At 46.4% G+C, this 57,214-nt stretch carries 56 protein-coding genes and 1 riboswitch (2 of these 57 only partly in view); of the genes, 30 read left to right on the top strand and 26 right to left on the bottom strand.

Features of this window, described 5'->3' with window-relative positions; genetic code table 11:
* Positions 1 to 270, top strand: partial view of a 2-phosphosulfolactate phosphatase gene (locus AAHN97_RS24740; RefSeq protein WP_343304770.1) — the final stretch only. Its footprint begins 456 nt before the window's first position; only the last 270 of its 726 coding nucleotides appear in the window; the start codon falls outside the window, past its left edge; the stop codon is at positions 268 to 270.
* Between the two features lie 47 nt (positions 271 to 317).
* On the opposite strand, the gene AAHN97_RS24735 is transcribed toward AAHN97_RS24740, so the two are convergent.
* Positions 318 to 755 carry a DoxX family protein gene (locus AAHN97_RS24735; protein ID WP_343304769.1) on the bottom strand — a complete coding sequence of 146 codons (438 nt, stop codon included), beginning with the start codon at positions 753 to 755 and terminating at the stop codon, positions 318 to 320.
* Between the two features lie 102 nt (positions 756 to 857).
* On the opposite strand from AAHN97_RS24735, the gene AAHN97_RS24730 reads away from it, so the two are divergent.
* On the top strand, positions 858 to 1,649 hold the full coding sequence (locus AAHN97_RS24730; protein WP_343304768.1) for an MBL fold metallo-hydrolase: 792 nt from the start codon (positions 858 to 860) through the stop codon (positions 1,647 to 1,649).
* Positions 1,650 to 1,836: 187 nt separating this feature from the next.
* Entirely contained in the window at positions 1,837 to 5,571 is a 3,735-nt protein-coding gene (locus tag AAHN97_RS24725; RefSeq protein WP_343304767.1) for a DEAD/DEAH box helicase, read from the top strand.
* Here the strand turns inward: AAHN97_RS24725 and AAHN97_RS24720 are convergent.
* Together AAHN97_RS24720 and AAHN97_RS24715 are read right to left on the bottom strand one after the other, a co-directional pair.
* A complete protein-coding gene (locus tag AAHN97_RS24720) occupies positions 5,568 to 6,257 on the bottom strand; it encodes a response regulator transcription factor (protein WP_343304766.1) in 690 nt (229 codons plus the stop codon). The two genes, AAHN97_RS24725 and AAHN97_RS24720, sit on opposite strands and share 4 nt — an antisense overlap.
* Positions 6,258 to 6,304: 47 nt before the next feature.
* Positions 6,305 to 7,870, bottom strand: a complete 1,566-nt coding sequence (locus AAHN97_RS24715; RefSeq protein WP_343304765.1) for a sensor histidine kinase — start codon at positions 7,868 to 7,870, stop codon at positions 6,305 to 6,307.
* 129 nt (positions 7,871 to 7,999) lie between these two features.
* Between AAHN97_RS24715 and AAHN97_RS24710 the strand changes: the two genes are divergently transcribed.
* Together AAHN97_RS24710 and AAHN97_RS24705 are read left to right on the top strand one after the other, a co-directional pair.
* The gene (locus AAHN97_RS24710) at positions 8,000 to 8,887 is read left to right on the top strand and encodes a GLPGLI family protein (protein WP_343304764.1); all 888 of its coding nucleotides are present in this window, start codon (positions 8,000 to 8,002) and stop codon (positions 8,885 to 8,887) included.
* 27 nt (positions 8,888 to 8,914) lie between these two features.
* Positions 8,915 to 11,689 carry a TonB-dependent receptor gene (locus AAHN97_RS24705; protein WP_343304763.1) on the top strand — a complete coding sequence of 925 codons (2,775 nt, stop codon included), beginning with the start codon at positions 8,915 to 8,917 and terminating at the stop codon, positions 11,687 to 11,689.
* A gap of 67 nt (positions 11,690 to 11,756) precedes the next feature.
* Here AAHN97_RS24705 and AAHN97_RS24700 read toward each other — a convergent pair whose 3' ends face one another.
* Positions 11,757 to 12,077, bottom strand: coding sequence for a hypothetical protein (locus AAHN97_RS24700; RefSeq protein WP_074241648.1), 321 nt, complete (start codon positions 12,075 to 12,077; stop codon positions 11,757 to 11,759).
* Positions 12,078 to 12,299: 222 nt separating this feature from the next.
* Between AAHN97_RS24700 and AAHN97_RS24695 the strand changes: the two genes are divergently transcribed.
* Positions 12,300 to 13,193 (top strand): hydroxypyruvate isomerase family protein, encoded by an 894-nt coding sequence (locus tag AAHN97_RS24695; RefSeq protein ID WP_343304762.1) that lies wholly within the window; start codon positions 12,300 to 12,302, stop codon positions 13,191 to 13,193.
* Here the strand turns inward: AAHN97_RS24695 and AAHN97_RS24690 are convergent.
* From AAHN97_RS24690 to mqnC, 3 genes are all read right to left on the bottom strand, one after another.
* Positions 13,190 to 13,732, bottom strand: a complete 543-nt coding sequence (locus AAHN97_RS24690) for a GNAT family N-acetyltransferase (RefSeq protein WP_343304761.1) — start codon at positions 13,730 to 13,732, stop codon at positions 13,190 to 13,192. The genes AAHN97_RS24695 and AAHN97_RS24690 overlap by 4 nt on opposite strands.
* Positions 13,733 to 13,832: 100 nt before the next feature.
* A complete protein-coding gene (locus AAHN97_RS24685; RefSeq protein WP_343304760.1) occupies positions 13,833 to 14,474 on the bottom strand; it encodes a hypothetical protein in 642 nt (213 codons plus the stop codon).
* 221 nt (positions 14,475 to 14,695) lie between these two features.
* Positions 14,696 to 15,820 (bottom strand): cyclic dehypoxanthinyl futalosine synthase, encoded by a 1,125-nt coding sequence (mqnC, locus tag AAHN97_RS24680; RefSeq protein ID WP_343304759.1) that lies wholly within the window; start codon positions 15,818 to 15,820, stop codon positions 14,696 to 14,698.
* A 130-nt stretch (positions 15,821 to 15,950) separates the two neighbouring features.
* Here mqnC and AAHN97_RS24675 point away from each other — a divergent pair, with 130 nt between their 5' ends.
* The 4 genes from AAHN97_RS24675 to AAHN97_RS24660 all read left to right on the top strand — a co-directional run bounded on the left by AAHN97_RS24675 (position 15,951) and on the right by AAHN97_RS24660 (position 20,191).
* Positions 15,951 to 17,168, top strand: a complete 1,218-nt coding sequence (locus tag AAHN97_RS24675; protein ID WP_343304758.1) for an aspartyl protease family protein — start codon at positions 15,951 to 15,953, stop codon at positions 17,166 to 17,168.
* A 78-nt stretch (positions 17,169 to 17,246) separates the two neighbouring features.
* Positions 17,247 to 18,485: a M16 family metallopeptidase gene (locus AAHN97_RS24670; protein ID WP_343304757.1), complete on the top strand. Its 1,239-nt coding sequence runs from the start codon at positions 17,247 to 17,249 to the stop codon at positions 18,483 to 18,485.
* 9 nt (positions 18,486 to 18,494) lie between these two features.
* Positions 18,495 to 19,778: a M16 family metallopeptidase gene (locus AAHN97_RS24665; RefSeq protein ID WP_343304756.1), complete on the top strand. Its 1,284-nt coding sequence runs from the start codon at positions 18,495 to 18,497 to the stop codon at positions 19,776 to 19,778.
* A gap of 65 nt (positions 19,779 to 19,843) precedes the next feature.
* Positions 19,844 to 20,191, top strand: a complete 348-nt coding sequence (locus tag AAHN97_RS24660; protein ID WP_074241656.1) for a phage holin family protein — start codon at positions 19,844 to 19,846, stop codon at positions 20,189 to 20,191.
* On the opposite strand, the gene AAHN97_RS24655 is transcribed toward AAHN97_RS24660, so the two are convergent.
* Positions 20,192 to 21,769: an N-acyl-D-amino-acid deacylase family protein gene (locus AAHN97_RS24655; RefSeq protein WP_343304755.1), complete on the bottom strand. Its 1,578-nt coding sequence runs from the start codon at positions 21,767 to 21,769 to the stop codon at positions 20,192 to 20,194. It lies immediately after the preceding gene.
* A 10-nt stretch (positions 21,770 to 21,779) separates the two neighbouring features.
* Entirely contained in the window at positions 21,780 to 22,211 is a 432-nt protein-coding gene (locus tag AAHN97_RS24650; protein WP_343304754.1) for a YybH family protein, read from the bottom strand.
* A 91-nt stretch (positions 22,212 to 22,302) separates the two neighbouring features.
* Here AAHN97_RS24650 and AAHN97_RS24645 point away from each other — a divergent pair, with 91 nt between their 5' ends.
* Genes AAHN97_RS24645 through AAHN97_RS24625 form a run of 5 tightly spaced genes read left to right on the top strand, consistent with a single transcriptional unit; the run spans position 22,303 to position 26,274 of the window.
* Positions 22,303 to 23,496: a DegT/DnrJ/EryC1/StrS family aminotransferase gene (locus tag AAHN97_RS24645; protein ID WP_343304753.1), complete on the top strand. Its 1,194-nt coding sequence runs from the start codon at positions 22,303 to 22,305 to the stop codon at positions 23,494 to 23,496.
* Positions 23,496 to 24,233: a 3-deoxy-manno-octulosonate cytidylyltransferase gene (kdsB, locus tag AAHN97_RS24640; RefSeq protein WP_343304752.1), complete on the top strand. Its 738-nt coding sequence runs from the start codon at positions 23,496 to 23,498 to the stop codon at positions 24,231 to 24,233. Before AAHN97_RS24645 ends, kdsB begins: the two co-directional genes overlap by 1 nt.
* A 6-nt stretch (positions 24,234 to 24,239) precedes the next feature.
* Positions 24,240 to 25,316, top strand: coding sequence for an iron-containing alcohol dehydrogenase family protein (locus tag AAHN97_RS24635; RefSeq protein WP_343304751.1), 1,077 nt, complete (start codon positions 24,240 to 24,242; stop codon positions 25,314 to 25,316).
* A 52-nt stretch (positions 25,317 to 25,368) separates the two neighbouring features.
* Complete coding sequence (locus AAHN97_RS24630; protein ID WP_343304750.1) at positions 25,369 to 25,863, top strand: hypothetical protein; 495 nt, start codon at positions 25,369 to 25,371, stop codon at positions 25,861 to 25,863.
* Between the two features lie 6 nt (positions 25,864 to 25,869).
* Positions 25,870 to 26,274, top strand: a complete 405-nt coding sequence (locus AAHN97_RS24625; RefSeq protein WP_343304749.1) for a group III truncated hemoglobin — start codon at positions 25,870 to 25,872, stop codon at positions 26,272 to 26,274.
* On the opposite strand, the gene AAHN97_RS24620 is transcribed toward AAHN97_RS24625, so the two are convergent.
* A complete protein-coding gene (locus tag AAHN97_RS24620; protein WP_343304748.1) occupies positions 26,248 to 27,459 on the bottom strand; it encodes an MFS transporter in 1,212 nt (403 codons plus the stop codon). The two genes, AAHN97_RS24625 and AAHN97_RS24620, sit on opposite strands and share 27 nt — an antisense overlap.
* A gap of 169 nt (positions 27,460 to 27,628) precedes the next feature.
* On the opposite strand from AAHN97_RS24620, the gene AAHN97_RS24615 reads away from it, so the two are divergent.
* On the top strand, positions 27,629 to 29,005 hold the full coding sequence (locus AAHN97_RS24615; RefSeq protein WP_343304747.1) for a TlpA family protein disulfide reductase: 1,377 nt from the start codon (positions 27,629 to 27,631) through the stop codon (positions 29,003 to 29,005).
* A 125-nt stretch (positions 29,006 to 29,130) separates the two neighbouring features.
* Here AAHN97_RS24615 and thiH read toward each other — a convergent pair whose 3' ends face one another.
* The 7 genes from thiH to thiS all read right to left on the bottom strand — a co-directional run bounded on the left by thiH (position 29,131) and on the right by thiS (position 35,406).
* Positions 29,131 to 30,249 (bottom strand): 2-iminoacetate synthase ThiH, encoded by a 1,119-nt coding sequence (gene thiH / locus AAHN97_RS24610; protein ID WP_343304746.1) that lies wholly within the window; start codon positions 30,247 to 30,249, stop codon positions 29,131 to 29,133.
* Between the two features lie 113 nt (positions 30,250 to 30,362).
* Positions 30,363 to 31,139: a thiazole synthase gene (locus AAHN97_RS24605; RefSeq protein WP_343304745.1), complete on the bottom strand. Its 777-nt coding sequence runs from the start codon at positions 31,137 to 31,139 to the stop codon at positions 30,363 to 30,365.
* Positions 31,127 to 31,783: a thiamine phosphate synthase gene (locus AAHN97_RS24600; RefSeq protein WP_343304744.1), complete on the bottom strand. Its 657-nt coding sequence runs from the start codon at positions 31,781 to 31,783 to the stop codon at positions 31,127 to 31,129. Before AAHN97_RS24600 ends, AAHN97_RS24605 begins: the two co-directional genes overlap by 13 nt.
* Before the next feature lie 77 nt (positions 31,784 to 31,860).
* Positions 31,861 to 32,628, bottom strand: a complete 768-nt coding sequence (locus tag AAHN97_RS24595; RefSeq protein ID WP_343304743.1) for a hydroxymethylpyrimidine/phosphomethylpyrimidine kinase — start codon at positions 32,626 to 32,628, stop codon at positions 31,861 to 31,863.
* The gene (locus tag AAHN97_RS24590; protein ID WP_343304742.1) at positions 32,613 to 33,239 is read right to left on the bottom strand and encodes a thiamine phosphate synthase; all 627 of its coding nucleotides are present in this window, start codon (positions 33,237 to 33,239) and stop codon (positions 32,613 to 32,615) included. The genes AAHN97_RS24595 and AAHN97_RS24590 overlap by 16 nt, the downstream gene beginning before the upstream one ends.
* Before the next feature lie 5 nt (positions 33,240 to 33,244).
* A complete protein-coding gene (gene thiC / locus AAHN97_RS24585; RefSeq protein ID WP_343304741.1) occupies positions 33,245 to 35,089 on the bottom strand; it encodes a phosphomethylpyrimidine synthase ThiC in 1,845 nt (614 codons plus the stop codon).
* A gap of 113 nt (positions 35,090 to 35,202) precedes the next feature.
* Positions 35,203 to 35,406 (bottom strand): sulfur carrier protein ThiS, encoded by a 204-nt coding sequence (gene thiS, locus AAHN97_RS24580; protein ID WP_074241671.1) that lies wholly within the window; start codon positions 35,404 to 35,406, stop codon positions 35,203 to 35,205.
* A gap of 50 nt (positions 35,407 to 35,456) precedes the next feature.
* A riboswitch (TPP riboswitch) is annotated at positions 35,457 to 35,557 on the bottom strand.
* Positions 35,558 to 35,595: 38 nt separating this feature from the next.
* Here thiS and AAHN97_RS24575 point away from each other — a divergent pair.
* Positions 35,596 to 36,054 (top strand): SRPBCC domain-containing protein, encoded by a 459-nt coding sequence (locus tag AAHN97_RS24575; protein WP_343304740.1) that lies wholly within the window; start codon positions 35,596 to 35,598, stop codon positions 36,052 to 36,054.
* Positions 36,055 to 36,092: 38 nt separating this feature from the next.
* The gene (locus tag AAHN97_RS24570) at positions 36,093 to 36,572 is read left to right on the top strand and encodes a lipocalin family protein (protein WP_343304739.1); all 480 of its coding nucleotides are present in this window, start codon (positions 36,093 to 36,095) and stop codon (positions 36,570 to 36,572) included.
* Positions 36,573 to 36,687: 115 nt separating this feature from the next.
* Here AAHN97_RS24570 and AAHN97_RS24565 read toward each other — a convergent pair whose 3' ends face one another.
* The 3 genes from AAHN97_RS24565 to dnaN form a co-directional block, all read right to left on the bottom strand.
* Positions 36,688 to 36,948, bottom strand: a complete 261-nt coding sequence (locus AAHN97_RS24565; protein ID WP_074241673.1) for a hypothetical protein — start codon at positions 36,946 to 36,948, stop codon at positions 36,688 to 36,690.
* A 36-nt stretch (positions 36,949 to 36,984) separates the two neighbouring features.
* A complete protein-coding gene (locus AAHN97_RS24560) occupies positions 36,985 to 37,815 on the bottom strand; it encodes a sterol desaturase family protein (protein WP_343304738.1) in 831 nt (276 codons plus the stop codon).
* Positions 37,816 to 38,121: 306 nt separating this feature from the next.
* Complete coding sequence (gene dnaN / locus AAHN97_RS24555; protein ID WP_074241675.1) at positions 38,122 to 39,240, bottom strand: DNA polymerase III subunit beta; 1,119 nt, start codon at positions 39,238 to 39,240, stop codon at positions 38,122 to 38,124.
* 277 nt (positions 39,241 to 39,517) lie between these two features.
* Here dnaN and AAHN97_RS24550 point away from each other — a divergent pair, with 277 nt between their 5' ends.
* Entirely contained in the window at positions 39,518 to 40,777 is a 1,260-nt protein-coding gene (locus AAHN97_RS24550; RefSeq protein ID WP_343304737.1) for a pyridoxal phosphate-dependent aminotransferase, read from the top strand.
* A gap of 53 nt (positions 40,778 to 40,830) precedes the next feature.
* Here the strand turns inward: AAHN97_RS24550 and AAHN97_RS24545 are convergent, their stop codons facing one another.
* Together AAHN97_RS24545 and AAHN97_RS24540 are read right to left on the bottom strand one after the other, a co-directional pair.
* Complete coding sequence (locus AAHN97_RS24545) at positions 40,831 to 41,556, bottom strand: SDR family oxidoreductase (protein ID WP_343304736.1); 726 nt, start codon at positions 41,554 to 41,556, stop codon at positions 40,831 to 40,833.
* A gap of 69 nt (positions 41,557 to 41,625) precedes the next feature.
* Entirely contained in the window at positions 41,626 to 42,516 is an 891-nt protein-coding gene (locus tag AAHN97_RS24540) for a helix-turn-helix domain-containing protein (RefSeq protein ID WP_343304735.1), read from the bottom strand.
* Positions 42,517 to 42,845: 329 nt separating this feature from the next.
* Here AAHN97_RS24540 and AAHN97_RS24535 point away from each other — a divergent pair, with 329 nt between their 5' ends.
* Genes AAHN97_RS24535 through AAHN97_RS24515 form a run of 5 tightly spaced genes read left to right on the top strand, consistent with a single transcriptional unit; the run spans position 42,846 to position 49,737 of the window.
* Positions 42,846 to 43,451, top strand: a complete 606-nt coding sequence (locus AAHN97_RS24535; protein WP_343304734.1) for a TetR/AcrR family transcriptional regulator — start codon at positions 42,846 to 42,848, stop codon at positions 43,449 to 43,451.
* Position 43,452: 1 nt separating this feature from the next.
* Positions 43,453 to 44,067 carry a TetR/AcrR family transcriptional regulator gene (locus AAHN97_RS24530; protein ID WP_343304733.1) on the top strand — a complete coding sequence of 205 codons (615 nt, stop codon included), beginning with the start codon at positions 43,453 to 43,455 and terminating at the stop codon, positions 44,065 to 44,067.
* Positions 44,068 to 44,077: 10 nt separating this feature from the next.
* Positions 44,078 to 45,445 carry a TolC family protein gene (locus tag AAHN97_RS24525; protein WP_343304732.1) on the top strand — a complete coding sequence of 456 codons (1,368 nt, stop codon included), beginning with the start codon at positions 44,078 to 44,080 and terminating at the stop codon, positions 45,443 to 45,445.
* Between the two features lie 8 nt (positions 45,446 to 45,453).
* The gene (locus AAHN97_RS24520; RefSeq protein ID WP_343304731.1) at positions 45,454 to 46,518 is read left to right on the top strand and encodes an efflux RND transporter periplasmic adaptor subunit; all 1,065 of its coding nucleotides are present in this window, start codon (positions 45,454 to 45,456) and stop codon (positions 46,516 to 46,518) included.
* Between the two features lie 24 nt (positions 46,519 to 46,542).
* On the top strand, positions 46,543 to 49,737 hold the full coding sequence (locus AAHN97_RS24515) for an efflux RND transporter permease subunit (RefSeq protein WP_343304730.1): 3,195 nt from the start codon (positions 46,543 to 46,545) through the stop codon (positions 49,735 to 49,737).
* 87 nt (positions 49,738 to 49,824) lie between these two features.
* Here AAHN97_RS24515 and proC read toward each other — a convergent pair whose 3' ends face one another.
* The 3 genes from proC to dusB form a co-directional block, all read right to left on the bottom strand.
* Positions 49,825 to 50,625, bottom strand: a complete 801-nt coding sequence (gene proC, locus AAHN97_RS24510; RefSeq protein ID WP_343304729.1) for a pyrroline-5-carboxylate reductase — start codon at positions 50,623 to 50,625, stop codon at positions 49,825 to 49,827.
* A 182-nt stretch (positions 50,626 to 50,807) separates the two neighbouring features.
* A complete protein-coding gene (locus AAHN97_RS24505; protein ID WP_074241682.1) occupies positions 50,808 to 51,377 on the bottom strand; it encodes an HNH endonuclease signature motif containing protein in 570 nt (189 codons plus the stop codon).
* A 37-nt stretch (positions 51,378 to 51,414) separates the two neighbouring features.
* Positions 51,415 to 52,485 (bottom strand): tRNA dihydrouridine synthase DusB, encoded by a 1,071-nt coding sequence (gene dusB / locus AAHN97_RS24500; protein ID WP_343308284.1) that lies wholly within the window; start codon positions 52,483 to 52,485, stop codon positions 51,415 to 51,417.
* A gap of 122 nt (positions 52,486 to 52,607) precedes the next feature.
* Between dusB and AAHN97_RS24495 the strand changes: the two genes are divergently transcribed.
* From AAHN97_RS24495 to AAHN97_RS24475, 5 genes are all read left to right on the top strand, one after another.
* Positions 52,608 to 53,534, top strand: coding sequence for a CPBP family intramembrane glutamic endopeptidase (locus tag AAHN97_RS24495; protein ID WP_343304728.1), 927 nt, complete (start codon positions 52,608 to 52,610; stop codon positions 53,532 to 53,534).
* Positions 53,535 to 53,537: 3 nt separating this feature from the next.
* Positions 53,538 to 53,771 (top strand): putative signal transducing protein, encoded by a 234-nt coding sequence (locus AAHN97_RS24490; protein WP_074241684.1) that lies wholly within the window; start codon positions 53,538 to 53,540, stop codon positions 53,769 to 53,771.
* 30 nt (positions 53,772 to 53,801) lie between these two features.
* Positions 53,802 to 54,686, top strand: a complete 885-nt coding sequence (locus AAHN97_RS24485; protein WP_343304727.1) for a phosphatidate cytidylyltransferase — start codon at positions 53,802 to 53,804, stop codon at positions 54,684 to 54,686.
* 67 nt (positions 54,687 to 54,753) lie between these two features.
* Positions 54,754 to 55,410, top strand: coding sequence for a phosphatidylserine decarboxylase family protein (locus AAHN97_RS24480; protein WP_343304726.1), 657 nt, complete (start codon positions 54,754 to 54,756; stop codon positions 55,408 to 55,410).
* 38 nt (positions 55,411 to 55,448) lie between these two features.
* On the top strand, positions 55,449 to 55,676 hold the full coding sequence (locus AAHN97_RS24475; protein WP_343304725.1) for a hypothetical protein: 228 nt from the start codon (positions 55,449 to 55,451) through the stop codon (positions 55,674 to 55,676).
* Positions 55,677 to 56,090: 414 nt separating this feature from the next.
* Here the strand turns inward: AAHN97_RS24475 and AAHN97_RS24470 are convergent, their stop codons facing one another.
* Positions 56,091 to 56,786: a YjjG family noncanonical pyrimidine nucleotidase gene (locus AAHN97_RS24470; protein WP_343304724.1), complete on the bottom strand. Its 696-nt coding sequence runs from the start codon at positions 56,784 to 56,786 to the stop codon at positions 56,091 to 56,093.
* A gap of 96 nt (positions 56,787 to 56,882) precedes the next feature.
* Here AAHN97_RS24470 and AAHN97_RS24465 point away from each other — a divergent pair, with 96 nt between their 5' ends.
* Positions 56,883 to 57,214, top strand: partial view of an SDR family oxidoreductase gene (locus tag AAHN97_RS24465; RefSeq protein ID WP_343304723.1) — the start only. The gene runs 376 nt beyond the window's last position; 332 of the gene's 708 nt are visible here — the first part of the coding sequence; it begins with the start codon at positions 56,883 to 56,885; its stop codon lies beyond the right edge, outside the window.

Raw genomic sequence — 57,214 nt, 5'->3', positions numbered from 1 at the left:
GACCGCGTAAATATGGAAGATACTTTGTTTGCCGGAGCAGTTGTGAGCCGCATCAAAGAACATTTTGACGTTAACTGCGATTCTGCAGTTGCCGCTGAAACACTCTACTACAGTGCAAAAGGTGACCTGTTCTCTTTCATGAAAAAAGCATCACACTTCCAACGCCTGGCCCGTTACGGACTGGAAGAAGATATAAAATACTGCCTTACGGAAGATGGTGCCAACATCCTGCCCATCTTAAGGAATGGTGAACTGGTCAAAGAAAAATAAAAAAGGCGCGGAGAATTTCACCGCGCCTTTTTTCTGTTCAAATGTTTTTAAGCGACCTGTCTTTTGAGTCGTAGGAAATTATCTGCTGAATAAACGCCGCCGCCGTTGAGCAAAAAGAATACGTTGATCAGCAGCATGGCAATCGCTCCTGTGGCATCTCCTAATGTAGAGCCGAGCGCAAACTTAAATACAGTAGCCACAATCATGGTGATCACCAGTGAAAGGGCCGCAAAACGGGTGAATAAGCCAAACACGAGCAACAATCCACCCAGGAATTCAGCAATAGTAGCCAGCAATCCCCAGAATGTGGGCCATGCACTGATACCGAAAAACTTCATGGAACCACCTACTCCCGTCCAAACAGGCTCACCGCCAGCTATCTTTTGCCATCCGAAAATAAAAAAGAGCACCCCAACGCCAATACGCAATATTAATAATCCGAGTTGTTGGGTCTTTGTGTTTTCAATAGAGGTTATATTCGCCATAGATTTAATTTATACAAAGGTAACAGCAGATGCCCCCGCCACTCAATGGATATTTTTTCGTTTGAGTTGCACTATTTTAGTAATACCAAAACCCTCAGCAGTATGACAAATTATATCTGCACCACTTGCGGCGTACAATATGAGTCCGGCACAACGCCACCACTCCACTGCCCCATTTGTGAAGACGACAGGCAATATGTAAACCCCGGCGGCCAAAGCTGGACCTCCCTGAAAGAGGTTGCCAAACAGCACCGTAATATCATAGAAAAGATCTCCCCGGACCTGTATGCCATCTATACTGCGCCAAAATTCGGCATAGGGCAGAGAGCTTATCTTGTAATAAGCCCCGGTGGCAATGTGTTATGGGACTGCATCACGTTATTAGACCCCAGCACCATAGACATCATTGAAAAACTCGGCGGCATCAAAGCCATTGTGCTTTCGCACCCCCATTATTTCAGCACTATTGTGGAATGGAGCGAAACATTCCAGGCGGATATTTATGTACATGCGGAAGATGCACACTGGCTGGGCCGGAGAAATAATAAACTGCGTTTATGGGAGGGGGATATAGAGCCTTTATGGGACCAGATCAAGATCGTACGTTGTGGCGGACATTTTCCCGGAGCCTGCATTTTACACTGGCCGGTTGGTAAGGGTACATTGCTGGTAGGAGATACCATCCAGGTATCCCCTAACTTAACAACCGTTTCTTTTATGTACAGTTATCCTAATAATATACCCCTGCCTAAAAAGGACATCCTGGCCATCGCATTTGCAGTTAAATTATTGCAATACAATGTGATGCACGGTGCTTTTGGCCTCAGTATCCGGGAAAATGCTACCGCTGTAATGGAACAGTCCGTAAAACGATACCTGCAGATCTATGAATAACGGATACCCGTAAACACCTCTTCAGCGCGCGCTATGTGAATTTTTATGCTTACTTTTGTGGATTGCCTTTTTATGAGCCATTTAGAGAAAAATTTAGTTCACAGATAGCAGGAATGGAGATGACGGAGCGTGGTCTTTTTGTTTTACAACCCGGGTTTATGTAAAGAAGGCAATAGCAAAGAAAAGCATGTCGCTACCCCATTTATTGAAATATGTTTATAATAACGGAACCGATGAGGTGATCCGCCGGGGGAAACGCATCTTTTCCACAGGCGGTGTGGAGTTGCTGGAAGGGGACCCTGTGCTCAAATCTGCTACTTTCCGCGTAAAAAGTGATACCCACGCTAACTACTATAAAGTTTCCATCAGCAAATATCACGAGCCCGCCACCATGAGTGTCCGGTGCCAGTGCCCTTATAACTTAGGAGATATCTGCCGGCACGAGGCGGCCGCACTTTTCCAGTTACAGGAAATGCTGGACAGGAATCATTTTGAATCATACGAAACACAATACGATCAGCAGCATACGCTGATCAAAATGAAATCCATCGATCTAAAAACCCTCAAACTCCTTACCTCCAGCCCTATGATGCAGGATGCAGAAACCATCCTCCGCAAAACACAGGCTGTGATCAAAGCTGCCAAAGATGAAAAGGTGGAGGCAGAACTGAAGTTTGAAGGCAAAAAATATCCGCTCATCCTGCAACGCAACGAAGAGCGGAACTTCGATACCCATTGCACCTGCGATGAACATGAACATCCCATCTGCATACATAAACTGGCCCTGTTCCTGCAATTGCTGCATGCACACGGACCATTTTATTTTGATACCCTCCGCAACTGGGATAAAGAAAAAAACAAACTCCTTTCCTCTTACGGATACACGCTGAACGATGACCTCAACGGGAAATTTGCGTTCTCTTACCTCAACGGCAAACCCTTCCTCCGCGTACTGGATCCCAGTATCAAAAAAGTGGAAGCACCCGTAACGGCAAACAAAGCAGAACCACCTCCCGAGGAAGAAACCATTACGGTAACACGCAGGCTGGGCGTTATGCTCAACGCCAACGATAAACTGTTCCCTTACTTCCAGGCAGAACTGATCAACGGCGATGCCAATGAAGATGAAACAGAATTCGTATCCCTCGTTACCCGGCTGGACCTTAGTAAATACGTAGACTTCTATCAATATAAAGAACGGGACAGGGAACTGATCACACCTGTACGCAAAATACAGCATGCGGAAGTCAGCAAATTCCTGAACAAAAATTCTCCTTTCGCGGGCATCTGGGAAAACATCATGCATGAAAATGAAGATGGTTTGCCCATGGAAACCATGGAGCTGATCGTGGAATACCTGCATCCCAAGATCACAAAACTCTTCCCGATACTGATGGAACACCGCCTGGTGTTCCTGTTAAGAGAAGGGCAGCCTTTTAAGACCAAGAACCTGCAACCCTTGCTGGTAGCAGATGAACCCTTGCAACCTTACTTCAAGGCAGACCCTGTAAATGACCATGTGGAAGTGACCGCCTGGGTAGATATTGAAGGAGAACCCGTGAACGTGTCTGCCAATCAATGGGCCAGCCCTATGCTGTTCCTGTATAATGGCAGCATCTTCCATTTCAAACGGCCGCAGGATAGCATCAACATTATGCGTTACCAGCAGATGAACGCATTAAAAGTACCGTCCGCAGAATGGCAGGACTTCCTGAAAGATGTGATGCTGCCCCTTGGCAAAGATTATGCAGTACAGTTTGATTCCACCCTGCTCGCAGAAGTGGATGATATTATACCGGAAACACGTGTGTACCTCAAAGAAATGGGCGAAACATTCGTGATCCAGCCAGGCTTCTCCTATGCAGGGCATGAAGTGGAATGGAATGAGGAAAGCCGCATCACTGTACAGGAAGCCAACAAAGTACTCGTTATTCACCGGAACAAGGAAGTGGAGAATGCTTTTGTGGCCAAGCTCCGCACCCTGCACACCAACTTTAACCATCTCAGTAACTATAACTACTTTTTCCTGCGTTCCAAAGAAGCGCTGAAGAACAACTGGTTCTTCCTTTTCTTTGATGCACTCAAGGAAATGGATGTTCGGGTATTCGGTTTCGAACAACTCCGCAACTTCCGTTTTAATCCGCAGAAACCCGTTACCAACCTGCAGATCAGTTCTGGTATAGATTGGTTTGATGCACAGGTGGAAGTATTGTATGGCGATCAGAAAGTCGGTATCCGCGATATCAAACGGGCATTGGCCAACAAGCAGAACTATGTGCAGCTGGCAGATGGCACCCTTGGTTTATTGCCGGAAGAATGGTTGAAAAAATATTCCCTGCTCTTTAAGATCGGGGAAGAAAAAGATAAAGGCGCCGGCCTGAAGTTGAGTAAATACAACTTCTCCGTGATCGATGAATTGTATGAATTCATTGATGATGATGCCATCCTTGCAGAGCTGGATGAAAAACGCCGCAAGCTCCTGCAGTTTGATGAGATCCGTAATGTGCCCTTACCAAAGAACGTGAATGCCAATCTCCGCCCCTACCAGGAGAGTGGTTTCCAATGGCTCAACTACCTGGATGAAGTGAAGTGGGGAGGCATCCTGGCAGATGATATGGGTCTTGGTAAAACCGTACAGGCACTTACGTTCATTCAGCACTACAAAAATGAGAACGGCAAAGCCATGATGCTGGTGGTTTGCCCTACTACGCTGATCTATAACTGGGAGAATGAGATCAAGAAATTCACACCCGGTATCACTTACCATATTCATCATGGCCCTGCACGTATCCGTGCTGCAGAAGAGTTACAGGGCTTTGATGTGATCATTACCACTTATGGTACCCTGCGCAGCGATATTCAATTGCTGATGAAGATCCAGTTCGACTATGTGGTACTGGATGAATCGCAGGCCATTAAGAATCCGCAATCCAAAGTCACCAAAGCAGCACAGTTGCTGAATACCCGCAACCGTATTGCATTGAGTGGTACCCCCATGCAGAACAATACCTTTGATATATACGCACAGATGAATTTCCTCAACCCGGGAATGCTGGGCAGTGTGGACTTCTTCAGAAATGAATTTGCCACCCCCATCGATAAGTTCCAGGATGAAGAAAGGAAAGAGCACCTGAAAAAACTCATCTATCCCTTCATTCTCCGCCGCACGAAAGAGCAGGTGGCCAAAGATCTGCCGGATAAGATCGAGACCGTGATCTTCTGTGAAATGGATCCTGAGCAAAGGCATATTTACGATGCTTACCGTAACACCTATCGTTCCAAGATCCTGGGTGTGATTGAAGATCAGGGTATGGAACGCAGCCAGCTCACCATCCTGCAGGGGCTTATGAAACTGCGCCAGATCTGTGATTCACCGGCTATCCTCAACGAAACAGAAAAATATCCCAACCATTCCGTAAAGCTGCACGAGCTCACCCGTGAGATTGCGGAAAACAGCGGGCACCATAAAGTTTTAGTGTTCAGCCAGTTCCTGGGCATGCTGGGCCTCATCCGGGAAAGGATGACACACATGAAGATCCCGTATGAATATTTTGATGGTAGTACCTCTACAATGGACAGGGAAAAAGCCATTCAAAATTTCCAGAATAACGATGATTGCAGGGTATTCCTCATTTCCCTGAAAGCGGGCGGTGTGGGGCTTAACCTTACCGCTGCGGATTACGTGTACATTGTTGACCCATGGTGGAACCCCGCTGTGGAACAACAGGCCATTGACCGTACACACCGTATCGGCCAGACCAAAAACATCTTTGCTTACCGCATGATCTGTAAAGACACTGTAGAAGAAAAAATACTGGAACTGCAGGAACGCAAAAAATCCCTCGTAAAAGATATCATTGCCGATGATAACGGCTTTATCAAAAAGCTGTCTAAGGAAGATGTACTGTATCTCTTCAGTTAAGAGATCAGTTTATACCCGATCCCGCGGATGTTCACAATCTGTATCCTGGGATCTTCTTTCAGGTAACGGCGTAGTTTGGTGATGAACACATCCATGCTGCGGGCATTGAAGAAATTATCATCCCCCCATATATCCAGCAAAATAGATTTCCGCTCCATCACCTGGTTGCGGTGTTTGCATAAACGCCAGAGTACTTCTGCCTCCCGGTGAGAAAGGAACTCTGTATGATTATTCCGGGAGAGCGTTTGTTTGGTATAATTGAAGGCGTATTGCCCGATGATCACATGATCTTCCCCCTGTTCCTGCTGCACAGGTGTTGGCTGGAAGCGGTTGAGCAAAGACCGGATCCTTACGATCAGTTCATCCATGCTGAATGGCTTTTTCAGGTAATCATTACCACCCAGCTCAAACCCTTTTACCACATCAATCGTCTGCGATTTCGCAGAAAGGAAAATGATCGGCGTTTGTTTGTCTGATTTCCTGATCTCTGCAGTCAGCGAAAAGCCGTCCATATTCGGCATCATAATGTCCAGCACAATAACATCCGGTTTGTGCTGCCGGTACAAGCGCAGGCCCTCGTTACCATCATTGGCAATGAACATACGGAAGCCCCGCATCTCCAGGCTGTCTTTCACGATCTGTGCCAGTTGCGATTCATCTTCTATCAACAATACGCTTGCGTTCATGTTGTATAAATTTCCGCAGGAACTCAATTCGCTGCGTTCATGATACATTAAATTTCAGGGATTTCCAGCAGGAACTCGCTTCCTCTGTCCGGTTCACTTTTCACGCGGATAAAACCGCCGTGTTTCTCTACGATCTTTTTTACATAGCTCAGCCCAAGCCCGAATCCTTTTACATTATGCAGGTTGCCCGTAGGCACCCGGAAGAACTTTTCAAAGATACTGTCCTGGTAATTATGCGGGATGCCAATGCCATTATCCTTCACCACAATCTTCAGCCTGTCCTGCAGGCGGCTCACATGGATAGTGATCTCCGCCGGCTCACCGGAATACTTGATCGCATTGTCCACCAGGTTATTCAGGGCATTGGACAAATGCGTTTTATCTACTTTTACCATGGCATCCGAAAGGATGGTATAAGTGAAATCCACCTTCTTATTGGCTTTCAGGCGATGATTGGTAATGATGTGGCTGATCAGGTCGTTCAGGTCTGTTTCCTCCCGGTACAGTTCAAAATCATCTTTTTCTTCCGCCGCAATGTGTAATACTTTTTCCACGAGATCACTCAGGCGTGTTAACTCCTGCCGCGAGATGCTTAAGTACTTTTGTGTTTTCTGCTGATCATTCAGGGCATTGAAGTTCTGCATGGCTTCTACCGCTGCGGATACTGTAGCGATGGGTGTTTTCAGCTCATGCGTCATATTGTTGATGAAGTCGTTTTTTACTTCAGAGAGTTTTTTCTGTTTGAGGATGGTACGGAGCATGTAGATGAAGCAAAGCACCGTGAGCAGTAACAGGATAGCTGTGCTGAGAAGCGGGCCTATCATCTGGCCCAGGATCCTTTGCACAGGATTACTGAAGGAAGCCTGTACAAGAATATCGCTGAAAGGATTGAAAGGGATCTTAGCGGTCTGCAGTAAATTAACAGGTTCTGACAGGAAGATGATCGTATCCTTTTGGAACGAATCTTCTTCTACACGGAAGGTATCCAGTTTATAAGATACAGTGATACCACGGCTGCGCAATTCCTCTTTGTAAACAGAGTCTACTTTCTTTGCAGAGAACCTTTCTTTGTAGATCTTATTCAGGATCAGCATATCCGAGATCTGCCGGGAGAGCGAATCTGCATAGAAACGATATGCCGTGTCCCGGTCCCTGATCTGAATGTTTAGTGTGGTGGCATTGGTGGAATGTATCACCCTTTGAAAATGCCGCGGCGCAATACTGTCATTATAAGGTTCGGCCTCCATAAAAACGGCCTCGCCGCCAACAGGCATTGTTTTTCCTACAACAGTCCCCCGCATGGAATCAGTCATAATCCTTAAGCCGCTCATTGGCCTCGCCTTTCTCAGGAACACAGAATCTTTCATAAAAACCGCGGGTTTTCCTCTTAAGGCAAAACTGGCATTCATGGCAGGATACCGCCGTCCGATAAAGCGCCCGGCATCTATAAATTGTTTATTGTACACCGCAGTGCGCAGTGCATCATTAATATCCTTATTGAACTCCTCCAGCCGAAGCTTATAAGAGTTGTATAACCAGTAAGCCTGGAAAGCGAAAATACCCAGTATACAGGTACTCATCAGGATCAATATGTTGCGGATTCTGTTGCGCATGGAATGTAAATCTATCCAATCCTTATCATCTACCGCCGGGGCTTAACACTAATTAACATTAAATAAGACTGCTTAACCCTCCCCCTGCTGTGTATCCTGCAATTTTACACAACAAAAAACAGCGTACATATGAAAACGATCATCGCCGCTTTATTAATCCTGGCCTTTTCCAGCACACAGGCCCAGCAAAAAACCTCAGGTATAATCGAATATGAAGTAACCTCACGCATGGACCTCTCACAGGCCCGTATTGTAATGATGGGCCCGGGTGGCCAGGTTACACAGGGAAGTGCAGCAGATATGGCTGTGGACGTGCCGGATCTGATCACCACCAAACAAACCCTCACTTTTTCCAGCACCAAAGGAAAACTGGAAGCAGAAGGTGGTGGCGGGCCCCAGATGCTGAGTTTTCAGAGAGCGATGCCGGCTGGCGGAGCTGTGGCAGGAAGAACACAGACAATTGATGTGGCTGGTAACAGTAGCGGCAATGCAAGCTTTTCTGCAGGCCCCGGCGGCCCTGGTGGCCCCGGAATGTCACTGCGCCCCCCTCTCAGTAACAGTACGTATATTGATCTGGCAAACAAAAAGTATTTAACCGTTACCACAGAGAAAAAGGACAGTGTTACCAGTAACAGTTGGTATGCCGAAGAGGATTACAAGAACTCCGCAGAGATTAAAACCAGCAATAAAACAAAAACCATTGCAGGATTTAAATGCCAGCGCGGTACTGTAAAACTCGGTGAAGAGAACTTCGTTTTCTGGTATACAACAGAGATCCCGCTTTTATTCTCCCCGGTAAATGGTGTATTACCCGCAGAAGGAGTTGTGTTATCCATTGAAAGCAGCAAACGCTCCTACGTTGCAAAAAAGGTAGAGTTTAAACCCATAGAAGATACGGAGGTGAGCCTTCCTGCCAATGCGCAGAAAGTAACGGAAGAAGAACTGAAAGCTAAAAGACGCCAGATCATGGAGAAGTTCCATAACGACAGACTGGAAAAACTCCAACTCAATAACTAAGCCACCACCCCAGCTATAAACCCAATTATGAAACAACGCGTTTTACTGACCGTGGTGTTGGTTATTGCTATCTTAACCATTGCCCGGGCACAGACACAGAACAAACTCCAGATCACCGGCCGCCTGATTGATTACACCAATAAAGAACCATTGCCCAATGCGGCAGTAGCTTTACTGGAAGTAAAAGATTCCGTAATAGCTGCTACGGTAGTGGCAGATGCAAAAGGACTCTTTAGTATTACCGGCACAAAACCCGGCAACTATGTGCTTGTTGTTTCATACATGGGATACCAGCAACTGACGCGCAATTTACAGGTACAGGATACCTCCCGCCTCATTGCGTTGGGAACATTAACCCTAAAAAGGAAAGGACTTAACCTGAACGAAGTGGAGATCGTAGATGTAAAACCTCCGATCACCATTAAAGAAGATACAGTGGAATACAATGCGGGCTCTTTTAAGACAAGAGAAAACGCCCTGCTGGAAGAACTGCTCAAAAAACTCCCCGGCATACAGGTGGAAAAAGACGGTACCATCAAAGCCAATGGAGAAACCGTAAAAAAGGTATTGGTAGATGGTAAACCTTTCTTTGGGGATGATCCCAAAATGGCCACCCGCAACCTGCCTGCAGACATTGTAGATAAGATCCAGCTCATAGACCGGAAAAGCGAACAGGCGCAGTTTACCGGTATCGCCGATGGAGAAATAGAGAAAACACTCAACTTCACCATTAAGCCAGACCGTAAAAAAGGCGTGTTTGGAAGAGCAACTGCAGGATATGGAAGTGATGAACGTTTTTCCCTTAACGCCAGCATGAACCGCTTCCGGCAAACACAGCAGCTTTCCATTATGGGAGGAGGGAACAATACCAACAATACCGGCTTCTCTTTTTCAGATGGTTTTAATTTTGGCGGCGGAGCAAAAGGTGGTGGCGGAGCTGCCAATACAGGGCTTAACAGGAACTGGAATGGCGGCATCAATTACAGCGATAACCTCGCTAAAGGATTACGCATCAGCGGCAGTTATTTTATGAGTGATATGCAGCGGGATAATGAAAGAAGAAGTGAACGGGAGAATCGCCATAAACCGGATTCTTTTTCCTACGTGAACTCCAACAGCACCTCTCTTAGTAATAACAGCAACCACCGGGTGAATGCACGCATTGAATATGATATCGATTCTTTTCATTCCCTGATTGTTACCCCCAACATCAGTTACAGTTCAGGAGATAACTTTTCTGAAAGCAGGAACACTACCCTCAATAACAACAAGGATACTGTCAATAATGGGCGTACGATAAATAAAACCACGGCCAGTTCTCCCAACGTAAACGGTACCGCCCTATTCCGGAAAAAGTTCGATAAGAAAGGCCGCACATTCAGCACCAACCTGACCTTTGGCGCTAACAGCAACGAACGGGAATCCATCAACCAGTCGCAGACATCTTACCTGCAACGTAATGGCTCCTTCCGGAACGACACCATAGATCAGAAAGTGATGCAGGATAACAGCAGCAAAACATTAGGTGTGAGAATGAGTTATACGGAGCCGGTGTTCATAGACCGCTTCCTGGAATTGAATTACGGCTATAGCTATAATGCCAATTCATCCAACCGTACTACCTACGATAAAGGGAAAGATGACTATGACCTGCTGAACGACAGTCTTACCAATGCTTTCAACAATGTGTACAGTAATCACCAGGCCGGTATCAGCATCATGACACAGAAACTGCGGTACAATTATACATTGGGTATGAACGTTCAGTTCAACAACCTCAGCAGCGAGAACATCTCAAAGGATAGCACCTTGCGGCAGCACACCGTGAACATCTCTCCACTTGCGCAAATGAACTATAACTTTTCAAAAAACCGCCGGATGCGTATTGCCTACCGCGGGCAAACACAACAGCCTACCCTGGAACAATTGCAACCGGTGCCCGATAATTCCAATCCCCTGTTTGTGAAGTTGGGGAACCCTGATCTGAAGCCTTCCTTCAATAACAACCTCAGTGTAAACTATAATAACTTTGATCCTGTAAGTATGCGCAGTTTTTTTGCCTCCCTTACCGGAACATTTACCTTGAACAGGATTGTGAACAACACGGCTATCAATGACCAGGGCATACAGACCAGCCGCCCCGTGAACGTAAATGGCAACTACAATGTAAATGCCTATATGGTGAATGGTTTCTCCCTCAACAAGCAGCAGAAAACAACCATCAATACCAATACTTATGCGGGCCTCACACGCGATGTGAGTTTCCTCAATAACCAGAAGAATTTTACACAAACCCTGAATATTACCCAAGCGGTTAGCTTCAACTATATGTATAAGGAAGTGTTCGATCTGGCAGCTGGCGGCAATGTGAATTATAACAGGGCGCGCTTCAGTAACAATAAGGCCAACAACACCAATTATTTCAATTATGGCCTTTCCCTGGACTTTAACGTGAACCTGCCGGGAGGGATTATCATTGGAGGGGATGTGGATTATACCGCCAATACAGGAAGAACGGAAGGATATAACCTGCAATACACCCTTGCGAACGGCTTTATTTCCAAAACACTGTTTAAAGCCAAACAGGGCCTGATCAAATTCCAGGTGTTTGACCTGTTCAATCAGAACGTAAGCGTGAACCGTACCGTGATGGATAACTACACAGAGGATTCCGAAACAAAGGTTTTGCAGCGTTATTTTATGGTGAGTTTTTCCTACTTCCTGAACCGTTTCGGAGGGAAAGCGCCCAAGGGGCAAAGAGGGGACAGGATGATGGAAGCACCGCGGAATATGAGGTTCTGATCTTCCTGCAGCACAATGATCACGCTAAAGTCCCCGTAGGGGCTTTACTTAGTAGATGTAATCCGGTTTAAGCCCGTTTACCGGCTCTGAAATCATTCAAAATGTTCTTTTTACGATTCTCCTGCCACTGGTTGGTGAGGTACACCACAAGGCGGCTGATCGTAAAAGTGGGGATGAAATCGAGTCCCGGGAACAGCTCCTCAATGAAATTGAATACGCCACCGAAACCGCCAATAGGCCCACCGAACATTTTGTAAAAGATGAGAGCCGATATTGGCGCCCAAATTACATCACTCACTTCCCCGAATACCGGAACTGCATAACTGGCGCAACCCAACAGGTCCATCAGCAGGCAAAGTGTTAAACTGGGAGTAACTCTTCTTTCCATACACACATGCTTTTGTATATATAATCAAATAACCTACCAAAATGTTACTCCCCCTGGGCATAAGAACCAGCAAATCCCTGAAACATACATCATAAACCCTTATCCATAAGGCGTTTGCGTTCGAATGCGGTTTGTCCTTATTTTCAAAAAAACGTATTTCCACGGTGCTTGCAAACAGACAAAATTTCACTTAAATTCACCCCTGATAAACCCGATCCACTTATGGCAGACAATCACTCCCGCAGAGATGCGATCAAAAAAGTAGCAACTATGGCTTTAGCAGGCACAGCGCTTTCTTCCCTGACAAACCGCGTATCCGCGCATGAGCAGGCAATGGACGCAAAACTCAAAGGAAAAGTAAACCACTCCGTTTGCAGATGGTGCTATAATGGTATCCCGCTGGACGAGCTCTGCAAGGCATCCAAAGAAATAGGCATCGCATCTATCGACCTGGCCAGCCCGGAAGACTTTGCTACCCTTAAGAAATACGACCTCACCTGCGCCATGGTAGCATCCAATGGTAAAGAATGGGGTATCACCAAAGGCTGGAACCGCCCGGAGCATCACGATAAGCTGGTGACCTATTTTGAACACCTGATCGATGAAACCGCCAACGCCGGATTCACCAACCTCATCTGCTTTTCCGGAAACCGCGGCGGCATGAGTGATCAGCAGGGACTGGAAAACTGCGCCACCGGCCTGAAGAAGATCATGGGGTATGCAGAAAAGAAAAAGGTGACGCTGGTGATGGAATTGCTCAACAGTAAAGTGAACCACCCGGATTATCAATGCGACCGTACCGCATGGGGTGTGGAACTTTGCAAAGCCATCGGCTCCGAGCATTTCAAACTTTTATATGACATCTATCACATGCAGATCATGGAAGGAGACGTGATCCGCACCATCCGCGAAAACCAGCAATACATTGCGCATTACCATACTGGCGGAGTTCCCGGCCGGAATGAAATAGATAAAACACAGGAGCTGTTTTATCCCGCTATTATGCAGGCGGTGGTAGACACTGGTTTTAAAGGATTCGTAGCACAGGAGTTCATTCCTAAACGGGAAGATAAACTGGCATCCCTTAAAGATGCTATCCTGATCTGTGATGTTTAATATTTCCAGTCACGGCGCAGCATCCCCATCACTACCATATCCACGTAATGGCCGTGGAGCTTGGCGCTCTGGCGTAATATACCTTCTTTGGAAAAGCCCAGTTTGATGGGGATCTGGGCGCTTTTCTCGTTCTGCAACACAAAACGGATCTCTACCTTATTCAGCCGGAGTGCCGCAAACGCATAGCTGATAAGGCTTCTGCAACTATTAGTAACAATTCCTTTTCCCTGGAATGATTCCATGAGCCAATAACCGATCTCTGCTTTTTGCAGCGGATGGTCCCAGTCGTGCAAGTCAAGAACCCCGCAAAGCCGGCCACCATGCCATATTCCAAAGGCAATTGCATCCTGCTCATTTGCTTTGCGCAACATGAGTTCAATGAAGCGGAGAGAATGTTCTTCTGTTGTATTATAATCCACCCAGGGCAGATATTTACGCAACTGTTTACGGGATGTATTAACCGCAAAAAACAAGTCAGGAGCGTGTTCAGGCTGTAATTGTCTTAACAGGGTGGTATCGTTTACAGGTAGTTCCAGCATAATCTTCCCGTCAAAAATACATATATCCCCTTAAACGGCAACAGGCGATCCGCTTTTGCAGATCACCTGTTGTTTTGATTATGACGGTACTGTACTACTACTAACGTTGCGTGATCAATTGCTGTTTGGTCATATCCTTCACCACTTGTTGCGTATACACCACGGCCATTCTGGCTGCGGAAGACGGGTCAAAGGTTTCGGTACGCACAGAATAAAGCAATTGTTTGTTCTTCATGCTGTATAAATTACTTTCAAGGAAGTACTTGGTGTTGGTTGTATAATACCCCGGTTCATAAATACGGTTGTACATACTTCCATAATAAGACCACCAGCCACCATAATAAGGACGGTAGAACATCGTCCTGCCCGGCACGTAATTCTTTTCTTTGGACTTATCCAGCATTACGATCGTGAGCACCTGGTCCACATCTTTTTTGCGGATCATGTTCATGGCTTTTTCTTCCTTCAATCCTTTAAAAGTTTTCGGGCCGTATGTTTCATAAGCGGATACAGCATTATATCCCTTTTGTTTCAATGCGGCTACCATTTCTTCTTCCATCTTTGCCTGCAAAGCACCCTGCCGGTCCTGCACCAGTCCCAGTACCATGATCTTCTGATCAGGACTTAAAGATGTTTCCGGTTCTTTCCAGGAAGAAGTCACTTTGGTGCTTGAACAGGCTGAGAGGAATAACGCCAGGCCTGAGAGCACCACCACGGTTAATATTTTCATCTGTTTCATCATCGTCTGGAGTTTTTATATTGATTAGACGGAGAAAGAGCAGCAAAAGATACATGGGGTAGGGTGAATTAACAATACTTTGGGGGAACTGTTAAAGGAATGAAAAAAGGAGCTGTCAAAAGTAATTTGATGGGCTTGAGAATTGCATAACGGAAATTCTCCCCATCAGGTACCCGAAAAAAATCAGGTAAAATTACTTTTGACAGTCCCTTTTATATAGTGGATTAGTAATTGATCACCTGTTCTTCTATCTGCTGCGGGATCTCCCGGAACTGATAAAGTTGTGTGCGGAGCTGTGGTTCAAAACCTGCTTCCCGGATGGCATCCTGTATGCTTTTATAAGTAAAGCGGTGAGGGGCACCGGCTGCTGATACCACATTTTCTTCGATCATAATAGAACCAAAGTCATTGGCACCTGCATGCAGGCATAATTGTGCTACAGATTTACCTACCGTAAGCCAGGAAGCCTGTATGTTTTTGATATTGGGCAACATGATGCGGCTCATAGCGATCATGCGGATATATTCTTCTGAAGTGGTCATATTATGCACGCCACGGATCCTGGAGAGCAGGGTATCCACATCCTGGAAGGTCCAGGGAATAAAAGCTGTGAAACCATAATGCCCTTCCGGTTTTTCGCTTTGTACCTGGCGGATAGCCACCAGGTGTTCAAAACGTTCCAGCACAGTTTCCACATGCCCGAACATCATGGTGCCTGAAGAAGCAATATTGAGTTTATGCGCTGCACGCATTACATCCAGCCATTCCTGCGCACCGCATTTTCCTTTGGAAATGAGGCGGCGCACACGATCGTTCAGGATCTCTGCTCCGGCTCCGGGAAGGCTGTCCATACCCGCTTCCTGCAAAGCTTTCAGCACTTCAATGTGGGTGCTTTTTTCCAGTTTGGTGATATGTGCTACTTCGGGAGGGCCAAGTGTGTGCAAACGAACATCAGGATACAGGCGTTTCAACTCACGGAACAGGTTGGTATAAAAGCTGAGGCCCAGTTCAGGATGGTGGCCGCCCTGCAAAAGCAATTGGTCTCCGCCATACTTAACGGTTTCCTCAATTTTGCGTTTATATTCGTCTATTTCAGTGATGTAAGCATCCTTATGGCCGGGTATGCGGTAGAAATTGCAGAACTTGCAATTAGCCGTGCAAACGTTGGTGGTATTTACGTTCCGGTCTATCTGCCAGGTCACCTTGCCATGAGGCACCTGCTGCTTCCTTAATTCATTGGCGATCTCCATCAGTTCCGCCAGGGGAGCGTGTTCGAACATATACACCCCTTCCTCTGCCGTTAGAAACTCAAACTGTTGCGCCCTTTTGTATAAATCCTGTAATTGCATCTTAAAACAAAGGTAAGGAAAGTGCAAATGTTATCCGGGGAACTATTTTGCCGTTTATACCAAATAGCCGTACAACAAACGAACTTAAATGTTAAATTTAGGTAAATGAGGATGCCCGGCATCATAGCTTATGCGAATCCATAACCTGTTTCACGTTTTTGTTCTCTGCCTGTCGATCTGTAACGTTGGAGTCCGTGCCCAGGAAAAAGAAAATGCACCATCTGTCGAGCCTGAAGCCAGGCTGATCACTCGTTTCCCTTTTAAACAGTATTACGGAGGTGTAGTTGTGATTTCCGCACAGCTGAACGACTACAAGGACACCCTGCAGTTCCTCCTGGATACCGGCAGCGCCGGGATTTCCCTGGATACCGCAACCTGTATAGCCCTGGGCGTAAAGCTCACCCCTTCCGATAAGATCGTCCGCGGGTTGGGAGCCAGCAAAAACATCTCCTTTGCGCTGGATAATACCCTCCATCTGCCAGGCCTGGATGTGGATAGCCTGGATTTTCATGTGAATGACTATGAACTGATCAGCCAGGTATACGGCATCCAGATAGATGGGATCATGGGCTACAGCATATTGAGCAGGTATGTGGTGCAGATCGATTACGACAAAGAAGAGATCCTGATCTATACCCAGGGAAAGTTTAAATACCCCCGTGGTGGTTACCTCATGAAGCCCAATCTTACTTTCATTCCCGTAGTAAATTCCCCCCTCCGCAGCGGAAAACGAAATGTTAATCACCGGTACTATTTTGATACCGGCGCCGGGATGTGTTTACTGCTCAGCACCCAGTTTGTGAAAGACAGCAGCCTGCTGGTGAAACGCAAAGTCAAAGTGATCCCCACGGAAGCACAGGGCCTGGGAGGTAAAATGCAGATGTACATCACTACCATGAACGAATTCAGAATAGGCAACTACACCTTCCGGAATGTACCAACCTATCTGTTTGACGATGTTACCAATATCACTTCCTATCCTTCCCTGGCCGGGATGATCGGGAACGACCTGCTCAGGCGTTTTAATCTCACCCTCAATTACGCTCGCAAGGAAATTCACCTCATGCCCAATACTCACTTCAGGGACCAGTTCGACTATTCCTATACCGGCCTGATCATCTACCTGATAGACAACCGTATTGAGGTTACAGACGTGATCAGGAACTCCCCGGCAGAAAAAGCCGGCTTTAAAAGAGGGGATTTTGTACTGGCCGTGAACAACAATTTCACCACCAACCTCCAGATCTACAGGGACCTCCTGAAGAACATCGGCACCCGCCCAACCCTGCTCATTATGCGGGACGGGGAACTGATGCTGAAAAAGCTGCCCATCCGCAGCATATTGTAGCTAATGCCTTTTATCGTAAATTTGCCCGTTTTGGTTTGATCACCAGAGCATTTTCTTATTTTTCAGTCAAAGACAGATATGATCCATTTTAATAGATTCACTTTAGATAACGGGCTGCGTGTGATTGTTCATGAAGATAATACAACCCCTATGGCTGTTGTAAATGTGCTGTATGATGTGGGCGCCCGTGATGAAAATCCTCAACAGACCGGCTTTGCGCATTTATTTGAACACCTGATGTTTGGCGGTTCCGTGAACATCCCGGAGTATGACGAACCCCTGCAAATGGCAGGCGGGGAAAACAACGCTTTCACCACTAACGACCTTACCAATTACTACATAGAATTACCTGCCGAAAACCTGGAAACAGCCTTCTGGCTGGAAAGCGACCGGATGTTGTCCCTCGCCTTTTCAGAAAAGAGCCTGGAAGTACAGCGGAAAGTGGTAACCGAAGAATTCAAGGAGCATTACATCAACAAACCTTACGGAGATGTGGGCCATAAGCTGAGGGCATTGTCCTACACCAGCCATCCTTACCGCTGGCAAACCATCGGAAAGGAATTGTCCCATATTGAAAATGCCCAGCTGGAAGATGTAAAGAACTTCTTTTTCCGTCATTACCGCCCCGTTAATGCCATCCTGGTTGTGGCCGGCAAAGTGACCACAGAACAGGTGAAAGCCCTGGCGGAGAAATGGTTCGGGGATATCCCTTCCGGAGAAAAGTATGTACGCAGCCTTCCCGTGGAACCTCCGCAGCAAACGGCTAACTTCCTGGAAGTAAAAGCAAAAGTGCCATTAGACGCACTGTATAAAGCCTATCATATTTACCCGCGGAACGATCAGCGTTATTATGCAGCAGACCTTATTTCAGACATCCTCAGCGGTGGCGGCTCTTCCCGTTTGCACCAGGTATTGGTGAAAGAGAAGAAACTTTTCAGCAACATCGATTGTTATCATTTTGGCAGCATAGACGCTGGTTTACTTTGCATAGAAGGCAAACTGGTAAAAGGGGTTAAAATGAAGGATGCAGAAAAAGGTGTACAGGAAGAACTGGAAAAACTGCAACAGAACATCATCCCGGAAAGAGAATTGCAGAAAGTGAAAAACCGCGTGGAAAGCATGCTGGCTTTTGAAGACATGGGTTTATTAAGCCGCGCTAACAACCTCGCCTTTTATGAACTCTTAGGCGATGCAGCTTTCATGAACAAAGAATTCGAAAACTACGAACGCGTAACAAAAGAAGACATCCACAGAGAAGCAAAGATCATCTTTGACGAAAAGAACTCCAACACCATTCACTATTACGCAGGAAACTAAGAACAAATTATGGTCAACAGAAGTCAGGCACCCGCTATAAAAGATGCAGTAGATTTTGAAATATTGCTCAAGCCATATGAGAAGTTTAATCTGGATAATGGCATCCCCGTATACGTGATCCGTTCAGAAGAACAGGAAACCCTGCAGCTGGAACTCGTGTTCCCTGCCGGCAGCTGGTTTGAAACGGAAAACCTCATTGCTTCCGCCACCAACTTCCTCATGAAGAACGGCACCAGCAAACGCTCTGCTTTGGAGATCAATGAAGCGGCCGAATACTATGGAGCTTACCTCAACAGGGCCTGCTTTCATGAAAATGCCACCTATACGCTGCACTGCCTTACCAAACATACCGCCGATCTGTTACCGGTTTTACAGGAAGTAATACTCGATCCCGTTTTCCCGGAAGAAGAACTGAGCACCTTTGTGCAGAACATGAAGCAAAAGCTGGCAGTGAACCTCACCAAGTGCGACTTTGTAGCCAACCGCCACATCGATAAATTCCTCTTCGGAGAATTTCATCCATACGGCCGCGTTAGTAATATGCTGGCCTATGATGCTTTGCAGACGGAGTCTTTGAAAGCATTCTATAAAAAACACTACACGTACAACAACTGTAAGATCTTCATTGCCGGCAACCTGCCTGCGAATATCATTCCCCTGCTGAATCAATATTTCGGCAGTACAAAATGGAATGGGGAGGAAGTGATCCTGCGCCCGGAGTTGCCCGTTTTACCAGCTGAGGAAAAGAAGTTCCGCATCTTCAATGATGAGAATGGCGTACAGGGTGCAGTGCGTATAGCAAGGCCATTTCCCAACCGCTACCATCCTGATTTTGGAAAGATGCTTGTACTGAATACCATTTTCGGTGGTTATTTCGGATCAAGGCTCATGAGCAATATCCGTGAAGAAAAAGGATATACTTACGGCATCCATTCCCAGATCTACAACTTCCGCCAGGTGAGTGGTGTCAATATCCAAACCGAAGCCGGCCGCGATGTTTGTGAAGCAACGGTTGCAGAAGTGTATAAAGAAATGGAACGCTTGAAAAATGAAGAGATCCCGGAAGAAGAGTTGAGCCTCGTGCGCAATTTCATGATCGGATCTATCCTGGGTGATCTGGATGGTGCTTTCCATGTGATCCAGCGTTGGAAAAATCTGATCCTGAACGACCTCGATGAAAATTATTTCTATAATAATATCCGCATCATAAAAACCATCACTGCCGCTGAGTTACAACAACTTGCGCAGCAATATTATAACAAGGAGGACTTTTACGAGCTGATTGTGATCTGATCAGCGGTGAACATTCAGCATGCTTTTTGCGTAATTTGATGACAGTATTTTAATCGCGTTCTACCATGGGAATACTTATCCGCATCCTCGTTACAGCATTAGCGGCGCTCTTAACGGCCTATTTGTTACCGGGCGTTAAGCTGGCCAGTTTCACTTCTGCGCTGCTCCTGGCAATCGTTTTAGGTTTGCTCAATTTACTCGTGAAGCCGGTATTGGTGATCCTCACCCTGCCTGTTACCATTGTAACGCTGGGCCTTTTTTTGTTGGTGATCAATGCACTCATCGTGCTCTGGGCCAGCAGCCTGGTGAAAGGATTTAAGGTAGATAATTTCTGGTGGGCGTTGATCTTTAGTGTGGTATTGTCTGTCATCAGCAGTATCATGTTATCGCTCGGGCCTGCCGATAAAGATTAATTACTCTTTATGGCGTAGCACAACTCCTCCCCGGGTGCCAATGTGCTGGCCATTCTCCACAGTCACCTGTCCATTCACCAGCACGTATTTAAAACCCGTGGCATACTGATGCGGTTGCGTATAAGTGGAAAGGTCTTTCACGGTATTGGGATCAAAGATCACAACGTCTGCCGCATAACCCGGTACCAGTAATCCTCTTTCTTTCAGGTTGAACTTTTGTGCCGGTAATGAGGTCATGCGCCGTATGGCTTCTTCGAGCCGGATCACTTTTTCTTCCCGTACATATTTACCCAATACACGGGAGTTGGTACCATAACCACGGGGATGTGGAACACCCATCCCAAATTCACGGATGCTGGCATCGGAAGCAAACATATTGAAAGGATACTTCATGATGTATTTCACATCCTCTTCACTCATACCATGGAACACCATACCCGCATTGCCCTGTTCTGAAAGGTCCAGGATAGTTTGTACTTCATTTGCCAGGGTGGATTTACGGCCTTTCATGATATTGATCTCCATGATGTTCTTTCCGTTGTAAGTGGTATCCTGTTTGAAATAGGCCACCACCGCATAATCCAGGTGTTTGAGCTTGCGGCGTTTATAGGTAGCCGTCATTTCTGCTGCAATACTTTTCCTGATAGCAGGCTGCTGCAAACGGTAACGGATGGAGTCTGCGCCACCAGAAAGTGCCCAGTCCGGCAACATGGTCCGCAGGCTGGTACTGCTGGCTGTATAAGGATATTGGTCTATGGTAACTTCCAGGCCTTCATTCCTTGCTTTCTCCACCATGGCCAATGTTATTTTGGAACGGCCCCAGTTCTGTTTCCCGCCAATTTTAAAATGAGAGATCTCAACCGGGATATTGGCCTGCCTGCCAATGGTCAATGCTTCTTCAATAGCAGCTTCCACAGCATCTCCTTCATTCCGCATATGCGTGGCATAAAGCCCTCCGTATTTTGCCGCCACTTTTGCCATACCCACTACTTCCGGCGTACGTGCATAAAGTCCCGGCAGGTAAATAAGGCCGGTGGAAAGTCCTACCGCACCATCCTTCATGGCTTTTTCAACCAGCGCTTCCATTTGTTGCTGTTCTGCTTCAGAAGGAGCACGGTCTGTACTGCCCATTACAGCTCTGCGGATATCATTATGCCCAATGAGCGAACCAACATTGATGGACGTTTTCATACTGTCCAGCTGCCGGAAATAATTGCCCAGGTCAACATTGGAAGACCCGCAATTCCCCGTGATCACAGTGGTTACGCCATCATAAATAAAACTTTCTGCAGTGGGGATCTTGAATTCATCTCCTTCAATATGCGTATGCACATCTATGAATCCCGGCGCCACCACCAGTCCGTTGGCATCAATGGTTTTGCCGGCAGAAAAAGTAGAGGGAATGGTACCCGTACGGAGCACCTTGCCATTTTTGATGGCCACATCTCCATAGTACCAGGAATTGCCGGTACCGTCAATGATCTTCGCATGCCGGATCAGGATGTCGCAATCTGTCTGTGCCTTGCAGGCCAGCGAACCGGCAAAGAAAGTCAGGAGGAGAAAAAGCCGCTTTGCCATGAAAAAGAGTTTAACTGCTATGATCTGCTATAATTTTCCAATCGCCATTGATCTTGCGGAGCACAAGGGTAAAATGCCCGGAAAGATCACCCGCTGTTCTTGCCAGCATCCACTTTCCTACAACAAAATACACATCGCCGGCCAGTTTTTTAAATTCCAGCAGATTAAAGGAAAGTGTACCCATGGCCGCTTTATCCGGGTAGCCCTTTTTATAGTTCTCCAAAGTGGCCTTCCAGCCATAGGTTGGGCCTTTTTTGCCGATAAAGATCAGCGAATCCGATTTCCAGTAAGTCTCCATAAAACCATCCAGGTTTCCCTGGTTCCAGGCTTTGATCTGGGAGGCCATCAGCATACGGATCCGGCCTTCATCTGTAGACTGCGCCCATAGGGGATTTTGGCCGCAAAATGCTATCAGAGCTATGATAATGATGAGCGAACGCATGGTAAATATTTAGCAAAAGATAAACAGTTTTTATGATTTATGCATTCTTTGATTATACTACCTTTGCACAACCACAAAAAAAATAATCAATATGCCAGGATTTGAACTATTTGGCGCTGAAGAGAAAAAAGAAGTAAATGATGTACTGGAAACAGGCATTTACATGCGTTATGGTTTTGATGGTCCACGTAAAGGGATCTGGAAAGCAAAAGAACTGGAACAGGCCCTCACTGAAAGATTCAATGTAAAGTACGCACAGCTCACCTCCAGCGGAACCACCGCACTCACTACTGCCATGGCAGCATTGGGCATTGGTGCAGGAGATGAAGTGATCATGCCTACATTTACATTTGTGGCCAGCTTTGAAGCGGTACTTTCTGTAGGTGCAACTCCCATCCTTGTAGATGTGGATGATACCCTCACCCTTGCACCCGATGCAGTGAGAGCGGCCATCACGCCAAAAACAAAAGCAGTGATGCCCGTACACATGTGCGGTTCCATGGCAGACATGGATGCATTGCTGGACATTTGTAAAGATTACAACCTCCTGTTGCTGGAAGACGCTTGTCAGTCTACCGGTGCAACTTATAAAGGCAAAGCCCTTGGCTCTATCGGCCATGCCGGTACCTTCTCTTTCGATTTCGTGAAAACCATTACCTGTGCAGAAGGTGGTGCCATCATCACCAACATCGAAGACATCTACACAAAAGCAGATGCTTTTTCTGATCACGGGCACGACCACCTTGGTGGAGCAGATCGTGGAGCAGATGGCCACCCACATTTCGGTTATAACTTCCGCATCTCCGAACTGCATGCAGCAGTAGGATTGGCGCAGATCCGCAAGCTGGACAAATTTCTGGCCATCCAGCGTAATAACAAGCAGATCCTGAAGGAAGCCCTGGGTGCTATACCCGAGGTAACTTTCCGCCGTTTACCAGACCCAGAGGGAGACAGTGCTACATTCCTCTCTTTCTTCCTGCCCTCTGCAGAAGCAGCAAAAGCCGCTACTGCCGCTATTAAAGCAGCAGGCCTTCCTGCTTTCTACTGGTTTGATAATAACTGGCACTACTTCCGCAAATGGAACCACTTCAAAGAAGGCGCTACCTTACATCCATTCGCAGCGCAACTCGCCAAAGCCATGGAAGTATATAAAACAAAAGAATTCCCTGCATCTGATGCATTGATGAGCCGCTGTATCTCTTTCCCCATTAGTCTGGCATGGACGGATGAAGAAGTACGTGGCAGAGCAGAGAAACTGATAGCTGCCATAAAAAGTGCTTTATAATGAAAACAGTCGCATTGATCCCTGCCCGTTATGCAGCCAGCCGGTTCCCCGGTAAAATGATGGCAGTGCTGGCAGGTAAAACAGTGATCTGGCGTACATATGAATCTGCTTTGCAATCCGGCGTGTTTGATGAAGTGATGGTAGTAACGGATAGCGATATCATTTATAATGAGATCGTAAGCAACGGCGGCAAAGCCATCATGAGCAAACGGGAACACGAAAGCGGTTCAGACCGTATCGCGGAAGCCGTAGAAAACATGTTGGATGTTGAGATTGTTGTGAATGTACAGGGAGATACCCCTTTCACCCAAAAAGAACCGCTGGAAAAACTGCTCAAAGTATTTGAAGGTGAAGAAGGTAAGAAAGTACAGGTAGCCTCTTTAATGCAGGAGCTGAAAGACTGGAAAGATATTGAAGATCCCAACTTCGTAAAAGTAGCGGTAGACCGGAACTTTAATTCACTCTTCTTCTCCCGCTCCGTGATCCCTTATCCAAGAGATAAAGGGGTGAACACTACTTATTATGAGCACATTGGCATTTATGCTTTCCGCCGTGAAGCCTTGCTGTTATTCACAAAAACACCCATGACCCCGCTGGAAGCAGCTGAGAAGGTAGAATGCCTTCGCTACCTGGAAATGGGCATCCCCCTGAAAATGGTCGTAACAGATTATATGGGAGTTGAAATTGATACGCCGGAAGACCTCGAAAGAGCTTCCAGGTATTTAGAAGAAAAATAACGAATTATGAAATTCAGAAACTTTAAACTGGTAGGGTACGTCATCTTTGGACGTGGCGCATTTAATCAACTGGATGAGATCATTGCTCCTCACCGCAAAGGCGATGCGCCCATGATCTTTTTTGTGGACCACTTTTTTGAAGGCAATCAACCCTGGCTCTCCCGTATTCCTTTACGAGGAAAAGACAAGGTGATATTTATAGATGTAACACACGAACCTAAAACCGTATACGTAGACCGCCTGAGAGATGAGCTCACCGCTGAATTCGGAGAAGTGAGCGGCATTATTGGTATCGGCGGCGGTTCCACCATGGACATGGCAAAAGCCGTATCCCTGATGATGACCAACCCCGGTTCTTCCGCAGATTACCAGGGCTGGGACCTCCTGAAAAAACCAGGTGTTTATAAAGTAGGCGTTCCCACACTTTCCGGTACAGGCGCAGAAGTGAGCAGGACCACTGTACTCACCGGCCCTACCAAAAAGTTGGGTATGAACTCAGACTTCACACCCTTCGATCAGATCTTACTGGACCCTGAGTTAATAAAGAACGCTCCCGTGAACCAGCGTTTCTACACAGCCATGGATTGTTATATCCACTGTATAGAATCCCTGGAAGGCACATACCTCAACGCTTTCAGTAAATCTTACGGAGAAAAGGCACTGGAACTTTGTCAGGAGATCTACCTGAAAAAAGACCATTGGGATGATGATGCAGATGAGAAATTAATGATGGCCTCTTATGCAGGCGGTATGAGCATTGCCTATTCACAAGTGGGCGTAGCACATGCTGTAAGTTATGGCCTGAGTTATCTGCTGGGCACCAAACATGGTGTGGGTAACTGTATTGTGTTTGATAAACTGGAAGAGTTCTACCCTGCCGGTGTAAAGGAATTCAAGCAAATGGTGGACAAACACCAGGTAGCAATTCCACAGCACATCACCAAAGGACTTACAGACGCTGATTTTGAAAAGATGATAGACGTATCCATGGGCCTGGCACCATTATGGGAAAATGCGCTGGGCAAAGACTGGCAACAGCAAATGACCCGGGACAGGCTGCGTAAATTATATGAATTGCTTTAATAAAAATAACCAGGGCCGGCGTATATAACGTTGGCCCTTTTACTTTTGCATTATGGAAAACATCACCAAACTGGCAGAAGAATATGCGCTTACCCTGGCTAAGGTACAGGAACGGCGCAAGCACTGGCAACTGCAAACCAAACCATTCCTGCTCAAACATCTCAAAGAGATCACGGAAAAAACCAAACTCACCTGGAAATCCGGATCTAATGAAACGATGCAGAACCTTGAATCCATTTTCATTGTATTTGATTCCGAACCAAGCGGCATTGTGGAACAAACACAGTTCAGCGTGGTTAACAAGATCAAAGTAGGCGGTTTCCTTTCTTTCTCCCAAAACCGTAATGGACAAGTGATCGCGTGGATCAGTTTTCCTTTCATAGATAATATGACGGAAGAGAAAACAAAACACGAAGTATTAGAAACGGTAGAGCCCGAAGAAATAAACGAAGAATCCGTGAACCGTTTCATGCATAAATTCCTGGATGAAATGATCCAGTGGGAGAACGATGCGAGAGACGAGATCGGTTTTGTGCGGCATAAATAGTTTTTTATGGAAGACATTAAAGACAGCAGAGACATTGAAGCGCTGGTAAATACTTTCTACGGAAAGATCCAGCAGGACCCTTTACTGGCGCCCATTTTTGCAGAGAAAATACCAGCGGATGCATGGGCCCCGCATTTGCAGACCATGTACCGCTTCTGGAACACACAACTTTTAGGAGAAAAAGAATACCTGGGCAATCCCTTTGCCAAACACCGTAATTTACCCATAGACGCTGCGCACTTTACGCAATGGGTAAAGCTGTTTCATGAAACAGTAGATGAATTATTCCGCGGGGCATTGGCAGCTACAGCGAAAGTAAAAGCAGAAGCCATCGGCAAAGTATTCCTGAGTAAGATCCTGTTTGAAAGAGGACTGTATGGTCCATCAATGGCGGCGGGAACGGATCTTTAAAGACCTGCGCATGAACCGCATGTATTTGTTCCGGTAAACGAACATCAGGTAGATTGTGGCCAGGATGGTAACAATGGCCATGATATAAAACACCATCGCGAAATTCTCCGACTGGTTATTATACCATTGTGCTGAAAAGAAAGCCCCCAGCCCTATGCCAGCTTCCAAAGCGATATACATACTTCCCAATGCACGCCCTCTGTGTTCCGGCAAACCAAGATCAATGGTCCAGGCTGTCACTGCAGGAGAGTTGATCCCTAATGCTACACCATATACCAAAGCCCCTGCCAGCAAGCCAAAAGGAGAAGTGGCAAAACCGATCATCAGCATAGAGATAGCCATTAAAGTAGCCGAAATTTTCAGCATGGGCACACGGCCATACCTGTCAGAAGCCTTTCCTGCAATTAAACGGATACCAATAGAACTCGCCGTAAAGAAAGTAAAGAACAATCCTTTATTCGCTAAACCCAGGTGTGCACTGAAATCAGGAATGATGGTGAGCAAAGCGCCGTAACTGAAATAGGTGAGGAAGGTGATCACCATCGGCGCCAGTACCAGTGGTTCAATGATCTCCCCTTTGGATACTTTCAATAAAGCCGGGCGGAAGCGCTGTTTATTATGCAGGGTTTCCTTCATCCCAATGAGGATCACTACGGACAGTAATGCAAACACAGCAGAGAGCTGGAACATCGTCATAATACCCCAGGCGTTGGCTACAGAACCCCCGATGGAGGGGCCAAGTGAAAGTCCGATGGTGCTGAACAAACCTACAACACCCATTGCTTCCCCCCTCCTGGTAAAGGGCACCATGTCTGCCACATAAGCAGAAGTGCCCGTGGGTTTGAACCCTGTAGAGAAACCATGAAAGAAACGCAGCAGCAGGAATGCCGCAACGGAGCTTACCAGCGGATATAACAAACTACAGATCACACAAACCACGGAACCAAATACCATCACGGGAATGCGGCCAATGGTGTCCGTGAGCTTTCCGGAAAAGGGACGGCTCAAACCTGCCATGAGGGTAAAAAGACCAATAATATATCCTTTGTAATCTGCGCCACCGAGGCTGGTGAGGTAAGCGGGTAACTCCGGGATCATCATGTTAAAGCTGGCCGAAAACAACAGATTGCTCATGCAAAGCAACCAGAACTGCACAGTATAAATCTTCCCGGACGACTGATCCATGCCGCAAAGGTAGGATGCCGCCATAAAATAAAACCACGCAAAACGGATTATTTTATGACCGGTTTCCCGATTATTTTACCGGCGGCCATAATTCCCTGCATTCTTATCCTACCATGATGTATTTTTAGCATATTATAATATAACCAACCACCATTAAAATGTAGTTTGTATGAAGCGTACCACTCGCTGCCTCCTGTTGGCAGCCGTTATGATCCCCTTATTGTCATGGAAGCCCTTAACCGCACCACTTACCATCGTTCAGGGTAAGGTGGACAATGCAAAAGCTACCAGCATTTTGTTGTATGATGTGGCCGAAGGCCGCAAAAAAGAGTATGCCAGTACCCGCCTCAATGGGGAACATGCATTTGCCCTGGCTGTACCGGCATTGAAAGAGGGATTCTATTATGTGACGGATAACTTTAAACGAAGTTATCACCGCATTTACCTGAAACCCGGCGACCAGCTGCAACTCAAAGTTACTGACACCACCTTGCAGCAACAGGGTGGTTCCCCGGAAAGCAGGCTGGTGAGGGAATGGGAAACCCTCTCCCGTGAGATCAAAGCACCGGCCTTTGAATTCATGCGCCGGAACAATGAAACCTACGAAACGTTTTTCCCAACTTTCAATGCATTCCTGCCCAAAGCAGCTGCGTACAAGAAAAAGCTGGTAACGCCCAACAAAGCGTTCAATTCATTGATGCAGCTCATTGTGGATACGGACGTAGAGTACACTGCCCTGCAGTTTATTTTCACGCCCCGCTCCAAACATCCGGAAGTTTCCCAGTATCCTGCATATTACAACAGCATCATGCAGGACAACAAATACTGCGATGGCCGCTTGTTGCAATGGGGAGAAACAGAACACCTGCTCAGTATGTATTCCACTTTCTGCCTGGTCCGTCAGAAACCTACAGCAAAGGGCGCGGAGCTATTACAGTGGAGCGTATCCCAATTCTGTAACGATACCCTGAAAGGGGTGTACATCACCAGCACCCTGGGCCGTTACAAATCTTTCAGCAATCTCCGCGATGCCATTGCGCCTGTAGAAAAATACCTTGTTACTGCAGAACAGCAGCGCAGTTACATGGAAACGGAGAAAGCATTACGCACCTTCGCGGAAGGCGAAGCAGGATTCAATTTCAGCTATCCTGATGTTGCCGGTAAACAGGTGGCGTTTAATGACCTGAAAGGAAAAGTAGTAGTAGTGGATGTTTGGGCTACCTGGTGCGGACCCTGCAAAGCAGAGATCCCGTATATGAAGAAACTGGAAGAAGAAATGCATGGAAAGGATGTACTCTTCCTGGGTGTATCAGTAGATGAAGCGAAAGACAAGGAGAAGTGGCAGGAGTTTGTGAAGAAGGAATCACTCGGCGGCACGCAGATCTTTGCCAGCGGCTGGAGTGATATCGCAAAGTTCTACAGCATCAACGGCATACCTCGTTTTATGGTGTTCGATAAACAGGGGAAGATTGTGAATGTAGATGCACCAAGGCCATCTCAGCCTGAGTTGAAAGCATTGATAGAGAAAACATTGGCGAAGCAGTAATGATGATACATGGCCTGGAGTAGCTGTAATATATTTGCAAGCCTGCTCCAGGCTGTATTATTTTTGTAATCTTTAATGCTGCATCTGAAAATTCGCCCGGCCCTGATCAGGGGACAACCTGCATTTTAAAGACCAGCTCTCTGAAATACATCCCAATCCTTCCAAACCGGCTCATAGCCTTGCCTGCGGATCATGGCAGCAATCTCACCAGGCGCCCTTTCATCACTGATCTCAAACTGTTCCAGGGATTGTGTATCCACTGCATACCCACCAGGATTTGTTTTAGACCCAGCGCTCATAGTAGTAATACCTAATTGCACCAGGTGATCACGGAACTTTTCAGATTCCCGCGTAGAAAGGCTCAGATCAATATCTTCATTAAAAAGCCGGTAAGCGCAGATGAGTTGTACAAGTTCTCTATCCTTCATTTCCACTTTAGGTGTAAGTCCTCCGGAAAATGGCCGCAGCCGCGGAAAGGAGATACTGTATTTTGTTTGCCAGTAAGTGCGTTGCAGATAATCCAGGTGCAGGGCAGTGAAAAAACTATCCGTACGCCAGTCTTCCAGCCCGATCAACACACCCAGCCCGATCTTGTGAATTCCCGCAGCGCCCAGCCTGTCCGGCGTTTCCAGCCTGTAAGAGAACTTTGATTTTTTTCCTTTGGGATGATGTTTGCGGTAATCCTCTTCATGATAGGTTTCCTGGTAAACGAGTACGGTATGTAAACCTAAGGGGATCAATGCTGCATAATCTTCAGTATCCATCGGCTGCACCTCCATGGAGATCTGCGCAAAGTGCTGCCGGATCAAAGGGAATACTTTTTTGAAGTAATCCATGCCTACTGTTTGGTTGGCTTCACCGGTAACGAGTAACACATGCTCATAACCCATTTGCCGGATGGCCATTATCTCTTCCATGATCTCTCTGCCGCTGAGGGTTTTACGCCGGATAGGATTATCATAGCTGAACCCGCAGTAAGTACAGATGTTCTGGCATTCGTTGGAAAGATAAAGCGGAACATACAACTGAATGATTTTACCGAAACGCTGCTGCGTAAGCTGCTGACTCATCAGCGCCATTTGTTCCAGGTAAGGAATGGCAGCAGGGGAGATGAGGGCCATAAAATCATCCAGGCTGCGGTGTTTGGAAGCCAAGGCCATTTCCACATCCCGCGCGGTTTTCGCGTAGATGGCCTGCTTAACATCGTTCCAGCTATATTGACGGAAAATATTTTCGAAAGACATAAACGTAGTTTTATTCAACAGGAAAGAAGCAACGGTTTTATTTACAAAGAAGGGCCTTCACTCATTCAAATGAAGAAACCCTTTCCTTTAAAAAGAGGCTTCCAGCCCCTGTTTTACTCATCCAAAAAAGACAACAAAGGACTACTTGCACTCGCATGCCCGCTACTCACAATCCCTAATCCTGCCTCATACCCTTCCCTTCCTGCAATCACAGCCATCCTAAATGCATCCGCCATCCTCACCGGATTCCTTGCCACAGCAATCGCCGTATTCACCAACACAGCAGCTGCTCCTAATTCCATCGCCTGTGCAGCATGAGAAGGAGCTCCAATTCCTGCATCTACAATCACCGGCACATTACTCTGTGCAATGATGATCTCCAGGAAATCCAGGGTACGCAGCCCTTTGTTACTTCCTATAGGAGAACCCAAAGGCATCACAGCAGCAGCACCCGCTTCTTCCAGCCGTTTGCAGATAACAGGGTCCGCATGGATATAAGGCAACACTACAAATCCCAGCTTCACCAATGCTATAGTTGCTTCCAGCGTTTCAACAGGATCAGGTAAAAGATATTTCGGATCAGGATGTATTTCCAGTTTGATCCAGTTGGTTTCCAAAGCTTCGCGTGCAAGTTGCGCAGCATACACAGCTTCTTTCGCAGTGCGCACGCCGGAAGTATTGGGCAGCAAATGCATATGAGTATATCGCAGATGCCCCAGCATATCATCTTTCCCGGCATTGGCGGTATCAATACGTTTCAGTGCAACAGTCACCAGCTCTGTGCCGGAAGCCAGCAAAGCCTTCTCCATTTGCACACCCGAACCGAATTTACCCGTACCAGTAAAAAGGCGGCTCTGAAAAGTTCTGCCTGCTATGATCAGTGGTTCCATATAGCTTTGATTTTTTGTATCATCTCTTTTTTATCGATGGTATTGGTAATAAGACCAGAAACGGCTACGCCATATACACCTGTTTCCTTCAGCGCGGGAATATCTTCCAGCAATATGCCCCCGATAGCGATCACGGGAACTTTATTGCCAATAACGGTCATCAACTGCCGGTATCCTTCCAGGCCCAGGATAGGACTGAGATTTTCTTTAGTGGTGGTGAACCGGAAAGGCCCCACACCCACATAATCCACACCATCGCGGATATGCGCCAGCACATCATCCAGTGTGTTAGCTGTTCCGCCTAAGCAACTTTGTGTACCAACAATACTGCGTGCTGCTACTACCGGCACATCCAGTTTTCCTACATGCACGCCGTAAGCATTCACCTGAGAAGCAATAGCAGGCTTATCATTGATAGATAATTTTGCGCCGAATTCATCACAGATTTTTTTGGCATCGATAGCTAGTTCCAGTTGCTGGTTATACAGCAGGTCTTTCACCCATTGTGCATCATCTTCCGGTTGCACTCCTGTTTTACTGCGGGACTGTTTAACCCGCAACTGTATCCAACGGCAACCCGCTTCGCAGGCCGCACGAATATTTTCCAGGTGAGGAGTTTGAGAGATGTATAAAAGACGTTCCATGATAGCGTTGTTAGAAAAATAAAAAACCACCGGCAGCGATAAGATGACATATTACCGGCATTAAAAACAAAAAACATTTAGCAGCCCGATAGCGCACTGCCGTTGTTAAAAACATGATGCCCCAATAACCCTTCACTACTCTGCAAATACCGTAACGTATAATCCTTCCCGGCCTTGCAAGCATCAACCAGACTCAAACCCTTAGCCAGTGAAGCCGTGATGGCAGCAGACAGCACGCAACCGGAACCATGTTTAGCCGGCACATCTGTAGCCACAGGAGCAAAATCGGCCAGTTCATTTCCCCAAAATAAACTATCCCATCCCGGCTTATCCGGCCTGTGCCCACCTTTCAAAAGAACAGCACACCTGGAAGCCATTTTCCGCGCAGCACTTTCCCCGCAAGGCAATCCGCTCATCGCAATCGCTTCTTCATAATTGGGCGTAAGCAAAGCGATATGATCCAACACCTGCTCCCATTGTGAAAAAACCGCCGTGTGGAATACATAACCCGCAGAAGCCTTCAGCACAGGATCTAAAATGAATTGAATACCCGGTCTTGCATTCCGCAGTGCAGGTAACACTTCCAGCAAAATACCCGGATGTGCCACAATGCCCACTTTACAGAACCGCACCGGAAATTTATCCAGCAAGGGCAAAGCCTGCGCAAGGATCTTTTCCGGTGGTATCCACTCCACTCCCAGGAATTCATCATCTGTTTGCGCTGTTAATGCTGTGCAAACACCCAGTCCATTCAACCGGTGTGCTTCAAATGTTTTTATGTCTGCCAGCAAACCGGCTCCCCCTGTGGGATCAAGACCGGCAAGGCTCATCACGTACGGTTCCATGCAGCGTATATTGATTGATAAGTAGGTACTGCATTGAATGGATCATTCCATATAGCCCCTAATAAAACGGCACCGCAAAACCCCATCGGTTTTAAACGGCCGATGTTATATTGCGTAATACCGCCAATGGCTAAAGTGTTGGCCGGTATATTTTTCATCTCCTGCAAACGCCCTGTGTATCCGGGTTTGGAGATGCTATTGAACACCGGGCCAAGGATCAGGTGATGCCACATTTTAAGGGAAGGCATCACATGTTGTACTTCCACAAAAACAGCATGCTGTTCCGCCGGCTGAAAAGACCATGTTTCGATCTGCTCTGTATGAATAGAAGTACTCAGCTGGTAGCCATTACCAGCAAAACCATCCGGCTTAACAGAAGTACGGAATGCCTCACTCATATGTAATCCCCGCAGGCCGTATTTCTCCACCAGCGCAGGTTGCCCTGCAATCATGATCTGTGAAAAGAATAAAGGATCGATCCCCCGCAGCAATCCTTCATACTGTGCAGCAGAGAATCCCGGTTTGCGGAGTAACAACACATCCAGCCCTGCATACAGCAGGGAATTAATGTGCGATAGCTCTCCCGGTATGGCTTCAGGGGATGTGGCCACCCATATCATGAATAGATCTCCCCGCCTTGTTCAACAAATGTCTGTGCCTGTGCTTCCATGCCAGCCGTTAAAGCAGCATCTTCTGCCAATCCCTTTGTGGCAGCGAATTCCCGCACCTCCTGCGTGATCTTCATGGAACAGAAATGAGGTCCGCACATAGAACAGAAGTGTGCCACTTTTGCGCCATCCGCCGGCAACGTTTCATCATGAAAACTACGAGCCGTATCGGGATCGAGGGAGAGGTTGAACTGATCTTCCCAGCGGAACTCAAAGCGCGCTTTGCTCAATGCATTATCTCTGTGTTGTGCGCCGGGATGCCCTTTGGCAAGGTCGGCCGCATGTGCCGCGAGTTTATAAGTGATCACCCCTGTTTTCACATCTTCACGGTTGGGAAGGCCGAGATGTTCTTTAGGCGTTACATAACAAAGCATGGCCGTTCCGAACCATCCGATCATGGCTGCGCCGATGGCAGAAGTAATGTGATCATAACCAGGAGCGATATCTGTAGTTAAAGGCCCGAGGGTATAGAAGGGTGCTTCATGGCATTCTTTCAATTGTTTGTCCATGTTCTCTTTGATGAGATGCATGGGCACATGCCCCGGCCCTTCTATCATTACCTGTACATCGTGGCGCCAGGCTATTTTAGTGAGTTCACCCAATGTTTCCAGTTCTGCGAACTGCGCAGCATCATTGGCGTCTGCAATTGAACCCGGGCGGAGACCATCGCCGAGAGAGAAAGCCACATCATATGCTTTCATGATCTCGCAGATCTCTTCAAAATGCGTGTAGAGGAAATTTTCTTTATGATGTGCCAGGCACCATTTAGCCATGATGGAACCACCGCGGGAAACAATGCCTGTAGTGCGTTTGGCCGTAAGCGGAATATAACGGAGTAATACTCCGGCATGGATGGTAAAGTAATCCACCCCCTGTTCCGCCTGTTCAATTAAGGTATCGCGGAAAAGTTCCCAGGTGAGGGCTTCCGCTTTACCATTCACTTTTTCCAATGCCTGGTAAATAGGCACAGTACCCACCGGCACCGGGCAATTCCGGATGATCCACTCACGGGTTTCATGAATGTTCTTGCCTGTGCTGAGGTCCATAATGGTATCCGCACCCCAGCGGCAGGCCCATACTGCTTTTTCTACTTCTTCCTCAATGCTGGAAGTAACAGCAGAGTTCCCGATGTTGGCATTGATCTTTACGAGAAAATTCCGGCCAATGATCATCGGCTCACTTTCCGGGTGATTGATGTTAGAAGGAATAATGGCACGGCCTTCTGCAATTTCCTTCCGCACAAATTCCGGCGTGATCCAGGATGGCGCCATCCCGGCACCAAAATTGTTGCCTTTATGCTGATGCCAGAGGGATTGATCTTTACGGTACAATTCCTCTGCCCGCTGATTCTCACGAATAGCGATGTATTCCATTTCCGGTGTGATGATACCCTGCTTTGCATAATGCAATTGGGAAACATTTTTACCCGGTTTGGCGCGCAGGGGCAATTGCAGATGTTCAAAACGGAGATGTTCCAGGGCTGGAGAACGCAAACGTTCCCGCCCGTATTCGGAAGAAAAATCATGGAGCAGGGTTACATCTGCGCGGTCTAAGATCCATTGCTGGCGCAGCCTGGGAAGCCCCCGGCGAACGTCTATCTCAATGGCATCGTCTGTATAAGGGCCACTGGTATCATAAACTGTTACAGGGGCATTCTGTTCAGTAAGCTTAGATCCGTGCAACCGTGTATCCGATAACGTTATCTCCCGCATACTTACGGAAATATCATGCAGGGTACCCGGTACGTATATTTTCTTTGATCCGGCAAATGAGCCGCGGCTAATTGTTTTCATGGTAAACAGATTAAAATGTAAGAGAATGGAGCATACGCGCAGAGCAGCACCTCTGTTGAAGAGTGCGACGCAACGATGCTGAATAACGATAAAAAGCTGATTACATAAAAAAATTACCCGCCCTGTGTGGCCTGGATGATCGTAATGTTATCCGCCGGATGTAATAGTCTGGATGGCCAGTCCGGCTTCGGGACGACCTCCTGGTTGATGGCAACTGCAATGCCTTTGAGCGATGAGAGTTGAATAAACTGTAAGAGCGCAGTAACGGAAGTTTCCGGCTGCACCGCATAAAGTTTATTGTTTACAAGCACTTCCATTTGGAAAGAGTTTAGGTGAAACAATAAACTTTAAGGATGTGAGGATGAGGAAGGTTCAGTATACTTTTCCCTACGTCAGTGTGAACTGCATCAGGTACTGAGGGTATCATCTCAGTTCCGGGTTTTAACCGGAACACCCCTAAAGTGATCACAAATCTAATTAAATTTATACAACAAGGAGGAACAAATATGAAAAGGACAGACAACGCTTCCCGTATCATCATGGCTTCCCCGGAAACCATTTACCAGGCGCATCTCGACCCAAAGGCTGTTGCCGCCTGGCGCCCGCCGAAAGGCATGACCTGCAGGATCTATGCGTTCAATCCACAGGAAGGCGGGACCTACAAAATGGCATTTATTTATGCGGATAAAGAACAGGCATACGGCAAAACATCAGCACATGAAGATGTTTTCTCCGGGCGTTTTGAAGAACTCATTCCCAATAAAAAAATTGTGGAAATAGTAACGTTTGAATCAGATGATCCCGCTTTTGCAGGAGCGCTAAAATTCACAACAACACTTACAGCTGTGGCCAGTGGTACGGAAGTAGACGTGAAAGCAGAGAATGTGCCGTCCGGTATAACACGCGAAGACCACCAGGCCGGCATGGACGCTTCTCTGCAGAACCTGGCGGAATTTACAGAGTAGCATTATCTTTGATAGATAGATTCAGTTAAATTGCAAGCATGAACTACCGCACGATAGTATTCTTTTCTTTATTGTTTATAACAGCCTGCCAGTCTCCCGCTCCTAAAAAGGTAGTGGTAGAAAATATAACCCTGGTGGATAGTATGGAGGATCCCCTCGAAATGGGAAAAGACACGATTATAGCGCCGGTAATTGATAGTGTGCAAATAGATTCTACCGCCATCTTTGGAAAATGGACGCAACCCGTACAGGGAATAGACAGTATCTTCCAGGGATTCCAGTTAAAGAAGAATGGCATTGCCAGCTCCATTAATATGGAAACACTGAAATACGATAAATGGAAGCTTTTAAAGGATACGCTGCTGCTGTGGAGTCATTCAGAGGGAGTTGCAACCAGAACGGCAACCATAGATACCCTGCTGGTAAAAACGTTGAATGATACCGTGTTGGTGGCCTGGCCGATAACTGCAGCTACTGGTTATCTGGAAACATTCAAACGCCCGAGGAAAGGGAAATAATAAGGACAATCAAGTTCCTCCATCCGGATTCTGGAGTTTTTCTTTCTGTCGGGTACGGTTATAATAGACCGTCACCCAGAAAGAGGAACTTGCTCAGCGCATCAGACGCTATATACTATAAGTTATATGTTTGCCAAACGCCAATAGCAGTGGCTACGATTGATAAGAACAATCCTGCTACAGCCATTTGCAGATCATCAATATTCTTACGGGCAATCACGATGGTCACTAAACTGCAGAATACAGCAGCTGCGCCAAGGTAGATGGATACTTCAGAAGATTTGCTGATGAATGCAAAACCAGCGGCTAATACGCCAATAAAGATAGATGCGAAGCCTGCAATCTTAGGCAGACTCGTTGGGTGATGTTGGTGCATTGTAATAGATATTATATATAGTGAACAAATAAAACCTTACTGTTGTAAACTCGTCTGTTGCTTTACCTCCGGCACTTCTTCCCATGGTGTTTTTAATAACGGCCCGATCTGCTGATAACGGGCGTCCTGGTATTCATCCAGTCCGTAACTTATGCTGGTTGTATCTTTCACCGTTACAAACGTTCCAAACAAGCGATCCCAGATAGAAAATATGTTAGCATAGTTAGAATCAGTTTCCGGCTGATGACGGCTATGATGCACTTTATGCATGTCCGGCGATACGATGATCCAGCTCAAACCTTTATCCAGCCAATGCGGCAGGTAAATGTTGGCATGATTGAACTGGCTCATAAAAGCCGATATCGTTTGATATAACATTACCATCCAGATAGGAACCCCCGCTACCACAATGGCCACAAATAAAGCCACTACCCTGAACACACTTTCTATGGGATGATGCCGCAATGCGGTAGTGGCATCAATCGCCGTATCTGTATGATGGATCTTATGGAAGTGCCACATCCATGCGATCTTATGTTGTACCAGGTGCACCAGGTAAGCCCCTATAAAGTCCAGCAGCAGCAAAGCCAGTATAGCATGCAACCAGGCTGGTAAATTAACAAGGTATAATACCCCGAACCGCTCCGCACTTGTCCATTCCGATGCTTTTACGATCAGGAAAGCAAACCCCAGGTTCACCGCTGCTGTTGTGAGCGTAAAAAAGAGATTCGTACCTGCATGTTTATATTTATTATTACTAAAGCGCAATCTTGGGATCACCCCTTCGATCAACCATAATATCACGAGACCGGCAACCAAAATAGCCGTACGGTAATACGAGGGTATATTTTCGAAAAAGTCGATCATTAAATAAAGAATTACGTGGGTTATTTCAGAGGAGTAGGGTTAGGTATCAGTTACGTTTCTAAAGAAAAATTACGACATTTTGCCCAATTGTAGCGGGTTTCGGCGGAATTTTTCTTATTATAAAAACAAGCTATTCATTCGTAAGATCATTTATATAATAAGAAATTGTTAACTATCGAGGGGTTTTGGCTCTTTTGCGGATGCCTATATAAATTCAATAATATATAAGTTTCATTAATGGGTGTCCGGTGGGTACAAAAAAGCCCGGCAGGATTCCTACCGGGCTTTTGAGCTATTTTTTGAGAATTAGTTGTTCAGTAATAATGGCATTACCAGCATCAACAGATCTTCTTCTGCTCCCTTTTCTACCGGGCGGAGAATACCTGCTTTAGTGGGTGCGCTCAGATCGATCGTGATCTCATCACCTTCTGCTGCGTTCAGCATTTCAATGAGGAACTTAGCGTTGAAAGCGATCTGCATATCCTCGCCGCTGTATTGGCAACTCATACGCTCATTACCTTCAAAGGAGAAGTCAACATCCTGTGCAGAAAGCTGTAACTCGCTGCCGGAGATATTGAGGGCTACCTGGTTAGTGCTCTTGTTAGCGAAAACGCTCACACGTTTGAGACCGTTCTGGAAATCACTTTTCACCAAAGTAAGGCGGTAAGGGTTTTCCTTCGGGATCACCACTTTATAATCAGGGAAACGGGCATCGATCAGGCGGCAGATCATTTGTGCGTTATCATGAGAAACGAAGAAGTGATTACCGCTGTAAGATACCTTGATCTCTGTATCATTATCAGGAATAGCAGCTTTCAGGAGGTTCAAAGGTTTCTTTGGAACAATGAAAGTATCTGCCTGCGGGCATTTAACGTCTGTACGGATGTATTTAACAAGACGGTGTGCGTCTGTTGCTACGAACGTGATATTATCCGGATGCAGTTCAAAGAACACCCCTGTCATTTGCGGACGCAGATCATCATTGCTCACTGCAAACAGTGTTTTGTTGATAGCAGTGATCAGTGCAGAGGCCGTCATCGTGAAATTGGTAGCATCTTCAGCAGCAGGTTCTTTCGGGAAGTTCTCCGGATTTTCACCCATTACTTTATACTTACCATTGTCAGACGTGATCTCTACAGCGAATGAATTCAAATCGATGTTGAAGGTCAACGGCTGATCAGGCAGGTTCTTCAATGAATCCAGCAGGATCTTTGCAGGAATGCAGATACGGCCGGTTTCTTTAGCTTCTACCTCCAGCTTCACCTTCATAACGGTTTCCAGGTCGGTAGCTACTACGGTGAGCTCGTTTTTTTCTATCAGGAAGAGAAAGTCTTCCAGGATAGGCAAAACCGTGTTAGAGTTGATCACACCGCTGATCTGTTGCAATTGTTTCAATAAGGTAGAAGAAGAAACGATAAACTTCATAAGGTTACTTAATAATTGTTGCAAATGTAAGGCAAACAAAGATAGAAAGTTTTGCCAATCATCCTCGCCCGCTTTTCAACATCTACATGCATGATACGGAAGTGTAATGTTTGTAAAAAACCACGAAAAAGCAGCAATTATTGAATGAATCGCAAGAATGACCACTCTATATTGAAAATATAGAAAACACTTCGCTGATCCTTTAAAATTATCTATAAAACGGTTAGTTTTGCGGGCGCAAAAATCATCATTCATATTTAAACTAAAAATTGGGGTTATGAAACTGTCTCATTTAGCCGAAACGCTGATAGGTTCCGAAATTATCAAACTTGCCGGAGAGATCAAGGAAAAGCAGGCTAAGGGCGAAAAGATCTACAATTTCACCATCGGAGACTTCGATCCCAAAGTGTTTCCTATTCCCATTGAATTTGAGAATGAGATAGCACAGGCGTACAGAGATAAATACACCAACTACCCACCTGCAGATGGTATCGCAGAATTGCGCAAAGCTGTTGGTGATTTCATCGCAGAACGCGAAGGGCTCAGCTACGATCCTAACAGCGAGATCGTGATCTCCTGTGGTGGCCGTCCCATCATCTATGCTACTTACCGCACTATCGTAGACCGCGGCGAGAAAGTGATCTATGCCACTCCATCCTGGAATAATAACCACTACACACACTTCCTGGAAGGGGAACACGTAGTGCTGGAGGCAAAAGCTGAAAACGATTTCATGCCCACTGCCCCAGAACTGAAACCATTGCTGAAAGGCGCTACCCTCCTGGCTTTATGCTCCCCGCAGAACCCAACCGGTACCACCTTCGGTAAAAAACAACTGGAAGAGATCTGTGACATGGTGCTGGAAGAAAATAAGAGCCGCGCAGAAGGTGAAAAACCTCTCTACGTGCTGTTCGACCAAATGTACTGGGTACTCACTTTCGGAGACACCGAGCACTACAACCCCGTTTCCCTCCGTCCTGAAATGAAGAACTATACCGTATTCATTGATGGTATGAGTAAAGCTTTCGCCGGTACCGGTGTAAGGGTGGGTTGGGCACTTGGTCCAAAACATGTAATGACCAAAATGAAAGCCATCCTTTCTCACGTAGGTGCCTGGAGCCCTATGGCAGAACAGAAAGCGGCTGCTAAATACCTCGTTCAGAAAGAAGCAGTAGATAAATACCTCGCACATTTCAAAGGAGAGGTAGAAGAAAGACTGGTGAAAATATACGAAGGCTTCGATGCTCTGAAAAAAGCAGGTCATAAAGTAGATGCCATCGCGCCACAGGCTGCGATCTATTTAACCATCAAACTGGACCTCACAGGCAAAACAACCGCAGACGGTAAAGTACTGGCCGACCAGGCTGCTGTAACCACTTACTTCCTCGATGAAGCGAAGCTGGCTGTTGTTCCTTTCTATGCTTTCGGTTCTAAAAAGGACTCTCCCTGGTACCGCCTCAGCGTAGGTACCTGCGTGAAAGAAGAGATCCCTGCTATGCTGTCTGCCCTGAAAGCTGCGCTGGAGAAATTGAAATAAGAGAGACTTATATATAGAAAAGGCCGTATCATATTTTGATACGGCCTTTTTAATTACCAGGCACTTTCTTTGCTTTCCGTATCTATTTCATTGCTGAAAAATTTCCCGCTGGGGCCATCAGCGCCGATCGTAGCATATTTCACAATAATTTTTGCTGCATCTTCCACTGTTCCTGTACCACGATGATCGTTAAAATCGGTGGCTGTAAAACCAGGGTCCACCGCGTTTACCTTAAAAGCAGTGTTTTTTAATTCATACGCCAGTACAACCGTATACGCGTTCAGCGCAGTTTTGGAAGGGCCATACCCTGCACGCTTCAAATGATAATATTTCCATGACGGATCACTGTGGAGTGTGAGGGATGCCAGTCCTGATGTAACATTCACAATTCTTGGCTCCGCTGATTGCTGCAACAGGTCCAGGAAAGTTTGGGTTACCTGGATAGCGCCGAAAAAATTGGTGTCGAATACTTTCCTGATACTGTCAATATCTGTCATAGCGGCATCTGGAGGAATGTTTTCCTTTATGCCGGCATTATTGATGAGGATATCCAAAGCGTCTACCTGTTTTCTGGCTGCAGTTACAGATGCAGGATCGCTTACGTCAATCTGTATGGTCTTAATATTTTCAAAACCCGCTGCCTTTAATGTGTTTACAGCCTTCTCACCTTTTTGCAGGTCCCTGCTCCCGAGGTATACAAAATATCCCTTTGCTAGTAATTGCCTGGCAGTTTCAAAGCCGATGCTTTTGTTAGCCCCTGTTATCAATACTTTTTTCATGGTAGTGTTTGTTTTATCTACCACAAAGCTACCATGGCCAATATCGCCACAAGGGTATTCTGATCGGTTTCAATGGTACATTTCCCGGATAGCGGTTCTGTATTCAACAGGGGTACGTGTTGTGATCCGTTTGAAAAAACGGTTAAAGTAAGAAGCATCTTCAAACCCCAGCCCAAAAGCAATTTCCTTAATAGATTGTTCTGAATGGAGTAAAAGGCGTTTGGCTTCCAGGATCAAACGTTCATGGATATGCGCAATGGCAGGTTTTCCGCTTTGCTGTTTCACCAGCTCACTCAAATGCCCCGCAGAGATATTCAGGAGCTCTGCATAAGCAGCAACTTCATGTAATTCGGTATAGGATTCCTCGATCTTAGACAGGTATTTTTTTAATATCACCCTGTCTGCTACCAATTCTGAATTATTAAACTGGGCTGTATATAGCCTGCTTAAATGGATCAGCAAAACATGCATATAAGCCATCAGCATACCCTGCTGCCAGTTGTTTTTTGTAGAAAATTCTGTGTGGATCCTGCTGAGGGTGCTATCTAAAAAAGTAACGTCCTCCGGGCTGAGGTTAAGCTCGTGACCGTTGTGCGGATTTTGAATAATAGGCAATTGTTTCAGAAAGCCATTCCCCTCCAACGCTAAAAATCCTTCCGTAAACCCAATGAGCATTCCGATGAGTGGTTGCGCTTCCTCTTTTAAATGTACCTGGTGGGGTACGGTAAAGTAAAAGGTATCTGGTTTTAAGGTATAAGGGACCATATCTATCCAGTGCCGGCTGCTCCCTTCCCTGACAAACACCATGAAATAGTAATCTTTACGGTGGGGCAACAAAAACTCAGACCGGATCATATTAATGCCGCCTACCGCCTTTTTTATCATAAACGTCCCGTTCGCGCCCGTGTATTCCGGGTCCAGCGCATATTTCGGGATGATCGTTTCAGTTGCTGGATACATATAGGGTAAAGTTAAGTATATAAGGTCTCATAGAAAGGATTCCATTCCTTGACATAGGCTTCACATAGGCTCAGTGTTCGATACTCCTATACTTGAAGAATACCCAAAAACATATTAATGATGTTTTTACACATATTATTTTTCTCTCTTCATAGAATGTTGACCTTTATGCACTTTTATACACAAATCCTCATTATCAGCACTTTAGAAACTATTGAAACCCAATCCGTCCTGAAAAAGTTAAAAATCCGTTAAATGGACAACCGAACTTACCAAATTACTGATTTAGTACTAATTTTGACTTTATAACTAAAAAAGTCAGAAAGTTAATGCAAACAGAAACCAGAGACGAAATGCGCGAGCGGATCATAGAAGCGGCTCTGAAAAGGTTCACTCATTACAGTGCGTCCAAGACCACCATGAATGAGATAGCCGATGACCTGCATTGCTCCAAGGCCTCTTTATATTATTACTTCCCGGACAAGAAAGCCCTGCACCTCAGTGTACTGGAAAAAGCCGGAGAAACTTTTTTCGAAGAACTGGAATCAGCTGCCGCGTCAAAAAACTCGGCTTACGATGCCCTGATGGAAATGATCGCCATCCGCCACGCCTTTGCCAAACGTTTTTGCCGCCTGGAGCTTTTCAAAACGCTGCGTGACAAACAGATCCTCAATTCAGAAGACATTTTCAAATATGCCCGGGAACGGGAAACACAAATTGTAGCAAACATTATCAGAAAAGGGGTGGAGAATGGAGAATTATCAACAGACGAACCAGAGAAGGTAGCCACCCTTTATATACAGTCCATGATCGGCCTCCGCTTCTCTATGTCGCACAACGGCATGAGCGATGATATCTCAGATGAGGAGTTTGAAACAGTGCGCGGATGGCAGATTATGCTTGCCGATATTTTCATCAAAGGATTAAAAAAGTAACATGCGGGAAAGGATCTTAGATACTGCGCTTCGCCTGTTCCGGACTTTCGGGATCAAAAGCATCACCATGCAGGACATTGCCCGCGACTGCGGCATCTCCAAAAAAACGGTGTATGAATATTTTGCCGATAAACAGGAACTCGTGGAAGAAGTAACGCGCTTCATGATCTCCGCCCATGGCAACAACCTGGAAGTATGCAGCGCCAATGGTAAAGACGCGATAGACGAATTAGTGTCCTCCCTCCGGTTCACGGAAACATTTGCGAAAGGCATCAACCCTGTACTGCTGCATGAACTGGAAAAGTATCATCCCACCGCCTGGAAAACCATCGCGGACTTTAAGAGTAACTATGTAATTAAAGCCATCAGTGACAACCTGGACCGTGGTATCAGGGAAGGACTATACCGCAGTGATATCAGCATCCACATCATGAGCCATATGCGCCTCATGCAACTGGATTCTGCTTTTTCGCCGGTAGATTATCCCGCCACAGAATTTGACCTGCATGAAGTGATGTACCAGGTCACTGAACACTACATACGAGGAATTGCCACCCCGGAAGGGACCCGGCGCCTGGAAGAATACCTGACTATAAAAGAACTTTCGCCACAATAGCAAAATACACATGAAAAAATGGATCGTATCCTTACTGTTCTTATCAACAGCAGGGGCTTTTAACGCTAACGCACAAACGGAAACAAAGCAGCTCAGCCTGCAGGAAGCTCTGAAGTACGCATTGGCCAACAACCAGAAACTGGCTGTGAGCCGGCTGGAGGAAACCATCGGTAAACTAAAGACCGAAGAGGTGCGCGCACAGGCTTTACCACAGGTAAATGCCAACGGAAACCTCACGGATAACATCAAGAAACAGGTTATGGTACTGCCCGGAGAACTGGCTGGCGGCGCTCCCGGAACTGTAAAAGTACTGGAAGTAGGTACCACCTGGAACACTTCCATTTCCGGGGAACTGACCCAGCAGATTTACAACCAGAGCGTGTTCACAGGGCTTAAAGCTGCAAGGTCAGGAGAAGAATATTACCGCCTGCAAACAGCACAGACCACCGAGAACGTGATCTTTGATGTAACCCAGTTGTATTATCAGTTGCTGGTGAAGAAAGAGAAAATGAGCGTGCTGCAAACCAATATCGATAAGCTCACCCGCCTGGTAGAAACTACGAAGAGCCAGTTTGATAACGGCCTCGCAAAAAAAATAGACCTGGACAGGATCAAAGTGAACCTGGTGAATTACCAGACACAAAAGAGCCAGCTGGAAAATCAATTGAAAGTAGATGAGAACAGGCTGAAACAAAAAATGGGCATGCCCATTGAGACCCCTGTTTCCATGCCTTCCCTTGCCCTGAGCGACATTGAACGCAAAGCAGCAGCTACGGCAGACTTCGGTACTTTTGACCTGAGCAGCAGAACAGAAACAAAACTCCTGAAGAAAACAGAAGAGCTGCAACAATACCAGAAAAGGGCTTACCTCGCGGAATACTATCCCAGCCTGGCTTTCAAAGGAAACTATTCTTATAACGGCTTAAGTAACAAATTCGACATCTTCAAAGGTGGTAACTCTACCGCCAACTGGTACGGCATGTCCTCTATCGGTCTTACTTTGAAGATCCCCATCTTTGATGGTTTCGCGCGCCGCTCCAGGGTAAAGCAGGCCAATGTTACACTGCAAAAGATCGGTCAGCAGTTAGAAGAGAATAAACTGAACCTCAACACCGCATTCGAAAACGCCCGCCTGCAATTGCTCAACAACCTGAGCACCATCAAAACGCAGAAGGAGAACGTTTCCCTTGCGGACGAGGTGTACAGTTCCACCCAGAATAATTACAACCTGGGCCTCGCCAGCTTAACGGACCTGCTCAACGCAGAAACCTCCCTGGCTGAAGCACAGAACAGCTACAACGAAGCACTGCTCCAATATAAACTCGCAGAGCTTGACCTGATCAAATCCAACGGTAACCTGCCATCACTATTAAACTAATGCAAGCCATGAAGAAAGTTTTAATCTACGGCGTTCTAACAATAGCGGCCATCGCGGCCATCATGTGGAAGCTCACTGCTAACAAAAAAGCAAACGCTGACAAAACAGAATTTGTAAAACAAAGCAATACCGGCGATGTGCCCGTAATCACAGAGAAAGTGGCCCGTGTGGAGTTTGATCAGAATTTTTTAGCGAACGGCAATTTTGAGCCGGTACGCGAACTCACTTTTATGAGTGATGTGGCTGGCCGCATTACACAATTGATGGTAGACGAAGGAAGTTATGTGAAACAAGGCCAGGTGATTGCCCGCATCGACAATGAATTGCTGGGTACAGATCTGCAAGCAGCCAAAGTGAACCTGGAACAATTGAAAGTAGATAAGGAAAGGTATGAAAGCGCCTACAAAACAGGCGGTGTTACCCAGAAACAAATGGACGATACCAGGCTGCAATATGAAGTAGCACAAAGTAAATATGATGCCGCTTCCCGCAAGATCCGCGACACTTATGTGAAAGCGCCGATCAACGGAACCATCAATGCAAAATATGTTGAGCAGGGTGCATACCTCGCGCTGGGTACCAAAATGTTTGATATCGTGGATGTTTCCCGCCTCAAACTGAAAGTAACCGTACCTGAGCTGCAAGTGATCAACCTGCAACTGGGCGATAAAGTGGAAGTGACCAGCAATGTATTCCCTGAAGTGAAATACACTGGCAAGATCACTTTCATTGCGGCAAAAGGAGACGCTACTTTAAGCTATCCGGTAGAAATGGAAGTAACAAATGTAAGCGGCAAAACCCTCAGGGCTGGGATGTACGGCACCGCCAATTTTGCCATGCCTAAACAGGACGCCGCCATCCTCGTATCCCGCACCTCTTTTGTAGGTGGCGTGAACAGTAATCAGATCTATGTGATGGAGAACAATGTAGCTAAAGTCCGCAAAGTAGTAGCAGGAAGGATCTATGGCGATAAAGTGGAAATACGGGAAGGACTGAACGAAGGTGAAACTGTTATCACCGGCGGTCAGATCAACCTGACGGATGGCTCCAAAGTGACGGTACAGGCTAAGTAGTAGGACTTTACAAACTAATTGAACATGAAGATCACAGAAATTTCCATAAAGAGGCCTACGATAGTAGTGGTGCTGTTCACCATTCTCACCCTGCTGGGGTTCATCAGCTACAAGTCGTTGAACTATGAGCTGCTGCCCAAGTTCTCCTCTCCGATCGTAACCATTGCCACGGTATACCCTGGCGCCTCCCCACAGGAGGTGGAAAGTACGATCACCAAAAAGATTGAAGACGCGGTGGCTTCCATGGAGAAGATCAAGAAACTGACCTCCAAATCCTCCGAAAGTTTATCCGTAGTAACGGTAGAACTGAACAACGATGCGAATGTGGACATTGGTTTGCAGGATGCGCAAAGGAAAGTGAACGCTATCCTGGCAGAACTTCCCGGCGATGCCAAACCACCTTCCCTCAACAAATTCTCCCTGGACGATCTGCCGATCATGACCTTATCGGCCACCGCTAAAATGGACGACCGTTTGTTCTTTGACCTGATCGATAAAAAGATCCAGCCGCAATTATCCCGCCTACCGGGTGTTGCACAGATCACCATCATTGGTGGCCAGGAAAGAGAGATAAAGATCAACATAGATCCTGCAAAACTCGAAGCGTACAAGCTCTCTATTTTGCAGGTACGCCAGGCAGTTACCAATGCCAACCTGGATTTCCCTACCGGTAAGGTAAAAACAGTGGAACAACAGATCCTCGTGCGTTTGGCCGGTAAATATAAAGATGTGGAGCAATTGCGGAACCTGGTACTTACCACTACCGCAACAGGCACACAGGTGAGATTAGGAGACGTAGCCGATGTACAGGATACGCAGAAAGATGCAGAACGTTTGGCCAGAGTAGATGGCATGAGTGCCATTGCCCTGCAGGTGCAGAAGCAAACAGATGCCAATGCCGTAACAGTAAGTGAAGCAGTGCAGAAAGCGATCAAAGGCATCGAAAAGGAATACGCAGCAAGTGAGTTGAAAGTGAAGATCGCAAATGATGCTTCCGTGTTCACACTGGAATCTGCGGATTCCGTGATCCATGACCTGATCATCGCTATCCTGCTGGTGGCAGCTGTGATGATGTTGTTCCTGCACAGTTTGCGGAATGCCATCTTCGTAATGATCTCTATCCCGGCTTCGCTGATCGCCACTTTCATTGGTATGAAGCTGATGGGCTTTTCGCTCAACCTGATGAGCCTTTTAGGACTTTCCCTGGTGGTAGGTATCCTTGTGGATGACGCAATTGTGGTGCTCGAGAATATATATCGTCACATGGAAATGGGCAAGAACAAAGTACGTGCAGCGTTTGATGGTGTGAAGGAGATCGGTTTTACCGTTACTTCCATTACACTGGTAATTGTGGTAGTGTTCTTACCCATCTCCCTGACGAATGAACTGGTAAGTAAGATCGTGCGTGAATTCTGTGTGGTGGTAATGATCTCTACCATGTTGAGTTTGCTGGCTTCCTTTACCATTGTGCCTTTGCTGGCATCCCGTTTTGGTAAGCTGGTACACCTCACCGGTAAAAATCCTTTTGAGAAATTCATCTTATGGTTTGAAAGGCAGCTGGAGAAATTCACCGCCTGGATGACAGGGTTGCTGAAATGGGCCCTGGCGCACAAAACCATCACCATTGTAGCATCCCTGGCTTTGCTGATCGCTTCTTTCCAACTGGTAGGCAAAGGTTATATCGGAGGTGAGTTCATCCCGAATGGTGACCGCGGACAGTTTATTGTGATGTTGGAAATGCCGAAAGATGCATCGCTGGAGCAAACCAATCTGGCTACCCGCAAAGTAGAACAGATCTTAGATAAAAAGAAAGAAGTAACCTCCTTAATCACTACAGTTGGGCAGACCTCTGAAGATGGTTTTGGTGCCTCACAGGCCACTGCCTATAAAGCAGAGGTAACGGTGATGCTGGTTGCGCAGAACCTGCGTGAATCGTCAGACATCCTGGGGGCTAAAGTAAAGAAAGAGTTGAAGGAGCAATTGCTAGGTGTGAAAGTGAAAACAACGCCGGTGAGTATCTTAGGTACTGCACAACGTGCGCCGATAGATCTGATCGTGATGGGTACCAACCTGGATAGTGTGATGGGATTTGCGAAAGTGGCCATGGCGGAATTGAAAACAATCGAAGGTTCCAGTGAAGTGAAATTGTCGGTAGAAGAAGGAAACCCTGAGATCAATGTGCAGGTGGACCGTGATAAAATGTCCGCCCTGGGCCTCTCGCTTGAAACAGTCGGTGGAACCATGCAAACGGCCTTCAGTGGTACAGCGGATGATTCCAAAGTGAAATTCCGCCAGGGTGAATATGAGTACGATATCAATATCCGCTTTGACGACTTCAACCGTAAAAACATACAGGATGTTGCTGCGATAGATTTTGTGAACAACAGAGGAGAGCTGGTGAAACTTTCCCAGTTTGCCACTATCACAGAAGGTTCCGGCCCCAGCCGTTTGGAACGCAGGGATAAGAACACCTCCGTATCTGTACAATCACAGGTAATGGGCCGTCCCTCTGGTACGGTAACACAGGAATTCACTGCTAAACTGGCCAAACTGCAAAAACCTGCCGGTGTATCTTATATCTTCGGCGGTGACGCAGAGAACCAGGGAGATTCTTTCTCTACGATGGGTGTGGCCTTGCTGATCTCCATCATCATGGTATACCTCATCATGGTGGCGCTGTATGATAACTATATTTATCCGCTGGTGGTGATGTTCTCTATTCCGTTATCTATCATCGGAGCATTGCTGGCACTGGCATTAACGAATAACACACTCAACATCTTTACCATCCTGGGTATGATCATGCTCATCGGGTTGGTGGCCAAGAACGCCATCATCCTGGTAGACTTTACCAACCAGATGAAAGAAGAAGGGCAGAGTACATACAACGCATTGATCCATGCCAACCATGCACGTTTACGCCCCATCCTCATGACCACCATTGCGATGGTGATAGGGATGCTGCCGATTGCATTGGCAACAGGTGGTGTGGCTTCTACTAAAAATGGCCTGGCCTGGGTAATTGTGGGAGGATTGATCAGTTCGATGTTCCTGACATTGATTGTGGTGCCGGTGATCTATATGGTGGTAGATAAGATAATGGCGAAGTTCGGCATGAACAGGATCTCTAAGAAACGTTATATCCGTCAAAGGATGGTGGCGCCAACAAGAAAAGAATTACAATTGGAAGAAGTGGAGTCCGCTTCGATGATGAACTAAGGATAAGATTTTTGTTACAAACAGTGTAACAGTTGTAGGTTTAACTAAATAAGGGCCGGGATGTCTTATCCCGGCCAATTATTTTTATTAACCTTTAATGATCTTATCCATGGAGGCCGTGATCCCTTTGATGAGGGAAGAACTGAAGCCCTGGTGTTCCATTTCATTTAAACCTGCAATGGTGCAGCCCTTAGGCGTAGTCACCTTATCAATCTCTTCTTCAGGATGGCGTTTTTCCTTGATCAGTAATTCCGCTGCACCTTTTACGGTTTGCGCAACGATCAGGTTGGCTGTACGGGCATCGAATCCTATTTCAATACCTCCCTGTATGCTGGCCCTGATGAAACGTAAGGCATAAGCAATGCCGCAGGCCCCTAATACAGTGGCTGCATCCATCAGTTTCTCATCGATATTTACGGACACGCCTAACTGGTCAAACATCTCCTTTACGTAGTGGTTTTGTTCTTCTGTAGCATTGCGGCCGCAGATGCAGGTGATGGATTCCTGGATGGCAATGGCCGTATTGGGCATGGCGCGGAAAATAGGCAGGCCGGGAAGTGTGATCTTTTCAAGATCGTCCAGGAACACACCTGTTACCACGCTGATGAGGATCTGTTTTTTAGCATCAAAGGAGGCGCGCAGCTCACTCAGCACTTCTTTTACGTTGTACGGTTTAAGGGCTACCACCACTACATCTGCCTGGCTGATGGCTTTGGCATTATCTGATTCTACCTGTACCCCCTGTTCTTTCAGGTCTTTGAGGGTAGATGTGTTACGCTTGGTAACAGTGATCTCTGCAGCTTTGGAAAAACCACTCTTCAGGAGGCCCTTTGCTATTGCGGAACCGAGGTTGCCGCCGCCAATAATGGCTATCTTTTTACCGGACATAGTCTATCAATTTGGAAGGGTAAGTTAAAACAAAAGGGCCATCCCTGCAAGGAAAGCCCTGAAAGCCAATGGCCGCGCTGGTTGGCGCGGCCATTGAAAATATGTTTTATTCAGATAACGTGGGAATTGGGGTGTTTTGCGTGTTCTGGTAATGGGGGCCTGTTCTGTTTTTGTAATGCTTCTTAAGGCAAAGTAACATGGCTCCAGTTCTCGCCACTCTTAATACGATACAGCTGCATTTCGCTGATATCAAACTGCTCCGCGATCTGCTTCATGGTTTTCTTACCGGGCTTCTCCAGCAGGCGTTTGATACTTTTCACTTTGGTTACATTCAGCTTCAGCCCTTTCTGGCGGTTACGCTGCATTTCTTTGTAAGCTATCTTGGCGGGACTTTTCTGCTGGTGTTTTTCCATCTCTTCTTTAGTGGCCCAGCGGAGGTTGGAAATCTTGTTGTTCTTCTTGTCGAAATCAAGATGGATAACAAATTTTTGTTTGGGGCTTTCTTTCTTTGCAAACAGCCGGGCAACTTCGCGGTGGAGATAGAGGGATTGATAAGTGTCTGCAGGTTTAATGTTGAGTACGGTGTAACCCTCAACGGTAGAGCCATTCAACAACTTTCCATCGTCCATGCTTTCCCGGTAACTGATCACTCTACCCATGTTGGACACTGCGTATCTTTTGCGCAGGGCAGATTTGTTTTTGATCTGCAAGTCTTTCCAGACTTCGTTTTTCAGATTTTTGATCGTGGCCATTGTGATGAGGTTTTTTGTGATTCAACTTGGGATTGATTTAATCTGGGAAACCACACGCTAACTCCATATCAGGATGAATTGGTACGTCCACTGGTTCGTTCATTGGGGGCATTGTCCTCTCAAATATATGATCTTTATACTGTAATGCTACAGCATCCAGTACTTCTTCTATGGTTGACGCTGTATTGCAAGTTACTAATTGTGAGCGGAATTCCTTGATATGGGGTAAGCCTTTTAAGTAATTCGTATAATGCCTGCGCATTTCCAGGATACCCACCACATCTCCCTTCCAGCTGATGGAATGGCGGAGGTGCTGTTTGCATACCTTAACGCGTTCAGCTACAGTCGGTGGTGGCAAATGCGTGCCGGTTTTCAGGAAATGCTTGATCTCATTAAAGATCCAGGGATAGCCGATAGCCGCACGGCCGATCATCACGCCATCTACTCCAAACCTTTCCCTGGCGGCCTTTGCCTGTTCAGGTGTACAGATATCGCCATTCCCGAAAATGGGAATATTGATCCGGGGGTTGTTCTTTACTTTCCCGATCAGGGTCCAGTCCGCATGACCCTTATACATTTGTGTGCGGGTACGGCCATGGATGGTAAGGGCTTTAATCCCAACATCCTGCAGGCGTTCTGCCACTTCCTCAATGTTTTTGGTATCATCGTCCCAACCCAGGCGGGTCTTAACAGTAACGGGCAGGCGGGTAGCCTTTACCACAGCTGCTGTAAGCTTTACCATCTTGGGAATATCTTTCAGGATGCCTGCTCCGGCACCTTTACAGGTCACTTTTTTTACCGGGCAGCCGAAGTTGATGTCCAGCAGGTCAGGATTGGCGGCTTCCACAATCTGGGCTGCCATAGCCATGGGTTCTTCATCGCCGCCAAAGATCTGAATACCTACAGGGCGTTCGTAATCAAAGATGTCTAATTTCTGCCTGCTTTTAATGGCGTCACGGATAAGGCCCTCCGAAGAAATGAACTCCGAATACATCAGATCTGCCCCGTTTATTTTACACACTGCACGAAAAGGGGGATCGCTTACATCTTCCATGGGCGCCAGTAATAACGGGAATTCACCCAATTCAATATCTCCTATTTTCACCATATAATTCGGATTCATATGTTGCCACCTTTTATTTTGTCGCTGAACTGGCAAACACACTGTAAATTTACGCAAAAATACTACAGCGATAATTTATGGGCTACCTAAGGCAATATTCCCCCTTCATGCAATTGGCCACTATTTTCGGCATCTGGATAGGATTTGTATTGATCACACAACTGGGCATGGTCACCTTCTTCCCTGCTATCAGTGGCGGCTACACGATAGGGGATTATAAAGATCCCGCAGCCTGGAACAGCCCGAACTTCATCTTTGCCATGAAGGTCTTTCAGATGCTCTATTCTGTAGTGGGCTTCCTGGTGCCGGGTTTGCTCTTTGCCTACCTTACACATCCTGAACCGGCTACCTACCTGGGTATCAGGCAAAAACCAAAGCTGGTGCAATTGCTGTTGGCATTACTGATCATCTTTTGCTCCCTGCCCCTGGTAGGCGCATTGAGTGAATGGAATACCTCCTGGCCCATTCCGCAAAGCCTGCGGGACCTGGAAGAAAGCCTGGCCGAACAAACAAAACGGTTGCTGGATATGCCGGACATAGGGGCCATGTTCCTGAACCTCTTTATGCTGGCCCTATTACCCGCCATCGCAGAAGAAGTACTGTTCAGAGGAGTAGTGCAAAGGATCCTGACGCAAATGGTTAAGAACGGCTGGGTGGCTGCTATTATCACCGGCATTATCTTCAGTGTGATCCATTTCCAGTTCCTCGGATTTATGCCACGGTTTTTGCTGGGTTTCCTGATGGGCGCCATATACTTTGTAACGGGCAACCTCTGGTTACCCATAGCGGGGCATTTTTTGAACAATGGGCTGCAAGTAGTGTTAGTGTATCTTTACCAGATTAAGCTGATCAGCTATGATGCCACCAAAGATGAACATGTACCCTTGTACTTTGTTTTCATCAGTATAGCGGTTACCGGCATCCTGTTATGGCAACTGCAGCAACGTGCAAAATTGGCTGGCCAGACTTTTGCATTACCGCCAGAGCCGGAAGAAGAAGAAAACGATAATGAGTCAATATTTAATAAAGATTGAAATATGGAAAAAGACTGGGTTAAAGTATTTGGCAGTAATATATCCTTTGAAGCGGAGATCATCAAAGGAATGCTGCTCGAAAATGAGATCGATGCCGTGGTAGTGAACCGCCAGGATTCATCCTTTGTGCAAATGTTACCGGGTATGGATGAAGTGTACGTACATAATTCCAACGAAGCGAAAGCAAAAGAACTGATTGCCGCAAGTCAGGAAGGGAAGATGGAAAACAATCTGTAGATTTACGCCCGATCCAACTTCTAGTAAAGAATGAAGACCTTTATCACGCGTACCATTACTGCTTTGTTTTTTGTAGCAATCATGCTGGGAGGCATGTTGTATAATGATTACACGTTCTTCCTCTTATTTTTCCTGATCAACTTCTTTGCCTTAAAAGAATATTTCAAACTGGTAAGGCTGATCGATCCGGAGTACAATGAAATTTCGCCCTGGCATAAGTATGGTGTACTGGTAGCAGGCTGCGCCATCATGATGGCTTTCTCAGGACCTAACTTCAGTTTCGGGGAATTGTCCCTGGGCGAAATAGGCTGGGTCACCGCCTTTATTTTCATACTGGTACTTCCACTCGGAGAGATACTTATGAGTAAGAACTTCACCCTGAAATTTATCGGGTATTCCCTCCTTGGTCTCTTATATGTAACTGTTCCATTGGGACTGCTGGTAGATATCCGCGTAGGGCATCAGGGCGGCTCTCTCACGGAATCATTGTCATTCAGCATGTATGGGGCACTGATCCCCTTATTGCTGATCTTTTTTATCTGGATCAACGATACCATGGCCTACATTGTAGGTTCCCTCATTGGCCGCACACCTTTTTTCCCTTCCATTTCACCAAAGAAAACCATTGAAGGAACTGTAGGCGGAATGGTACTGGCTATTGCCGCCGCCGGGATCTATGGATATTTCTGGGGGAATGAGCTGCTGTACTGGCCTCACTGGATAGCTTTAGCTACTATCGCCGCTATCTTTGGTTCTGCGGGTGATCTTCTGGAATCCCGCCTGAAAAGAATGGCTGGCGTAAAAGATTCCGGTAAGATAATGCCGGGCCACGGAGGTTTCCTGGATCGCTTCGATTCCTTGCTGGTAGCGGCCCCGTTTGCATGGATCTATGTACTGCTCTTTGTTTTTAAATAGAAGGTATTTTCTTCATACCTTCGTACCGCTGAAAAACCGGCAAAGAAATTAAACGAAAACAAAAACAATGACTATTCACCGCGAGGGAACTGCTACCATTACCCTAACCTTTGTTGTATTGGCACTGCTGAACGGCGCTTTATTTTACTGGTTCCCGGCCAATCCTGTTCTTTGCTGGACGGTATCAGCCATCTCCCTGATCTTATTCCTTTTCATTATTTCCTTTTTCCGCATACCTAACCGGGTATTGAACCAGGATGAACAACTGGTGATCGCTCCGGCAGATGGAAGAGTGGTGGTGATTGAAGAAACGGTTGAAACAGAATACTTTAAAGACAAGAGATTACAGGTTTCCATCTTTATGAGTCCTGCCAATGTGCATGTGAACAGGAACCCTATCAGCGGAGAAGTGAAGCTGAGCCAATACCATGCAGGTAAATACCTGGTGGCCTGGCATCCGAAATCTTCCACAGAAAATGAACGCCATACAGTTGTTATTGGCAATGGCCGTCAGGAAATACTGGTCCGCCAGATTGCCGGAGCACTTGCCCGCAGGATTGTAAATTATCTGAAAGCAGGTATGCAGGTGAAACAGAATGAAGAGATGGGATTCATCAAATTCGGTTCCCGGGTAGATATTTACTTACCTGTAGGCACAAAAGTAGATGTGGCTTTAGAGCAGAACGTAAAAGGTGGCCAGACGGTGATTGCACGGTTGGGTTAATTTTACTATCTTCCATATACATTAAAAAGACCTGAGCCATGAAGAAATTATTTTTTGCACTCGCAGCCATCACCTTATTAGCCGGACCCATGCTTGCACAGGAAAAAGTAACTGCTAAGAAGAAAGAAGCTACCTGTGAGAAAAAAGAAGATTGCTGCAAACAGGAACAAACCGCAAAAGGCAAATCCTGCTGTATGCCCAGCAAAGCTGCTGCCATGAAAACCGCCAGCGCAGCCAAGAAAGCAAAGCCTGCTGCGAAAGGGTGATCTAAAAGAAAAAGCCGCTTTTGTGCAAACATGCAGTAGCTGCTAAAAATATAAACACCCCCACGTACATTGTGCGTGGGGGTGTTCTTTTTATTCTTAATAATAAAGTAAAAACCACGGCCCTCTGCTGCGTATTTTGTTTTAAAAAGAAAAGCCTCCGCCTCTACTACACGGCAAGGTCTTTTATTCTTAACAAAGAAAAATCCTTTGCTACTCAGTAAGGTTTTTATTCTTAATAAAGTGAAAAACTACTCCCTTTGCTACGCGGCAAGGTCTTTTATTCTTAACAAAAGAAAACCCCTCCACTACTCAGTAAGTCTTTTATTCTTAACAAAAGCCCCCCCTTTGCTACCCAATAAGGTTCTTACTCTTAACAAAGAAAAAACCTCCGCCCTCTGCTGCGCGGCAGAGTCTCTACAAGATCGCCTTCAACTCACTCAAACACTTGATCGTATAAGTAGGCTTCACCCCCTCTACAATTTGATTCGGCGCAAAATACACCTGGTCCATCCCTACCTGCTGTGCTCCCAGTATATCCACATCCAATGTATCTCCGATCATAATACTATCGGAAGCAGTAGTGGATGCAAGGTTCACCGCAAAATCATAGATCTCACGATGCGGTTTCAAACTACCACAGGTTTCTGATGTAATGATGTGCGTGAAGTAATGTTGTATCCCAGAATGCTGCATCTTGAGGAGTTGCGTTTCCTCAAAACCATTCGTGATCATATGAATGGGGTACTTCTTCTGCTGCAGGTAATCCAACACCTCTACCGCATGCGGAAATAGCGCAGTTTTAGTAGGCAGTATTTCAATGAACCGCTTACCCATAGCGGTACTCAGCTTATCATCCCCTATCTTGAAATCAAGGAAGGTTAAAGAGAAACGTTTGGTACGCAGATCCTGGCGCGTGATGAGCCCTTTCCGGAAACGGTCCCATAATTTATCATTGATCACGGAGTAAGAAGCGTAAAATGTTTCAAAAGAAGGAATGCCTCTTTTTTCCAACGCATGTTCCGTATAAAGTTCCTGTAGCGTTTCTATGCAATTGGCTTCGAAATCCCACAAAGTGTGGTCCAGATCGAAGAAAATATGTTTATATCTCATAAAAAATCGGGTCGTTGGCAATGTTCTCCGCTACAAATTTACTATTTCCCGCGCACACCTGTTTGGGGGAATGCCGCATTAGCTTATTTTAGAGGTATGTATGCAATAATAACCGGGGCCAGTAAAGGAATTGGCAGGGCAGTGGCCATAAAGCTGGCCGCAGAAGGATTTGATATCGCCATTTGTGCACGCAATACTTCCGCATTGGAAGAAGCAACAGCAGCCGTTACCGCACAACGGCAACATGTAAAAGTACTGGCAGAAAAGGTAGATATGAGTGATAAGGCGCAGGTACTGGCTTTCGGGCAAAAAGTACGTACGTTCTTTGGAGCCGCCCCAGCCATACTCGTGAACAACGCAGGTATTTTTGTACCTGGTGCCGTACATGAGGAAGAAGACGGGCACCTGGAAAAAATGATGGCCGTAAA

It is taken from the genome of Chitinophaga niabensis, assembly GCF_039545795.1.
Lineage (GTDB): Bacteria > Bacteroidota > Bacteroidia > Chitinophagales > Chitinophagaceae > Chitinophaga > Chitinophaga niabensis_B.
The sequence above is the reverse complement of the archived record's forward strand: the minus strand, read 5'-3'. Positions and strand labels throughout refer to the sequence as shown.

Excerpts from the sequence above, each read along its gene's own strand:
- AAHN97_RS24735 (WP_343304769.1), bottom strand. The coding sequence starts at position 755 with ATGGCGAATATAACCTCTATTGAAAACACAAAGACCCAACAACTCGGA.
- AAHN97_RS24730 (WP_343304768.1), top strand. The coding sequence starts at position 858 with ATGACAAATTATATCTGCACCACTTGCGGCGTACAATATGAGTCCGGC.
- AAHN97_RS24725 (WP_343304767.1), top strand. The coding sequence starts at position 1,837 with ATGTCGCTACCCCATTTATTGAAATATGTTTATAATAACGGAACCGAT.
- AAHN97_RS24720 (WP_343304766.1), bottom strand. The coding sequence starts at position 6,257 with ATGAACGCAAGCGTATTGTTGATAGAAGATGAATCGCAACTGGCACAG.
- AAHN97_RS24715 (WP_343304765.1), bottom strand. The coding sequence starts at position 7,870 with ATGCGCAACAGAATCCGCAACATATTGATCCTGATGAGTACCTGTATA.
- AAHN97_RS24710 (WP_343304764.1), top strand. The coding sequence starts at position 8,000 with ATGAAAACGATCATCGCCGCTTTATTAATCCTGGCCTTTTCCAGCACA.
- AAHN97_RS24705 (WP_343304763.1), top strand. The coding sequence starts at position 8,915 with ATGAAACAACGCGTTTTACTGACCGTGGTGTTGGTTATTGCTATCTTA.
- AAHN97_RS24700 (WP_074241648.1), bottom strand. The coding sequence starts at position 12,077 with ATGGAAAGAAGAGTTACTCCCAGTTTAACACTTTGCCTGCTGATGGAC.
- AAHN97_RS24695 (WP_343304762.1), top strand. The coding sequence starts at position 12,300 with ATGGCAGACAATCACTCCCGCAGAGATGCGATCAAAAAAGTAGCAACT.
- AAHN97_RS24690 (WP_343304761.1), bottom strand. The coding sequence starts at position 13,732 with ATGCTGGAACTACCTGTAAACGATACCACCCTGTTAAGACAATTACAG.
- AAHN97_RS24685 (WP_343304760.1), bottom strand. The coding sequence starts at position 14,474 with ATGATGAAACAGATGAAAATATTAACCGTGGTGGTGCTCTCAGGCCTG.
- mqnC (WP_343304759.1), bottom strand. The coding sequence starts at position 15,820 with ATGCAATTACAGGATTTATACAAAAGGGCGCAACAGTTTGAGTTTCTA.
- AAHN97_RS24675 (WP_343304758.1), top strand. The coding sequence starts at position 15,951 with ATGCGAATCCATAACCTGTTTCACGTTTTTGTTCTCTGCCTGTCGATC.
- AAHN97_RS24670 (WP_343304757.1), top strand. The coding sequence starts at position 17,247 with ATGATCCATTTTAATAGATTCACTTTAGATAACGGGCTGCGTGTGATT.
- AAHN97_RS24665 (WP_343304756.1), top strand. The coding sequence starts at position 18,495 with ATGGTCAACAGAAGTCAGGCACCCGCTATAAAAGATGCAGTAGATTTT.
- AAHN97_RS24660 (WP_074241656.1), top strand. The coding sequence starts at position 19,844 with ATGGGAATACTTATCCGCATCCTCGTTACAGCATTAGCGGCGCTCTTA.
- AAHN97_RS24655 (WP_343304755.1), bottom strand. The coding sequence starts at position 21,769 with ATGGCAAAGCGGCTTTTTCTCCTCCTGACTTTCTTTGCCGGTTCGCTG.
- AAHN97_RS24650 (WP_343304754.1), bottom strand. The coding sequence starts at position 22,211 with ATGCGTTCGCTCATCATTATCATAGCTCTGATAGCATTTTGCGGCCAA.
- AAHN97_RS24645 (WP_343304753.1), top strand. The coding sequence starts at position 22,303 with ATGCCAGGATTTGAACTATTTGGCGCTGAAGAGAAAAAAGAAGTAAAT.
- kdsB (WP_343304752.1), top strand. The coding sequence starts at position 23,496 with ATGAAAACAGTCGCATTGATCCCTGCCCGTTATGCAGCCAGCCGGTTC.
- AAHN97_RS24635 (WP_343304751.1), top strand. The coding sequence starts at position 24,240 with ATGAAATTCAGAAACTTTAAACTGGTAGGGTACGTCATCTTTGGACGT.
- AAHN97_RS24630 (WP_343304750.1), top strand. The coding sequence starts at position 25,369 with ATGGAAAACATCACCAAACTGGCAGAAGAATATGCGCTTACCCTGGCT.
- AAHN97_RS24625 (WP_343304749.1), top strand. The coding sequence starts at position 25,870 with ATGGAAGACATTAAAGACAGCAGAGACATTGAAGCGCTGGTAAATACT.
- AAHN97_RS24620 (WP_343304748.1), bottom strand. The coding sequence starts at position 27,459 with ATGGATCAGTCGTCCGGGAAGATTTATACTGTGCAGTTCTGGTTGCTT.
- AAHN97_RS24615 (WP_343304747.1), top strand. The coding sequence starts at position 27,629 with ATGAAGCGTACCACTCGCTGCCTCCTGTTGGCAGCCGTTATGATCCCC.
- thiH (WP_343304746.1), bottom strand. The coding sequence starts at position 30,249 with ATGTCTTTCGAAAATATTTTCCGTCAATATAGCTGGAACGATGTTAAG.
- AAHN97_RS24605 (WP_343304745.1), bottom strand. The coding sequence starts at position 31,139 with ATGGAACCACTGATCATAGCAGGCAGAACTTTTCAGAGCCGCCTTTTT.
- AAHN97_RS24600 (WP_343304744.1), bottom strand. The coding sequence starts at position 31,783 with ATGGAACGTCTTTTATACATCTCTCAAACTCCTCACCTGGAAAATATT.
- AAHN97_RS24595 (WP_343304743.1), bottom strand. The coding sequence starts at position 32,628 with ATGGAACCGTACGTGATGAGCCTTGCCGGTCTTGATCCCACAGGGGGA.
- thiC (WP_343304741.1), bottom strand. The coding sequence starts at position 35,089 with ATGAAAACAATTAGCCGCGGCTCATTTGCCGGATCAAAGAAAATATAC.
- thiS (WP_074241671.1), bottom strand. The coding sequence starts at position 35,406 with ATGGAAGTGCTTGTAAACAATAAACTTTATGCGGTGCAGCCGGAAACT.
- AAHN97_RS24575 (WP_343304740.1), top strand. The coding sequence starts at position 35,596 with ATGAAAAGGACAGACAACGCTTCCCGTATCATCATGGCTTCCCCGGAA.
- AAHN97_RS24570 (WP_343304739.1), top strand. The coding sequence starts at position 36,093 with ATGAACTACCGCACGATAGTATTCTTTTCTTTATTGTTTATAACAGCC.
- AAHN97_RS24565 (WP_074241673.1), bottom strand. The coding sequence starts at position 36,948 with ATGCACCAACATCACCCAACGAGTCTGCCTAAGATTGCAGGCTTCGCA.
- AAHN97_RS24560 (WP_343304738.1), bottom strand. The coding sequence starts at position 37,815 with ATGATCGACTTTTTCGAAAATATACCCTCGTATTACCGTACGGCTATT.
- dnaN (WP_074241675.1), bottom strand. The coding sequence starts at position 39,240 with ATGAAGTTTATCGTTTCTTCTTCTACCTTATTGAAACAATTGCAACAG.
- AAHN97_RS24550 (WP_343304737.1), top strand. The coding sequence starts at position 39,518 with ATGAAACTGTCTCATTTAGCCGAAACGCTGATAGGTTCCGAAATTATC.
- AAHN97_RS24545 (WP_343304736.1), bottom strand. The coding sequence starts at position 41,556 with ATGAAAAAAGTATTGATAACAGGGGCTAACAAAAGCATCGGCTTTGAA.
- AAHN97_RS24540 (WP_343304735.1), bottom strand. The coding sequence starts at position 42,516 with ATGTATCCAGCAACTGAAACGATCATCCCGAAATATGCGCTGGACCCG.
- AAHN97_RS24535 (WP_343304734.1), top strand. The coding sequence starts at position 42,846 with ATGCAAACAGAAACCAGAGACGAAATGCGCGAGCGGATCATAGAAGCG.
- AAHN97_RS24530 (WP_343304733.1), top strand. The coding sequence starts at position 43,453 with ATGCGGGAAAGGATCTTAGATACTGCGCTTCGCCTGTTCCGGACTTTC.
- AAHN97_RS24525 (WP_343304732.1), top strand. The coding sequence starts at position 44,078 with ATGAAAAAATGGATCGTATCCTTACTGTTCTTATCAACAGCAGGGGCT.
- AAHN97_RS24520 (WP_343304731.1), top strand. The coding sequence starts at position 45,454 with ATGAAGAAAGTTTTAATCTACGGCGTTCTAACAATAGCGGCCATCGCG.
- AAHN97_RS24515 (WP_343304730.1), top strand. The coding sequence starts at position 46,543 with ATGAAGATCACAGAAATTTCCATAAAGAGGCCTACGATAGTAGTGGTG.
- proC (WP_343304729.1), bottom strand. The coding sequence starts at position 50,625 with ATGTCCGGTAAAAAGATAGCCATTATTGGCGGCGGCAACCTCGGTTCC.
- AAHN97_RS24505 (WP_074241682.1), bottom strand. The coding sequence starts at position 51,377 with ATGGCCACGATCAAAAATCTGAAAAACGAAGTCTGGAAAGACTTGCAG.
- dusB (WP_343308284.1), bottom strand. The coding sequence starts at position 52,485 with ATGGTGAAAATAGGAGATATTGAATTGGGTGAATTCCCGTTATTACTG.
- AAHN97_RS24495 (WP_343304728.1), top strand. The coding sequence starts at position 52,608 with ATGCAATTGGCCACTATTTTCGGCATCTGGATAGGATTTGTATTGATC.
- AAHN97_RS24490 (WP_074241684.1), top strand. The coding sequence starts at position 53,538 with ATGGAAAAAGACTGGGTTAAAGTATTTGGCAGTAATATATCCTTTGAA.
- AAHN97_RS24485 (WP_343304727.1), top strand. The coding sequence starts at position 53,802 with ATGAAGACCTTTATCACGCGTACCATTACTGCTTTGTTTTTTGTAGCA.
- AAHN97_RS24480 (WP_343304726.1), top strand. The coding sequence starts at position 54,754 with ATGACTATTCACCGCGAGGGAACTGCTACCATTACCCTAACCTTTGTT.
- AAHN97_RS24475 (WP_343304725.1), top strand. The coding sequence starts at position 55,449 with ATGAAGAAATTATTTTTTGCACTCGCAGCCATCACCTTATTAGCCGGA.
- AAHN97_RS24470 (WP_343304724.1), bottom strand. The coding sequence starts at position 56,786 with ATGAGATATAAACATATTTTCTTCGATCTGGACCACACTTTGTGGGAT.